Origin of the sequence: Saccharibacter sp. EH611, assembly GCF_009834765.1 — a bacterium.
Taxonomy (GTDB): Bacteria; Pseudomonadota; Alphaproteobacteria; order Acetobacterales; family Acetobacteraceae; genus Saccharibacter.
The window spans coordinates 57,672-115,342 of record NZ_WVHP01000021.1 but is presented as its reverse complement, the minus strand read 5'-3'; the positions used below and the strand labels follow the sequence as shown (position 1 = coordinate 115,342).

The following is a 57,671-nucleotide window of genomic DNA, read 5'->3' as shown; positions in this document are numbered from 1 at the left end:
GATCGGCAACAGCTTTGGTGGCACGCAAGACAGTCTGCTCAAACGAGGTTTTGGGGGCCCAGATGACGGGTCTATTCTTCGTAATGGGGTGCGTATGCCCATTGGGCGCAACTTTGACCCTGCAACGACTGAACGTGTCGAGGTTCTTAAAGGCCCTGCCTCTCTCTTTTATGGCATGCAGGAACCCGGCGGTGTGATTAATGTCATCACCAAACAGCCGCGTAAAAGATGGGGCGCATCTGTTGATACAAGCTGGGCTTCTCTAGGGGGCGGCTTTGGAAATATTGATGTGGGCGGGCCCCTCGCACCGGGGCTGGCCTTCCGTCTGATTGGTGGGTTCAAAAATGAGAATTACTGGCGTAATTTTGGTGCTAACAAACAAAAGCTTGTTGCCCCTTCGCTGAGCTACACGCACGGGCCTTTAAGTGCAGAAGTCTCGTATCAATGGACTGACTACCATAACGTCCTAGATCGCGGTGCTGTCTTTTATAATGGTAGCCCTATTAGTGGGCGCAAACACCGGCTTGATGAACATTGGGCGGCCGACTATGGCACACGTCATCTCTTGGCAGGGTCGATCAATTATCGCCTCACCGACCATGATAAACTCCGTCTTTCCAGCGGGTGGAATGAGGATAACTATCATGACCGTCAAGCTGATCCTTCCTCCTACAACCCAACAACAGGGCTCTTAACACGCCGTTTCCGCAGTAATACGGGCACGGTTCGTGCCAATAGCTATATCTCACTCGATTTTATTTCTAACCATCACTTTTTGGGCATGACGCATGATTTCGTCACCGGTGGAGATTACGAAAATCGTCGCATTACCCAAGGTGACTTCTTAACCGGGAAGAATACGGGCGGTTTTAACCCCTATAGCCCTGTGTATGGCACGATCACGCCCAGCGCCGCCGTGGACAATAATTTGAGCGGCTTCCATACACGAATCAATAGTGCCTCATGGTATCTTAAAGATAGTATTCACCTTGGGCATGGCATCACGATTGCCCCGGGTGTGCGCTATCAATGGTTCCATTACAGCTATGGCGGGCGCTATCCTTTCGTAAAAATGACCGATGCGTCTTACACCAAAGCGCTGCCTTTCATCGGTATTGTGTACCAGCCAACCAAACATTTCTCTCTTTTTGGGGACTATTCACAATCGTTCAATCCCAATCAGATTTCTGCTGGAAGCCTACTCAGCGGCCCTTACAAACCCACCAGCGGGCGGCAATTTGAAGTGGGCGCGCGTTACCAAAACGCTCTGTTGACCGCTGATGTCGCCCTCTACAATATTCATAAAAAGAATGTTCTTCAGGCGGCTGGTCTATCGGCGGATAACGCTATCCTTCAACGTCTCTCAGGCCTTGTCGCCTCTAAAGGTATTGAAGCAGAAGTAACGGGTCATCTAACCCGTCATTGGAATATCTTAGCCAACTACGCCTTCACCTACGCACGGACAATTAAAGACACACCACAAACTGCCGGGAAACTGGTTTATAATGTCGCTAAACATACCGGTGGCGGCTTTTTGACCTATCAAACGACGATGCCGTGGCACCAATCCGCTTTCCGTATCGGGGCTGGCGCACGTTATGTCGGTCGCCGTCCGGGGGATATTCGCAATACATTCTGGCTGCCCGGCTACGCTACAGTCGATATGTTTGCCTCTTGGAAGCTCCACAATATTTATCACCACACGGCCTCTCTTCAGGTGAATGCTGAGAACATCGCCAATAAAGCCTACTTCACCTCGACTGCCGGCACCGCCAACCGTGTCTCATGGGGGCAAGGTCGCACCATTCGCGTGAGTGTCGGGGTGGAACTCTAACACTCCCCCAAACTTCTATAAAAAAGCCCGGCTCCCCCATAAGAGAGCCGGGCTTTTTACGTTCTCATAGACGAGAATATATCACTTGGACGTTGTCTTCGGCTTAGGAAGATCCAGCTTCAAGGAAAGCTCTTTTAAGCGAGACGGTTCAACAGGCGCTGGGGCTTCCATCATGGGGTCAGACCCATTCTGGCTCAGCGGGAAGAGGATCACCTCACGAATATTAGGCTCATCAGCCAACAACATCACGATACGATCCACACCCGGTGCCGCCCCACCATGTGGGGGTGCCCCATAACGGAACGCATTAAGCATCCCGCCAAAGCGCTCTTCCACCACTTCTGGGCCATAACCGGCAATTTCAAACGCACGCAGCATAACATCTGGGCGATGGTTACGCACAGCCCCAGAAGAAAGCTCCACACCATTACAGACAATGTCATACTGATACGCATTGATCGTGAGCGGATCCTGCGTGTTCAGCGCTTCAAGTCCACCTTGCGGCATGGAGAATGGGTTGTGGGAGAAATCAATCTCACCTGTTTCCTCATTCCGTTCATACATCGGGAAGTCCACAATCCAGCAGAAGCGGAAAGCGTTCTTCTCAATCAGGTCGAGGTCTGTTGCAATCTTGGTGCGCACCAGACCCGAGAACTTCACGACCTCGTCGCCCTTACCAGCTGCAAAGAAGACCGCATCACCAGCCTTTAATCCGCAGGCTTGGCGGATCTGCTCAACACGCTCTGGCTCTAGATTCTTAGCGATAGGGCCTTTCCCGCCCTCTTCACCAAAGATGATATAGCCCAGACCACCAGCGCCCTGCTCACGTGCCCAATTGTTGAGCTTATCGAAGAACGCCCGTGGACGATCCCCCGCACCCGGTGCTGGAATAGCGCGCACACGTCCGCCCGACGCTGCGATCTTCGCAAACAGGCCAAAGCCAGAGTCCGCAAAAGAGTCCGTCACGTCTTTAATCAGCAGCGGATTACGCAGATCAGGCTTGTCAGAACCATAGTCACGCATGGCATCAGCATACGGAATGCGCGGGAATGTCCCTTCCGTAATTTTCCAGCCTTCTGGGGTGAACTCATCAAAGATGCCGGCTAGGACGGGCTCAAGAACCCCAAAAATATCTTCCTGCGTGGCAAACGCCATCTCGAAATCCAGCTGATAGAACTCACCCGGGCTACGATCCGCACGTGACGCTTCATCACGGAAACATGGTGCAATCTGGAAATAACGCTCAAAACCGGCCACCATGGCGAGCTGCTTAAATTGCTGCGGGGCCTGTGGCAGTGCATAGAACTTGCCCGGGTGCAGTCGAGCCGGCACCAAGAAGTCACGCGCTCCTTCAGGAGAAGACGCGGTAAGAATAGGTGTTTGAAACTCGGTAAAGCCCTGCTCCACCATCCGGCGACGCATGCTGGTAATCACCTGACTGCGCAGCATGATATTGCGGTGCATCTTTTCACGACGCAGGTCGAGATAACGATATTTCAGGCGCAAATCTTCAGGGTAATGCTCTTGGCCGGCCACTTGGAACGGCAGCACATCAGCACTGGATTGCACGTCAATGCTTTCAGCACGAACTTCAATCTCACCGGTTGGCAGCGAAGGATTCCGCTGTCCTTCATCGCGCACCACGACCTCACCGGTTACTGTAATGACACTTTCAACACGCAGGCGCTCTGCCTGCTCCAAAAGCGCCCCACCGGCTGGCACGACGATCTGCGTCATACCGTGATGGTCACGTAAATCGATAAAGAGCAAACCGCCATGATCGCGCTTGCTATGAATCCAGCCAGAGAGCCGTACAGTCTTGCCTGCATCAACAGCCCGCAAGGCGTTACAAGTGTGGGTACGGTACTGGTGCATGAATAATAACCTCGTCTCTCTTACGGCTGAACAAGCGCATAATCATAATGCCAAGGGAGAAAGCCTGCCAGCCCCTCCACTGTCAAGCAACCTCTTAACATTTAACACCGCATTGCAGAAGCCACGCAAACAGTACTTCGCTCTGGCATGCCTTACAAAGGCACGCTCGGGGCCTCTTTCTCAGCGAATTCATCAAAGCTAACCGCGGCTCGCGCCATCTCTGTTGCACGTCCAGCGCCACTTAATGCAACAACACGATTGCCAGACCGATAAGTCGCTAGGAATTTAAAATCCTCAAGCGCCCCCTCAATCAACACATGGTCAAAGGGTTCTCCCCAACCCAACCATTCAATCTTCTTGCCGAACTGCTGTGTCCAGAACCACGGCATTGGCACCTTTCCTATAGGCAGTCCCATGATCGCTTGGGCCGCGATGCGCCCCTGCACTTGCGCATGACGCCAATGCTCGACTCGCCATACACGGCCATCCTTCGTCACAGCGGCAACATCACCAACCGCATAGACCCCCGGCGCAGCCCGCATCACCTCATCGACCAACACACTGCCCTCAGGCCCTTTGAGACTATCACGAACATAATCGCTCTGCGGCTGAACGCCTGTTGCAATCAAGACATGCCGGCACGGAAGGCGCATACCATCGTCCAGCTCTACCCCTTCAACACGCCCGTCACCGTAGATATGCGTGACCTGAGCATCCGAAATAAAAGCAACGCTGTTTTCTTCATGAAGCTGAAGCAAGCGCAAGCCAATCTCTCGCCCTAGCTGCGCTTCCATGGGCACGTCCTCATTCATGATGATCGTGACCCCTACGCCTTTTTGACGGAGAGAAGACGCAACCTCCAGACCAATCAACCCTCCACCAATAAGAATAACGGGCTGATCCGGCGTAATCTCTTCAGCCATTTTTAACGCATCGGCTTGGCTATGGAGGCTCATCACCCCATCACGCTCAATACCAGTAATGTCCGACCTACGCGGCCGCGCCCCTGTCGCGATCACGATATGATCGCCTTGTAATGTTCGACCATCCTCAAGAGTAACGGTCTTCGTATGATGGTCTAATGCTGTAACACGCCCCTGCAAGCGCGTGATGTTATGATGAATGTAATAATTTTTATCTAAAATATCCGGCGCCTGTCGCCGTGATGGCTCTGCAAGAAGAAATGACTTACTGAGCATCGTCCGGTCATAAGGAGCCCATTCTTCATCCCCAATAAGCGTGATATCTCCGGCAAATCCTTCATGACGGAGGGTGTACACCGCACTGGCAGCCGCCGCACCGCCTCCCAAGACCAGAACATGCTCGCCTTCCTGACGCGCGACAGCTGGAGCCGATGGCAAAGGGCGAGCGCCGACAATGACACGCCCTTGCACAATTTCCACCGGATAACGTGGCAAATCCTCAAAGGCGATCGGCTCAACGACTTTACCCGTTTCCGCACTAAACACAGCTTTATGCCACGGGCACACGAGCACATCACCGTGAAACGCGCTCTTGCAATACGCTCCCTTATTGAGAGGAGCGCCCTTGTGTGGGCACTTCCCCCCAAGAGCGTGAATACGCCCCTCTCGACGCATCAACACGATGGAACGCTTGCCAATAGTGACGATCTTTAGACCATCTTCTTTAATCTCTTCCAAAGACGCGACATCGTGGAAGCTCTGTTGCTCAGTGCGGTCGGACATAGCTTGATGACTCCTTAGAAAGAATTGTCATCAAAGCCGCCACCATCATCGAAGCTACCACCTCCCATATCTTGGCCGGTGTCTTCTTGCGCAAAGCCATCATTGCCGCCAAAATCCTGCTGTGTAAAACCGCTTGCGTCGGTTCCAGCACCACCGAAAGGATCGCTCTGCTGCGCAGCGTCGCCTGCTGCATCACCGTAATTATTGGTAATATAGGTGTCACCGCCGTGATCAGCACCAAAACCTCCAGCTGCATCACCACCTTCATGACCGTGATGATCCGAGAAGAGCCCTTCTAAGGCATTCGCCGCCATCATCCCACCAGCAACACCGGCAGCTGTGGTCAAGGCAGAGCCTAAAAAGCCAGAACCAGAACGCGGGAACATCCCGGCCTGCGCTCCCGGTGCAGGAGCATAATTCCCAGCGGCCGCCGTTGGAGCGCCACCACCAGCAGCCGGCCCCCACCCTGGGGGTAAAGCCGAACTACGCTGCTGTGGTTGCGGCTGAGCAGCCCCAGAACGACCAAACATATTGGACAAGAAGCCACCGCCAGATTGAGGAGCTGATTGTTGCGCTTGCTGCTGGCTGAGCTGAGTGCGCGCCTGCTGGAGCTGCATTTCAAGCTCGCGAATACGATTCTGTGCTTGCGCTAAAGCGGCCTCTTGCACAACGGCAAGCTGCGTCACGCGATAACGTGCTTCAGGATATTGCTGGAAATTTTCCGCAATAAAACGGTCTGCTTCGGGGTCAATAGCAGGGAGATTGCCTGCTGCTGGCGTACCGCCACTTCCCTGACCGCCGCCAACGCGGGCAATAAAACGGCTGATTACATCCCGTTCTTCGGAGTTCATCGCTAGCTTGTCCTTAAACACTATTCAGAGCCGACTCATCGCCGAGCCGTCTCTTGGAAATATGATACGCTATCATGAGCCTCGCAAGGGCTCCTGTAGAGAACATCCACTCTCCTTAAAAGGCTCACTAGAGATTATCCGCACCATTCGATAAGATAGTATGTATCGTCTGTTCAATCGGAGCCTAGTGAATTGTCCGTAACCCGGCCGCCCAGCTTTCAGGAATTGATCCTGCGTCTTCATCAGTTCTGGTCAGAGAAAGGCTGCGCCATCTTGCAGCCTTACGATACCGAACTTGGTGCGGGGACGCTCTCGCCCCATACAACCCTTCGCGCTCTTGGCGCCAAGCCTTGGGCGGCGGCCTATGTGCAGCCATGCCGTCGCCCGTCTGATGGTCGCTATGGGGAAAACCCCAACCGTCTCCAGCATTATTATCAGTACCAAGTCCTTATCAAACCCACGCCACAAAACAGCCAAGAGCTGCTTTTGGACAGCTATCGTGCGATTGGGATTGACCCTGAGAAGCATGATATTCGCTTTGTCGAAGATGATTGGGAAAACCCCACGATTGGCGCTTGGGGCCTCGGCTGGGAAGTGTGGTGTGATGGGATGGAAGTCACCCAATTTACCTACTTCCAGCAAGTTGGCGGTATTCCAACCGTCGTTCCGTCAACCGAGCTTACCTATGGGCTTGAGCGTCTCGCGATGTATGTCCAAGGAGTTGAAAATGTGTATGACCTCGACTTTAACGGTCGCGGTCTAACCTATGGTGACGTCTTCTTACGCGCAGAACGTGACTATTCACGCTATAATTTTGAACTCGCTGACACAGACATGCTGCTCACCCAGTTCAATAATGCTGAGAAAGAAGCCATCCGCCTTGCTGAAGCTGGGGTGGCTCAACCAGCGTATGACCAGTGCTTGAAAGCCTCGCATACCTTTAACTTGCTGGATGCACGCGGGGTCATTTCCGTCTCTGAACGTGCGTCCTACATTGGGCGCGTGCGGACACTCGCCAGAGCAGCCTGCGAAGCGTGGCTTGCGGGTGAAGAGGAGGAGAAATAACCGTGGCTGAACTGCTTCTTGACCTCTTCTGTGAGGAAATCCCTTCTGGCATGCAGGCGCGTGGTGCCAATGATCTCACGCGATTGCTAACCCAAGCACTCAAGGACCTTAACCCGCGTCAGGTTCGCGCTTTTTACAGCACACGGCGCATTGCTGCGGTTATTGAGCTGGATGACATGATACCAGCCCGCTCCGTCTCAGAGCGCGGCCCTCGTGAAACGGCACCAGAAAAAGCTTTGGCCGGTTTTTCGCGCAAGCATGGCGTCACACCTGATGAGCTGACCAAAGAAAATGGCTTTTGGGTGCTTAACCGTACGCTCCCGGCGGTGAACGCCACCACGCGTATTGCGGAGATTTTGCCAGACCTCCTCTGGAAATTCCCGTGGCCAAAAGCGATGCGTTGGGGAAATGGATCGCTCTTCTCATGGGTGCGCCCACTTCACCACATCGTTTGCGTGTTAGACGGCGCCGTCGTGCCTGTTTCCTTGGCACGCGACGGCGATGACGCTCATGGACTCACGACCTCCAACATGACAGAAGGCCATCGCTTTCTCTCCCCCGGCTGTTTTGAGGTCAAAAACGCCGAGCAATGGCTCACCGAGCTCAAACAACGCCATGTCGTTGTGTCTGACGATGAGCGCCGCGCGCTGATCTCTGACGGGGTGCATGCTCTCGCGAAAGAAAAAGACCTCGCCCTTGTTGAGGATGACGGGCTCGTTGCCGAAATTAGCGGCCTTGTGGAGTATCCCGTGCCTCTGCTCGGTCGTATCGACGACGCCTTTATGGGGCTCCCCCCCGAGGTCATGCAGGTCTCCATGCGCGTTAATCAGCGCTATTTTGCCCTGCGTCATCAAGACGGCACCGCAGCACCGTATTTTGCATTCGTGGCGAACCGCACCTTTAGCGATGGCGGCGCGCTCAGTATCGCAGGCAATGAACGCGTCCTCAGTGCTCGCTTTGCAGATGCCCGTCATTTCTGGGATCTCGACCGCAAAACACCGCTCCACCAACGTGTCGATGCCCTCAAAGCGGTGACGTTCCACGCCAAGCTTGGCACTCAGGAAGAGCGCGCCCAGCGGATTGCCGCCCTTGCCGGGACGGTTGCGCAGGCTATGGGGCTTGATGAAACGCAGCAGAAGCAAGCCCAACGCGCCGGGCTTCTCGCGAAAGCCGACCTCACCACCGGCATGGTGGGAGAATTCCCCGAGCTGCAAGGTATTATGGGGGGCTATTATGCTCGCCATGACGGGGAAGATAACGCTGTTGCTCAAGCGATTGCCGAACATTATATGCCCCGCGGCCTCAATGACGATACGGCCCGCGCGCCTGTTGCTGTCGCTGTGGCCCTTGCGGATCGGCTGGATATGCTGGCCGGGTTCTACACCATTGGCGAAACACCCAGTGGTTCAGGCGATCCATACGCCCTGCGCCGTGCAGCGCTTGGGGTGATCCGCACGATTCGCGATAATGGCCTCCGTATCGACCTTGGTGCGTTGCTGATGACAGCCAGCATGGCGCTGACCCATACCACCACCAAGCACAGCGCTCTCGCCGGTCTGGAAAGCTTCTTTGCGGATCGGCTTACCGTCCAGCTTCGCAGTGAAGGACGGCGTCATGATGTGCTGGAAGCAACGCTGGCTGTCGGCACAACGGAAGGGGACAATACCCTCTTTACAGAATTCCTTGATGGAGACCTGCTCCGCCTCCTTAATCGGGTCGAGGCGCTCTCTGCGATGGTGGGTTCTGAAGATGGAAAAAACCTCCTCGCCGCCTATCGCCGTGCAGCCAATATCTTGCGCATTGAGAATAAGAAAGACGGCCCCCATACTGGCCAGCCGGATGATTCCCTTTACACGCAAGACGCTGAACGTGCTTTGGGTGACGCCCTACAGCAGGTTGGCCCTGAGATACAAACGCATCTGACACACGACAATGTCACCGCCGCTATGCAAAGCTTAGCGCAGCTGCGCCCTGTGATGGATCGTTTCTTTGAAGACGTGACCGTTAATGCAGAAGAGGCTCAACAGAGGCTCAATCGCCTCCGTCTGCTGGCAGCCTTCTGTGACAGTGCTCGGATGATTGCCGACTTTGGGAAAATTGAAGGGTAAAGCGGCTCTTCTTTCATACCCACAAAAAAACCCCTGCCCGGTTTCACCGAAGCAGGGGTTTTTTATAAGCAGCGCTTTTAATGCGGATTATGGGTCATAAAGAGCTTGGCCCCAAACCCGATAAAGATCAGCCCGGTCAGACGATCTAAACGCCGCATCACTGTTGGACGATTGAAAAAACCCGCCAAAGGCACCGTCAACAGCACCAAAAGCCCTAGCCATAGAACCGACAGAACTACCTGTATAAAGGCTTGAAGCAACGTAAACAGCGCCATGTCGACATGGTGGGGAATAAATTGCGGGAAAAACGTAATAACAAAAATCCCCACCTTGGGGTTCAAGATATCCGTCAACAAACCCCGCTGAAACCCCATCCAAAAAGGATGAGTGCTCTGTTTATGATCTGACGTCTGCCCCTCTGGAGCTGTCAGGCCCGACCGAGGGCGGAATAAAAGCCCAATCCCCATCCAAGCCAAATAAAGAGCCCCAGCAAATTTCACAGCCATAAACGCCGTTGCGGACGCTGCCAGCAGGGCTGTGAGCCCAAAGACAGCGCCAATCCCCCATAGGCTGAGCCCAGCGCCGATCCCCAAAATGGCCCCTGCTGCACAACGGCGCCCATCCGCTGCCGCGGTGCGCAGGATCATCACCGTATCCAGCCCCGGTGTAATCGTAAAAACCAACGCCGCAACCGCAAAAGCAGCTAAAGGAACGACGTAATGATGCAACATAACCAACCTCCGCTTTCCCACCGCTTCCACTCTGCGGTTATCATGCCCCGCTTCTACCTATGAAGAATGTTGTTGATCAGTCCCTAAATCAAGGTCATCGCGATAAACCCATGTGGAAAGCAGCAAACCGAAGCCGAACATCATCGTCAACATGGCAGAACCACCATAAGAAATCAGCGGCAAAGGCACGCCACCAACCGGGATAACCCCCATCACCATCGACAAATTGACAACGCAATAGAGAAAGAAATCAACCGAAATCCCCAATCCCACTAAACAACCAAAACGATTACGACAACGCAGCGCCATCACCATCCCGCTCAGGACAATGACACCCAGCAGAACAATAACCGCCACGCCTCCTGCATAGCCCCATTCTTCACCAATCATCGTGAAGATAAAATCAGTTTGTTTTTCAGGAAGGAAGTTAAGCTGCCCCTGACTCCCATGCAGATAGCCTTCCCCCCAAATACCACCAGACCCTAAGGCAATTTTGGACTGAATAATATTGTACCCCGCTCCAAGCGGGTCATGCTCGGGATGTAGAAACGTATCAATACGCGCTTTTTGATAGTCGTGGAGATGGCTGTACACAAAATTCCCAAGAAAAGGGATTGGTGCAACAAGAACGAAGATTTGCCACCAACGCATCCCCGCTACAAAAAAGAGAGAGGCCCCAATCATCCCAACAATGCTGGCGGTTCCTAAGTTCGGCTCTTTAAGCACAAGAATGACCGGCAATAAAACCAACAGTGCCGGGACAATAAGCCGTAGGGGATTCCCAAGTTTTTCACGCCCTACTCTGTGAAACCATGTCGCGAGGATCAAAACGAGGGCTATTTTAGCAAATTCAGAGGGCTGGAACTGAAAACCACCCATGTTAATCCAGCGTTCAGCGCCTTTCCCGACATGCCCCATCTTCAACACCAATCCCAGCATCAAGATAGACAGGATATAGATCGGGACAGAGAGCAGACGCAGCACACGCGGGCTCAGGAGCGCCACCACAATCATCATCAGCACGCCAAAGCCAAAGCGAATAAGCTGCGGTTCGGCAAACGGAATGGGCTTTCCCCCTCCTGCAGAATAGAGCGCCCCATACCCAACGCCTGCTAATAGACAGATCAATAGGACAAAAATCCAATTAATCCGCAATAAAAGTGAGAAGAGCTTAAGCTTTGGCTCTTCCCGCAAAAAACGGCGCGCAGCACGGGGAACGGTTAGGTCAGGCATTAGGACGACTTTCCATGACTCTCATGCTCAGAAGGGGCCACTGGCGGGGACTGCCCTTCACGCGAGAAAGGCGTTCTCTCCGCAGGGTTACGCAATAACGTATCCGTCATGATGCGCGCAGCGAGAGGAGCAGCTTCCGTTGCTCCGGCATTCCCATGTTCAACAACAACAGAAACAGCATAACGTGGATTGTCATAAGGCGCGAAGCAAATAAAAAGCGCGTGAGGGCGATATTCCCAAGGAAGATTCATCGAATTAAAGTGCCCACTCTCTCGCAAAGCTCTCGGGACACGCCGCACCTGAGCCGAGCCCGTTTTGCCGGCCATTTTAATACCGGGAAGAGAAAGCCGCGCAGCCGGTGCTGTCCCCTGTGGCTCATTGACCACCGCGAACATACCGCCCTTTACCACATCAAGATGCGCTGCCGTAAAAGGCATTTTACCAAACAATCCCGGCTCTGCCTCTGGTACAAGAGAGTGTTCTACCGTGCGCAATAAATGCGGGGTGACCAAGCGCCCCGTCGCTAAACGCGATGCATAAGTGGCCAAGGCCAGTGGTGTAACCTGCACTAGCCCCTGCCCGATCCCCGCATTAACGGTATCACCGCCATTCCAATGGAAGCCCTGCTTACGACGCATCGCCGGAGTAGGGATCGAACCTGCCCTGACATGTGGCAGCTCAATACCCAGCTTACCCGTCAGCCCAAAGGTTCCACCAGCCTGATGGATAACATCAATGCCACAACGACGCGCCACCTGATAAAAATACACGTCACACGAATATTTTAGCCCCTGCCGCATGTTGATAGACCCGTGGCCATACCGGTTCCAACAATGGAAACGCACCCCACCCACATCATAATAACCAGGGCACGTAAAACGCTCCTCAGGCGCCACAGAACCTGAACTTAGTGCAGCCATCGCTACAGCCGGCTTAAAAGTGGAACCGGGCGGATAAAGGCCCGACACCGCTTTATCAACAAGCGGTGTCCGTGGGTCAGACATCCAGCTATTCCACTGAGCATGGCTCACGCCTGAATCAAACAACGATGGATCAAAAGAAGGAGTGCTGACCATCGCCATCACCTCCCCATTGCGGCAGTCCATCACCACCGCACTCGCAATCCTCTCGCCCAACCGGTCGCGCACTTGCGCTTGCAAGGCGCTATCAAGAGAGAGGCCTAATGTATTGCCGGGCAGGCCTTCTGTGCGCTCCACCTCACCGACAACACGCCCAACCGCATTTACTTCCATCTCTACAGAGCCAGGATGTCCGCGCAATCGCTCATCCTGCGTTTGCTCAAGCCCAGCACGCCCTACGCGCATTCCCGGAAGAGCAAACGTACCATCTTTTTGCACATCTTTTTCATTAGGCGGAGCCACATAGCCCACCAAATGCGCCGTTAGCTCTTTAAGAGGATATTCACGCGTTGACCCAACATCAACCAACACACCCGGTAAGGTCGGAGCATTAAGCCCAATACGGGCCATATCATCCCACGACAAAAACTCTTTTAACGTAAGCGGAACATAACGACGCAAATGACGCCGATCACGCTCAATACGCGCATGATCACGCTCATCAAGAGGGACAATATGCGCAAACCGCTCAATAACTGCCCCGATATCGGTTGTTTCTTCAGGCATCAACAGCGCCCGCCAATTGGGGCGGCTACCCGCTAGCAACACACCGCAACGATCGTACAACGGCCCTCGTGCAGGCGCAATTAGACGCTTACTCGTACGGTTGCGCCGCGCTAACGCGCGCAGCTGCTCCCCCTGCACGGCTTGCAAATTATACAGTCGGTGAGCCAGCGTCCCCAACACACCTACCTGCACAGCCATCATCAAGAGAGCACGCCGTGTAAACACACCGCGCCCACCCGCTCCACGCTCCGCCTCTTTGGAAGGAGACGACGCCTCAAATATTTTAAATGATGACGGGCGCTGGAAGATCATGAAAACAAAACAGTAAGAGATAACCACAGGCAGAGAAGCTCGCCCGAAGGCTTACTCCCCTTAGGGATGATCAGACGGATGAGAAAAATGACGCCCTAAAACAAACGCAACGTGAAGAAGCGGATAAACCCCTACACTCAAGCTCCACTGGAAAAACAGCGCAGAAGGCGAAAGGATCATCATAGCGCGCACGGATAACAAGCACCATTCCAAGACCGCACCCACCAGCACTGTCAAGGAATATAGCCCCCAGTAGCGAAAAAAGCCCCCTTCTGCAAAATGGAAACGCACCATATGTGCCACACCATAAACAACCAGCATCCAAAGCAGCAAAAGCCCCGGAGGGGTGGAAACAAAAAGCTCAATGATTAATCCGCTTATCAAGAGCAACCATATCGGCATTGAAGCAGGGCGATAGAGCGACCAAAACCACACAGTTCCTAAAACTAATCCCGTTTGAAGCTCACCTTGACCAAGGATACGAAAAGGAGCTGCGAAAACGATGCTCAGCACGATCATAAAAAGGCTTGGAAGCAGCGTCTTCCAAAGCATGCGTAAAGTCTGCCTCATCGTCCGTTGTGATAGATTATTCTGCCGGAGAGACGCGCGATCATAATGAGCTGACATGCGCTCCCCCCTTACTCATGACTAAACTGGGAAAAAGGCCAAATATGCTTCAGCCCCTGTGAGAAAGCGCCCTCTTTTTTATCATCTGGCGTATTTCTCAAAAAAGGCTTCTCTTTCACACGTCCCGCTGCAGGGGGAGACTCAAGCGCTGTGTCATTGTCAAAAACACGCACTAAATCTAGATGAGCCAAGTCAGCATCAGGCACAATGACAGGCCGCCGCTCATTTAGATAATGCACACGCCCAATAGCTACTCCTCCTGTAATCCCCGTTTGACCACGCGTTTCCACGCGTTCGCCTTCCACAGGGTGAACATCCTGATTGTAATACATCAGGCGCGGATAAAGTGAGTTATCCCCAGCCATAATAGCATCGGCATGAGACGAAACAAGCCGAACGGGAATACGACTTGTCGCATCATTGATGAGCAATACCCGCACGACACGTGCGCCTACCTCACTCACGCGCCCAACGAGGCCATTCGCATCGACAGCGACACTACCCATATGCACAGGGTTCTGCTCACCTATATCCAGCAAAACAGCATGTAGGTAAGGGCCGCTTTCGTCACGCACAACCCAACCACTAATATCGGCTAAATTAGGGTCATTCCCCCAATGTAAGATCGACTTAAGACGCGTATTTTCCGCCGCTAAAGAGGTAGAAAGCGCGTACCAATGCTGAAGCTGACGGTTCTCCTTCCGTAAGCGAGCATTTTCCTCCGCAATATTCGTTACCCCCTCTAGCACGGTCTCCCATTGGATGACCTTACGCTGTGGATAGGTCAATACGCTGTAAAGCGGTGCCATCTCTCCTGCAACAGCCAAACGTACAGCTTGCACTTTATGCGGCCATACCTGCCCAACAAAGACAAGTGCAATAGCCACAAAGATAAGGACTGGTAGCACCAACCCTTCAACAATCTGCCGTGCATGAATCGATAACATCGCCCCTTCAGCTCCGGAATGGGATTAGTACATGCTACTCAGCACACTCCGAAGCTGACGCATTTCTTCCAGAGCACGCCCCGTCCCCAGAGCAACACAAGACAGCGCATTTTCAGCCAGGATCACAGGGAGGCCTGTTGCCTCGCGCAGCACATCATCAAGCCGGTTTAACAACGCTCCCCCGCCTGACAGAACGATCCCTTTTTCCACAATGTCAGCAGCCAGCTCTGGTGGGGTGTTTTCCAACACGATAGCCACCGCCTCGACAATCTGACTCACAGGCTCTTCTAACGCCTCAGCAATTTGAGCCTGACTGACCGTTATTTCACGTGGCACACCATTGAGCAGGTCGCGCCCTTTCAACGATTGCAAGGGCCCCGGGCCGCCATCAGGTGGCAATGATGCCGCGCCAAGCTCCATCTTAATGCGTTCGGCAGAGCTCTCACCGATCATCAGATTATAGTTGCGACGAATATAGGCCGTAATAGCCTCATCCATCTGATCCCCACCGATGCGGGCTGAACGAGCATACACAATCCCGCCCAGCGAGACGACAGCGACTTCCGTCGTGCCACCACCGATATCGACAATCATGCTGCCTGACGCTTCCGTTACCGCCAGACCAGCACCAATCGCAGCAGCCATTGGTTCTTCAATCAGATAAACCTTACGAGCACCCGCGCTTTCGGCACTTTCTTGAATAGCCCGACGCTCCACCGCTGTTGAGCCAGATGGAACGCAAATGACAATTTGTGGGCTAAAGCACATGCTGCGATTATGTACTTTACGGATGAAATGTTTGATCATTTCTTCCGCGCTCTCAAAATCTGCAATGACCCCATCACGCAGCGGACGAATCGCTGTGATATTACCTGGCGTTCGCCCAACCATGAGCTTTGCTTCATTACCAACCGCCAGAACCTGCCGGCGACCACGCACCTCCGTAACGGCCACAACGGAGGGCTCACTTAACACAACGCCACGCCCCTTGACGTAAACGAGGGTATTGGCTGTGCCAAGGTCGATCGCCATGTCGGCAGACATGAGACCCAGCAGACGAGAGAACATCCAAAACTCCTGGCAAGGATCGCCTCACAAAACCGTGAGGATAAAAACAGAAAACGCTGAATACTACCATGTACCCGGCGGCAATTTAGAGGCAGGAACCCCTCTTCAGCAAGGCTATCTTCACAATGAAAAGCAATTATTACAAAGAAAATAGAATGAATCCCCCAAAAGAGAGTTTTCCATCCCATTCACTATAAGAAACTTTACAGAGATAATCTCTATATCATCCTAAAACCGATTAAAAGCAGCAACAAGCCCAGCACCCAACGCTGCAAGCCTTCATGACACCGCCCAGCGCATGTCGTGCCTAACAAGATCCCCGGAATCGACCCACTTAAAAGCCACGCAACCACGTAAAAATCCGTTGACCCTTCTAGCCAGTGCCCTCCTCCGGCCACCAACGCAAGCGGAACCGCATGAGCAATATCAACAGCAACGAGCGTTCTCATCGGTGTTTTAGGATACAGCATCACAAGAGCGGCCATTCCAATCGCCCCAGCCCCAACTGAAGACAGAGCCACCATACCACCAAGAACTAATCCCAGTAATACCGTTAAGCCCCGCACCCGTGCCTCGCCAAAAACAGCTCTCTTAGACACCCATGCCTGCAAGTGAGGGCGAAACAAAATAGCTGGAGCAGTAATCAACAAACTCACCCCAAGCACGACATGAATGAGATGAGCCGTTGAGGCCGACGATGCCCCCATATGATGTAGGGAAATGAGGCAGATGAGCGCACCAGGCAGGCTCCCTGCCATCAACCAACCAACGATCCGCCAATCAACCGTTCCTAAATGTCGGTTAAGCGTCGTCCCCACCAACTTCGTAACGGCTGCATAAATAAGATCTGTCCCGACAGCTGTCTGCGGCTTCACACCGCAGAGCAAAATCAGCAAAGGCGTCATGAGTGAGCCGCCACCAACACCGGTCATGCCGACTAGAAAACCAACCAGCAATCCTGAGAGTGTATAAACCCACCCATGTACCATCGGTAACTCTCCCTCGCCTCTACACGCTACATCTCGTCACAGAGGCGCTGTTTATAGAAGCTTAAACAGTCAATTCTTCTGGAGCACGACGTTCCCGCTTGACCAACAACTTATTGAGCGCATGGATATAGGCTCGCGCTGCAGACACAACCGTATCAGCATCGCTCCCTTGCCCATCAACAAGCCGCCCTGCTTCTTGCAGACGCACCGTTGTGCGTGCTTGCGCATCAGTTCCTTCTGTCACATTCCCAACAGAGAACAACGCAAGCGTTGCTTCATGCGGGAAGGCTTCCCCAATCGCACGGAAGGCCGCATCAACCGGGCCATTACCTTCTGCTTCAACCTGACGAAGCTCTCCATCAACCGTCATTTCCAAGCTGACATGCGCGGCATGGCGTGTACCGCCTTGCAGCGTTAAGGACTGCAACTCAACACGGTCATGATCGCGGCCTTCCTCATCCACCAAAGCCCGCACATCATCATCAAACACGACCTTTTTCTGATCCGCCAACTCTTTGAAACGTTTAAAAGCAGCAGAGAGTGTCGCATCATCAATCTCTTCATACCCCAGAGCGCGCAATTTATCGCGGAAAGCCGCACGGCCAGAATGTTTCCCCAGCACCAAGGACGTGCTGTTCCAGCCCACGCTCTCAGGCGTCATAATTTCATAGGTACCCGCATGTTTCAGCACGCCGTCCTGATGAATGCCACTTTCATGGGCAAAGGCATTCCGTCCCACGATCGCTTTGTTGGGCTGAACATCGAATCCTGTCGTTGCCGCCAGCAAGCGCGACACACTCAACAAGCGCGGCGTTTCAATCTGCGTGTTCAAACCATAGCGATCATGACGTGTCCGTAACGCCATAACGATTTCTTCCAGCGCGGCATTACCGGCACGCTCACCAATCCCATTGATGGTGCATTCAATCTGCCGAGCCCCACCCTCGAGAGAAGCCAACGTATTTCCGACCGCTAAGCCCAGGTCATTATGGTTATGTGTGGAGAAAATAACCTGATCTGCACCCGGAACACGCTCACGCAGCATCGTAAAGATGGCTTGCATCTCATCAGGCGTCGCAAAGCCAACTGTATCGGGAATATTAATCGTTGTGGCACCGTGACGAATAGCGGTCTCCACACAGCGACACAGGAAATCTGGCTCTGTACGTGACCCGTCTTCAGCAGACCATTCCACATCATCGGTGTATTGACGAGACTGCTTATTCCCTTCTGCGATCAACTCCAGCACACGTTCTGGCGCCATGCGCAGTTTATACTTCATATGCAGAGGCGACGTGGAAATGAAGTTATGGATCCGTCCACGTTTCGCTTTTTTCAGTGCCTCACCAGCGGCTTCAATATCACGCTTGCCACCACTGCGAGCCAGCGCACAAATGACCGAGCCATCCACATTTTCAGCGATTTGCCGCACACTTTCAAAGTCGCCCTCGGATGCAACAGGGAAACCAGCTTCGATAACATCCACACCCAACGCAGATAAAGCATGCGCCATACGCAGCTTCTCGCTCAAATTCATTGAGAATCCGGGGGATTGCTCACCATCGCGCAATGTCGTGTCAAAAATAATAACACGATCATCAGACACAGAACCAAAAGAAGGATGCTGAAAGGACATCGCTTGCCTCACCTAAATTTATCATTAAAAGCGCAGTTGTTATTGGCTTCCCCTGAACGCAGCAGACCATCCCGTCCGCATCATAGAGCGTTCAGGGGCTGATAAGTCGTAGGGTGAGGCGTGCATCAAATGTCATATCACGATGAACGGTATATGGAATTGCCACTCAACGCAAGACGATCGTTGTTTATTTTTTAAAAGCGTTACAAAAGGCGTGATGTATTAAGCTGAGCATACCCCGCCCCGTTCATAAAATAGCGGTCAATAGCCTGTTTCATCGCGTGAGCCACTTTCTGACGATGACGTGTCATCCGCAACGCTTGTTCATCTAAATGGTTAGACATAAAGCCCATTTCCACTAATACAGAAGGAATATCGGCTGATTTTAGCACCACAAAATGAGCATGCCTTACAGGATGGCGTAAAAGCCGCACATGGTTCTGGAAAGAGTCAATCACACTCGCTGCCATATGAGCCGAACCACGCCGTGTTTCCTCACTCACCAAACTGCCCAAAATCTGCTCCACATCAGGAGAGACCCCTTGGATAGAACTACCAGCGTAACGATCCGCGCTATTCTCCGTTGCCGCTAAAAGCGCCGTCTGATGGTCTGACGCTTTATGCGACAAAGTATAGACACTCGCCCCACGCACAGTCGCTTGATGGAGCGCATCAGCATGAATTGACATAAAAAGTTGTGCTTTATGTCGATGAGCACGCTCAACCCGCCCTTCTAGGGGAATAAAATGGTCATCCTCACGGCTTAACACCACCTGATACTGCCCGGAGTGCATCAGAAGGCGACGCAGCTCCTGCGCAACGGCAACAGACACATGCTTTTCATAGGTGCCAGAAACCCCAATCGCGCCCGGGTCTTTCCCACCATGGCCGGGGTCGAGCATAATCACAGGGCGTTTCCGAGCCTGCCGTAAAATGGCTGGAGGATGTGATCGCACATGCAACGGCGCCCGTGCCTCACCTCCAGAAGGGAGCCATAATCCACTAGCTGCCAGGCCAATCATGCCACGTCGCGTTAAAAGCATGACCTCCCTCCTTTGCTCATTCTCTACGTCCTGACTGTGCCATTATGGCAAACGCATCTGCTCAATTTGCTCGCTAATAGCCTTAAAAGACACTCTCTTTTATCACAGAAAATACTTCAATTATCCCTAAACTTGCCATAGCACCATATTTGCGCCATCTTAACGCACAAGACTATAGTGAGAGTGGTTCGATCCTTCATATGGGCCCCGGTGGGATAATCCGATGAGGCTGTTAGGCTCCCATCTCGCGTAGATTCTGTCGTGATGTGCCTGTTATCGTTTGGTGTGCAAAAAGCTGTTTCATAGCTGACACACCCTGATAGAGGCACTCCGGCTGTGTAAAAGAAGCCTCCATGACATTTTAATGTTGTGAAGGCTGACCATATATTTTTCCGGTATGTCGAGGCTACTGCCGGACCGTTTCACTCAGGGGCGTCATGCAACATAGTGCGTCAATAACGAGCTGCTATTTTATAGGGCCTTCTTGCGCGACCTGCACCGTGATGACCTCTGCCCGCTATGACAATCCGCGCATTCGCCAGATGAGCCTACCTGCTGAATGCGCCACGGAGTCCAGTCTTTCATGACAAAACAGATGCTCATTGATGCTACGCACGCCGAAGAAACGCGTGTTGTGGTTATGAACAACAAACATATTGACGATTATGACGTTGAAACGTCAGCTCGCCGTCAACTCAAAGGCAATATTTACCTCGCTAAGGTGATCCGCGTTGAACCAAGCCTTCAGGCGGCCTTTGTTGACTATGGTGGCAACCGGCACGGCTTCCTCGCTTTTAGTGAGATCCACCCTGACTATTTCCAAATCCCTGTCGCAGACCGCGAGAAATTGCTGGAACTGCAGGAAGAAGAATACGCTGCCGAACAACGCAGCCAAAACCAAGATGAGCTCGACTCCACCCAGGAAGACGAGCCAAGCGATGATAGTGATGATGACCATCATCCAGAAATTGTCAGTGGTGAACACGACACTGGCGAAGAGCAAACAGCGAGCCGTCGCACAGCACGTTTTTTGCGTAACTACCGCATTCAAGAAGTGATCCGCCGCCGTCAGATCATTCTGGTGCAAGTGGTTAAAGAAGAGCGCGGCAATAAAGGGGCTGCTCTTACGACATACGTATCGCTGGCTGGTCGTTATGGGGTGTTGATGCCAAACGCCCTGCGTGGTGGTGGAGTCTCCCGTAAAATTACGTCAGATACCGACCGTAAACGCCTGCGTGAGATCGTCTCTCACCTCAATCTCCCACGCTCTATGGCGATGATCATCCGCACAGCGGGTGCAGGTCGTCCTGAAGCGGAAATTACACGTGATTGCGACTATTTGCTGCAATTATGGGACGATATTCGTCAACACGCACTCACCTCTGTCGCGCCTGCTCTTGTCTATGAGGAAGCAAGCCTCATTAAGCGGGCCATTCGCGACCTGTTCACTCGTGATATTGAGAATGTGTATGTGGATGGAGAAGCAGCATGGAAGAATGCGCGTGAATTCACGCGCCTGCTCATGCCCAACAATGCAAACCGCATTCGCCTCTGGCAAAATCGTGGGCAAAGCCTCTTCGCCCATTATCATGTTGAGAGCCATCTTGATGCCATGTTCTCCCCAACGGTTCGCCTCGAATCTGGCGGATACTTGGTCATCAACCAAACCGAAGCCCTCGTTGCTATTGACGTAAACTCTGGGAAATCGACCTCTCAGCGCAATGTTGAAGACACGGCTCTGCGTACCAACATGGAAGCAGCTGAAGAAGTGGCGCGTCAGCTTCGCCTACGTGATCTTGCCGGCCTGATCGTGATCGACTTCATCGATATGGAAAGCCGTCGTCACAACCATCAGGTTGAAAAGCGCCTGAAAGACTCTCTTCGTCTTGACCGTGCACGAATTCAGATCGGTCGTATTTCGCATTTCGGCCTGCTGGAAATGTCACGCCAACGCTTGCGTCCGTCCCTTGCTGAAAGCATGCTCTCTCCTTGCCCTCATTGCCAAGGAACAGGCACCGTTCGTGGTGTGGAAAGCACCGCGCTGCATGTCTTGCGCAGTATTGAGGAAGAGGCGTGCCGTCAGCGCGCTGCCGAGCTCGCCGTTCATGTGTCGCCTAATATCGTGCTTTACATGCTCAACAGCAAACGGCCTTCTCTTGCTGAGCTGGAGAAACGCCATAACATCAAAGTGACATTTGAAGCAGACGATAGCTTTGTTGGGGCTGACAACCGTATTGATCGCGTGCGTCCTCGTCAGGCTCGTGACCTTCCAGCACCTGCTCCAGCCCCTCAGAATGCGGATCATGTTCGCACTATTGAGATTGTGGAAGGCGAAGCTCCTGAAGCCTCAACGACGACGATCGCCGCCGCGCCTCAGCATGATGAAGAAAGCGATAATAATCCGCGCCGTCGTCGTACACGCCGTCGTCGTCGCTCCAACATGCCGCAGGACGTACAAGCTGAGACACTCAATACAGAAAGTCACCAAGCTGTCGAAGCAACCTCTTCTACTGAGCCAACCAGTGAGCCGAAGCGCGATGAAGGGGAACTCATGCCCGGCCGTCGCCGCACGCGTGTGCGACGCGTAGCCTCCTCCAAAAAAGAGACCGATGCTACGCCAGCGGACAAAATGGCTGAACGCAAAACACGCCGCAAATCTGAACTGCGCAAGCCCAAAGCGTATCAGGGGCCGACACCGGCTGATCCATTCCAAGGGTTCGACATCTTTGATGCGATTGAGCAGACCGAAGCAGCTCGTGCCATAGAAGCAGCAGCTGAACCTTCGGCTACTGAGGAAACACCTCAAGAAAAAGACGAGCCCACACGTCGTACACGCCGCAAACGCTCCACACGCAATAAGAAGACGGACGTTAGTGACGTAGATACGACAGCACCGACTGAAACGGATAAGGGGACACAGCGAGCAGAAGAGGGCCCAGCACCTACGCAGGAAGAGGCACCAACGCCTAAGGCACCGCGCCGTCGTCGTCGCACTCGCAAGACAGAAGAGACGGCACCAGCTGTAGAGCCTGTTGCGCAAACTGAGGAGCCGTCCTCTGCTCCTACAGAGGAAGAACCTGCGAAGGAAGCTGCTAAACCTGTGCGCAAACGCCGCACAACACGGCGTAAAAAAACAGAGGTTGAAGCTGCTCCTCAAGAGGAAATGATTGCCCCTCAACCCATCAATGTGGATGAAGCCAAGCCGGTTAAACGGCGTGTTGGATGGTGGAAGCGTTAAAACGCTTCTTCCTTTCAAGGATACAAAAAAGGCGGCCCGGTATTCCGGCCGCCTTTTTTGTATCGCTCATAGCTCGCCATCATGGCGCACATAACGCGGCTTATTCCCTTAGGAGCGCCTTACATGAAGCGTTCTCCATCATTTCCACGGAAGCACGGATCACTGAACACGCCCTCCATAGCCCAATATCATACTAAACGAATGCAATAAGATTCCGACAAGGTTCAGAGAAGGCTGAAGACGCTGTATAGTCGGAGCATTCGCCGCTAATCATCGTGCTTACGCACGACAGTAAGCCTCCGATACGGCTCAACGCCACAGCGCGTCTGCCTCACCGACAAACGCTATTCGTGCCATTTTGAGCAATAAAAGTACCCGTTAAAGGTTGGAAGCACGCATTCTGTGTGCAGCTATTACCGCTGGTCATTCCCTGCGTATAAAGAGACGCCCCCGTCTGCGCTTGCTCTCTCAAAGCAGCACCGCAAAGCGGAGTATTCAGCGGAGCGGAAGGAAGATTCGTTTTTTGTGGCTCTGCTGCGCTCGTCTGTGCAACCTGCTGTGTTTGCGTTTCAGCAGCAAAACCCTGTGCCGTATGCTCAATATGGGACGTTGGAGCCGGAGGCGTTGACGCACAGCCAGACACCCCTATGGCCATGATCGCGACACTCCAAAAACCCGTCTTTTTTACCTGCATACTGCCTCCACCATCATATCCTTTGGGCCTACCATTTGTCATAGCCCGAGTTCACCTTGTGAGGGAGAGGGTCTTTTTTTCGTTACCACGCGACGTTTTTTCCCTGACAAAGAAACCTTACTCTCTCCGGCTTCGGGATCTAGCTGCGCTTGACGCTGACCATCCGCAAAACGGAGAGAAACGGTCGCCTTATCCGCTGCTTGTTTGGATCGCGTAATGGGTTGCCCGTCACCATCCTGCACCATCGCGTAGCCTCGCTCCAAAATGGCCTGTGGAGAAACCGCTTCTAAATGCCCAGCCACGCCATCTAGCCGTGTCTTTTGTAAGGTCATCTGCGCACGGATAGTCTCAAGCCTTAACGGATAGCGAAGCAAGGCCATACGCCGTTGTTGCAGAAGGGTCTGCCAACTCCCTTCCAGCACAGAAGACACCCTCTCAAGCGCAACGCTCCGGCGCGTGAGCAATGTTTCCGGCGTCGGAAGATGGTGCGCAGCCCCGCCCAGTCGGGCACGAGCCCGCATGACAAAAGCCGGAAGCGCAAGCTCCAGCCTCTGCCCACGGTCATCTAAACGCATGCGCGCGGTATCGAGCATACTCGGCAAATCTGGCATCCGGCTCGTCATGTGTTGCAGCTGCATTTTATAGTGCTGCAATAAGGAGGACAGCCCACCTGTTAGCCGCGCTGTGCGATGGGTAAGATCCGCCATTAATTCCGACCGCAACGGCACCGCCAATTCCGCCGCGGCGGTTGGTGTTGGCGCTCTGCGATCAGACGCATAGTCGATCAAGGTTGTGTCTGTTTCATGTCCAACAGCAGAAATCACCGGCAATGGGCACGCCGCAACAGCACGAACAACGGCTTCATCATTAAACGCCATCAAGTCTTCGAGTGACCCACCACCACGCGCAACGATCAAGACATCAGGAGGGGATGGGAGCTGTGCAATCCCCTTAATCGCCTGCACAATCTGTTTCACAGCCCCCTCACCTTGCACCGCCACGGGCCAAAGTGTCACAGGCCGAGGGAACCGCCGTGAAATCGTCGTGCAAATATCGTGCAAAACGGCACCAGAACGTGACGTCACGACACCAACCGTGCGCGGCAAGAAAGGAAGCGGCTTTTTCCGCTCGCTCGCAAACAGCCCCTCGTCACGAAGCTGAACACGAAGCCGTTCTATCCGAGCAAGCAGGGCCCCTTCCCCAGCAAACTCCATCCGGTCGATCAAAAACTGGTAGTTCGAGCGCTCTCCATAAGAAGAAACCCGCCCTGTCGCGATCACTTCCGTGCCATTTTCGGGTGTGAGGCCAAGGTGAGGGATTTTGCCACGCCAGATGACACCTGAAATCTTACCGCCTTCATCTTTAAGCGATAAATACATATGCCCCGATGCGTAGCGCTTTAATTCTGTAATTTCACCGCGAATACGCACGCGGCCAAAGGCGTTTTCAAGCGTACGTTTAATCGCACCTGAAATATCCGATACGGAATATTCAGGAATATTCGACGCTTTCGCGCCTGACTGATCAGAGGGGAACACGCTCTCACTTTCCATCATGGGGGCAGTTTATGCTAAGCTTAGGTACAAACGAAGCCCGAAATTAGGTCATCGAAAGGAAATTCCTGCATGCGTGTTCTTCTGGTTGGTTCTGGAGGGCGCGAGCACGCGCTGGCCACAGCCCTTGCCCGCTCTCCTTTGCTTGAAACGCTCTACGCAGCTCCAGGCAATCCCGGCATGGCCGAATCGGCACAATGTGTGGATATTCGCGCGGATGACATTGACGCGCTCGTTCAGTTCGCTCGTGAACATAACATCGACCTGATCGTGCCTGGGCCTGAAGCCCCATTAGTCGCCGGGCTTACCGATGCATGTGCCCAAGCGAACATTGCATGTGCAGGCCCTTCCCAAGCAGCAGCAGCGCTTGAGGGGAGCAAAGCCTTCACCAAAGAAGTCGCTGATGCAGCGGGCATTCCGACAGCACGCTGGCAGCGTTTTGACCATGATAAAGACGCAGCCCTACGCTATATCCGCGAGCAAGGGGCCCCTATTGTCATTAAGGCTGATGGACTTGCCGGCGGGAAAGGCGTGATCGTCGCCCAAACGGTGGAAGAAGCCGAAAACGCTGTGCATCAGTTGGGTCTGCCCCTAGTCATTGAGGAGTGTCTCGTTGGGCGGGAAGTCTCTCTCTTTGCCTTCTGTGCCGATGATGACGCCGTACTGATTGGTGCCGCGCGTGACCATAAACGCGTTGGTAATGGCGATACCGGCCCCAATACAGGCGGCATGGGCGCCATTTGCCCTCCTGCTGACTTTGATCGCGATGCCCAAGAACACGCCCTCGATCTCACCGTTCGCCCCATGCTTGCCGAGATGAAACGCCGCGGTACGCCTTTCCGTGGCGTCATCTTCGCGGGCTTGATGCTTACGGAAGAAGGCCCAAAGCTGATTGAATATAATGTCCGCTTTGGAGACCCAGAGGCACAAGCGCTTCTCATTCGTCTTGAAAGTGACCTCCTGCCTATTTTAAAGAATTTGGCAGACGGAACGCTGTCTCAAGAGGCGATTACTTTCTCCGAAAAACCATCTATCGCGCTCGTCTTAGCGGCCAAGGGCTACCCAGATGCCCCTAAAAAAGGAGGCATTATTGAAGGGACAGAACGGCTTGAAACCCTCCCAGGAGTTCAGCTCTTCCATGCGGGAACAGCGCTGAAAGACGGGAAGCTTGTCGCCTCTGGTGGACGTGTTTTGACCGTCTGCGCCACTGGCAAAACCCCTGCGCAAGCACGCGCTCGTGCCTATGAAGCTGCCGCAACCATCCAATGGGATGATAAAATGCTCCGCAGCGATATTGGCGCTGTGTAAAGAGGACAGCGGTACGGCTGCCAGTTACGACCGCTGGTAGCCGCCCTATAGATCTACAAACACTATTTTCACATAAGGACAAAATGAGTGAGCACCGAAACAATCCCCGTCGTTATGGCGTTTGATGAGAAATATGCGACTTACGGATTTACGGTTTTACAGTCTATTCTAAACCGTTCGGATCGATCTTTTTTCTTTCTTCGTCCTCTATGAGGAAATAGATCCAATACTCATTAATAAAGCTCACAAGCTTTTTGATACGTGTCGTTCATCTATTCGTTGTGTCGATGTTAAGCCGTATTTCGAGAATACAGACCTTATCATCCCAATGTATTTTACACGGACGATCTACTATCGTCTCGCCATCCCTCGTATCTTTAAAGACCTCAACAAGGTTATCTACCTTGATTCAGACATCGTCGTAAAAGACGATCTCGGTCGTTTGCTTGACGCGATGGATGATCAAAAATCCCTCGGCGTTGTGCATGACACACTCCGCAAGACCTCACGCGTCAATAACACCAACGCTCCCCCAGATTGTGGAGGGCAACCGCAAGAAGAGTACGAACGCACCAATCTCGGCCTTTCAAACCCTGATGACTATTTTCAGTCTGGCGTGCTGGTGTACAATATTCCACGCATTGACGATGAAAAAGTCACTCAGTGTTTTCAAAAACTCAAAACACCGCATTGGCTGCCTGACCAAGACATTCTCAACGCCGTCTTCAAAGACACTCTTTGTCTATTCGACGAACATTGGAATGTCCTATGTGGGAATGAGGCTCTCTCTTTAGCGCGTGATCTACCCGAACCGTGGAAAAAGCGGTATTTCGAGACCCGCCAAGACCCTCATATCATCCATTATGGCGGAAGCTCCAAACCATGGATCGACCCTGATGGAGACTATGCCAGCGAATTCACACGGGTCTTTGACCAAGTCAATGTCGCTATTCGGAGATTGACGAAATTCTAGGCAAGAACGTCTAGAAGCTCGGACAGCCGGTCAATGCGATAATCCGGCGTCCAACGGCTCGTGATCGCCTCTTCTGTGCTATGGCCGTAGCTGGCCCAGCACGAGGCGATCCCTGTATTATGGGAAAACCCAAGGTCAGCCGTTGTATCGCCAACCATCAGAAAATCCGAGATCGGCGTATGAGGGAACAACGGACGCACACGCTCCGTCAGCACCTCTTTTTGGGGTTTGCGTGGCTTATCATCCTCTGCCCCCATAAAGGCTGTCAGATATTTCTTGAGGTCAAAACGTTCCAAGCTTGGACCAAGCGTTGGAGCATGTTTGTTGCTCAACACGACAAGCTGATGACCACGTTTGACCAGTTCAGCTAAGACCTCGTGAACACCATCATACAGATGAGTTTCTTCCAAGTCCGCTTGGATATAATGCTTGCGATAAGCAGCGGCAAAAGCCAGCCCCTCTTCTGCCGTGCTCCCTGAAACCATCGCCTGATAAAACTCTTTCAGTGTTCCACCACGCCCAAGCTGGCGCCCCAATTTTTCAGGTGATGGCGGCGTTAGCCCTTGATCGGCAAAGGCCTCACTCAAACTCTTTAAAATAGCAGGACGTGTTTCGGCCAACGTGCCGTCATAATCAAGGAGCAAAACAGGGAAGCGGGGCATAAACCGTCTTTCTTATGGGGTAATCACAGCATGAAGGCGCCGCATCAGGCTTTCTTCATCCAGGGCCGTCGGCACGCTTGCAGCGTAGCGGCCCTGAGGGTTCATCACAACAAAAGAAGGAGCTGGGATATAATAGCCATCTTCTTTCGTCAAAGGCGCATGATACAGATCCGTCATCGCTTCAATCATGCTCTGACTTGCATAAGCCGGCACGGTATGAGGCGCATTGTTCATCACATAATCTTGCAGATCATCCGTATTGGGGGCCGTTGCATCCAGCGATACCACCAGAGGTGACACAGAATGACCTTCCTGATGCAGACGGACCGCCACGCTATCGAGGCGCTTCAGCGCTGGCATACAGCGTTGAGCAGGGCAGCGTGGATCAACAAACCAGACAATCAGCCAAGAGCCACGGAACTCCCCTTCTGTCACAATAGACCCACCCATTGAAGCGACGCGGAAATTCCCACCAACGGGGTTTCCCTCTGAGCTCACCAAAGCACCACGCCCTGCATGAGAGGCCCAATAGAAGCCGCCATAGCCCAACAGACTGCCCAACACAAAGCACGCTGCCACCACAACGCCAAAACGTCGAAGCCGCAGCCGCTCTGGTGAAAGAGGTTGTTTGTTTTTAGTGCGCATCTGACCAGCTTTGTCCTATTCCTGTTTCAACCGACAATGCCACATCCAGCGTGGCAGCCTGTTCCATTTCCTGCCGCACAAGGGCGGCAAGCTTTTCTGCGTCTTCATCAGCAACGTCAAAAAGAAGCTCATCATGTACTTGCAGCATCATACGGGCCTGAAGACCACTCTGTGGTAAGACCTGTGCAAGACGCACCATCGCTTTCTTGATGATATCCGCAGCCCCTCCTTGAAGCGGAGCATTAATCGCTTGACGCTCGGCATAAGAACGACGGGCTGCCTGCTTTGCCTTAATTTCAGGCACATAACAACGGCGCCCAAACGGCGTCAGCACATAGCCTTGGTCTCGTGCTTCTTCTTTCACGCCTTCCATATAGGCTAAAATACCCGGATAACGCTCAAAATAGGCCTCAATATAACGTTTCGCCTCCGCCTGCGGCACTTGTAACTGACGCGCCAATCCATAGGCGGAAATACCGTAAATAATACCGAAATTGATCGCCTTCGCCCGGCGGCGCGTAAGCGCGTCCATCCCTTCCAGCGGCACGCCAAACACTTCAGACGCGGTGCGTGCATGAATATCTTGCCCTAAACGAAACGCCTCCAAGAGCGGCTCAATCTGGGCCACATGCGCTAAGAGACGTAGTTCAATTTGGCTATAGTCGGCAGAAACGATCTTCCGCCCCTTCGGCGCTTTAAACGCCTGACGAATACGCGCGCCTTCCTCTGTGCGGATCGGAATATTCTGCAAGTTCGGTTCATTGGACGACAAACGCCCCGTCGTCGTCACCGCCATTTGGAAGGTTGTATGGATGCGGTGCGTCTTCGGGTCCATCAACTTCACCAACGCATCGGCATAGGTTGATTTCAGCTTGGCCAACTGACGCCAGTTGAGAATACGCGTGGGCAGATCATGGCCCTTCTCAGCCAACCCATCCAGCACGCTGGAATCCGTGCCCCATGCACCTGTTTTGGTGCGCTTCCCGCCGGGAAGGCCCATCTCGTCAAACAAGATTTCACCCAACTGCTTGGGCGAGCCAATATTAAACTCTCGCCCTGCGCGATCATAAATCGCACTTTCCATAGCGCGCATACGCTGTGCAAAATCATCTGACAGACGGCGCAATTCATCCGCATCCACGCCAATGCCCACCTCTTCCATGTCCGCAAGGACAGTCATAAGCGGGCGTTCCATCTCCTCATACAGCGCCACAGCCTGTTGATGCGGCAATGAAGCGCGCAGAACCTTCCAGAGACGCAACGTCACATCGGCATCTTCCGCCGCATAAGCCGTCGCGCGCTCAAGGGGAACATGCGTAAAGGCAATACGGTTACGCCCTTTCCCGGTCACCTCGTCATAGGTGATCGGCGTATGCCCAAGATGACGTCGGGAAAGCTCATCCATCCCTTGCCCATGCGCCCCAGCGGACTGAACGTAGGAAAGTAACATCGTGTCATCGACTGGGGTAATCTCACGCAGCCCCGCTTGACGGAAGATGGTGAGATCATATTTTGCATTCTGAAAGATTTTGAGAACGCTCTCATCCTTCATTAAGGGGGCCAGCGTATCTAACACAGCCTTTACATCAAGCTGTTGACCAACAGGAGCTTCCAACGTGCCTTCATGACGGAGGGGAATGTAGCATGCCTTCCCCGCTTCTGTGGCTAAAGAGATGCCTACAAGCTCCGCTGTACGCGCATTGAGCCCCGTTGTCTCGGTATCAACCGCCACCGCCCCCGCTTTACGAGCCGCCGCAATCCAGCTCTCCAAGGCTTCAGCCGTCATGACCGTTTCATACGGCCCAAACGCCGCCTGCGGTTCAGGAGAGGCTTCTTCCTCTGCGACCTCCGCTGATGGTTGCGCAGCAGGGTGGCGCACCTTACGAGTAAAGCCCATCCGCTGCAAAATAGAGCCAAAGCCCATGCTCTCAAGCCAGTGACGCAGGGTTTCCCCTTCCGTTGGCTGCACGTGAAGCTCTTCAACAGGGCGCGGCACCGCCACTTGGTCAGCCAACAATACAAGCTGCTTGGAAATCCGCGCTAAATCCGCATGTTCAATCAAATTTTCACGGCGTTTGGACTTCTTCATCGACGGTGCAGCGTCTAAAATCGCTTCTAAACTGCCATACTCCTGCACCAGCTGTGCCGCGCCTTTGGGGCCAATCCCCGGCACGCCGGGCACGTTGTCCGTCGCGTCGCCCATCAACGCTTGCACATCCACCACTTGAGCCGGTGAGACGCCAAACTTCTTCTCAACCTCGGCTTCCCCAATGGGTTTCTGCTTCAGCGGGTCTTTAAGCATAACACCGGGGCGCACAAGCTGCATCAAATCCTTGTCAGATGAGATGATCGTGCAGGTTCCCCCTTGCTCCACCGTCAACCGCGCATAGGTCGCCAGAAGGTCGTCCGCCTCCCATCCCGGCAGCTCTATAGCCGGAACGCCGAACGCTTCGGTTGCTTTACGGATCAGATCAAATTGCGGACGCAGATCTTCCGGTGGCGGTGGACGATGTGCCTTATAGTCGGGGTAAATATCGTTACGAAACGTCTTACGCGCCGCGTCAAAAATAACAGCAATCGGCTGGCCTTCATGGTCTTTTAGCAAGCGCGAGAGCATGTTGGTAAAGCCGTACACCGCATTAACAGGCACCCCGTCGGGACTGCTCATCGCAGGGATGGCGTAGAATGCTCTAAAAATAAATCCAGACCCATCCACTAAGACCAGATGCTTTGTCTCTGACGCCACGCACTTCCCCCATTCGGCTTTCTCAGCCTATACTCATCAATAATGCTGCCATGATAAGCGACTTCCTAATGGTTTCAAAACGCCTTTCTTCACTTCGTCATTTTTTGCGCTTCTTCCCCCTCTGCGCCGCGGCCAGCTGCGCACACGTACCACCCCCATCGCATTTCCGCCATACGGCCCAAGAGGCTGCGCTCATCCCCGCAGACACCCACCTAACGATGAGCGATGGGGCCTCTATTCCTCTACGCTTTTACCCTTCGCCTGCACTTCAAAAACCACGCGCAGTTATTCTGGCCTTTCATGGATTTGGTGACAGTCGAGACGCGTGGGAGAGCATGGCACCAACCTTTAACACCCAGAATATCCTTATCATCGCGCCTGATGCGCGCGGTTTTGGCCAAGCCACTGTCCCTCATCAGTGGAGCAGCACCGCACGTATGCGTGCTGATGCAACAGAAGAACTCGCTTGGGTGCAACAACATTGGCCCCATACCCCTCTCTATCTCATGGGAGAAAGTATGGGCGGGGCAACAGCCTTGCTGCTAGCAGCCCAACCCAGCACGCCCTTTTCCGTCAGAACCATCTTGCTCGCCCCGGCCACGGTCGATATTGGCCAACCTTTGCAAGCGATCCTCGATGGTTGGGCACTTCTCACCCCCAATGAACGCCTCACAGGAGCCCACATCCCCGGCCATCGCCGCATTGCGACCGACAATCTCGCCGCTCTGCGCCGGATGTTTTTTGATCCCCTCACCCAACATGGCACCACTGTTCGGGCGCTTGATGGTCTAACCCACCTCATGACGCAGGCCCTTCAGGACGCTCCCTTTGTACGAACCCCCGTGCTGCTGATTTACGGCAGTAATGACCAGTTCGTCCCCCCCTTTTCCACACGCGCCTTGCTCCAGCGCCTCCCCGCAACAGCGCGCTTTGACTCCATTGATGGCGCGCACCATCTCCTTACGCGTGACAAACGAGGCGTGAGTGACGATATTCTCGCATGGATCAACAACCCTGAAGCGTTTCTCCCCTCTGGTGGAGACTTCGCCGCCACGCAATGGCGTTGGCTCTACGAAAGCCAGTGACGTTCTCTTATAATAAGCGCTCTTCATCCTCCGACGCATCAAAGGAGTGCCCTAGATCATATGGAAGCCCTCCATGGTTTGAGCTTTCCTCTGGCTGTTCCAGCGTTTCCACCCGCTTCAAGTTGCGTTCAACAGCGCGCGTTCTCCGCCCGGCTTCTTCCACCGTGCGTCGTGCGGTATCAAGCTGCTTGCCCAGCTTTTCCCAGACCTGTCCGTATTTCCCAAACTCAGCCTTCGCCGCACCCAGCACATGCCACACTTCGCTTGAACGCTTTTCGATCGCGAGGGTGCGGAACCCAATTTGCAGGCTGCTCAATAAAGCTGACAACGTCGTTGGCCCTTGCACAATCACACGGTGGTCTTTTTGTAGCTGACGGATCAGACCAGGTCTGCGAATAACCTCCGCAAAAAGCCCTTCTGTTGGGAGATACATAATAGCGAAATCAGTCGAATAAGGCGGATGCACATAATGCTCGCAAATTTTTTTCGCTTGAGCCTTCACCACGCGTTCTAATGCTTTGCCTTCACGTTCTGTTGCCTCAACATCGCCACTCTCTTGCGCGTTAAGGAGACGATCATAATCTTCGTAAGGGAACTTTGCGTCTATCGGGAGCCAAACAGGCTGATCATCATGCTCTTTCCCCGGTAATCTAACGGCGTATTCCACAACCTCTGTGCTGGTTGGAGGAATATGCACATTACTTTGATATTGCTCAGCCGTCAGCATATCCTCAAGCAACATCCCAAGCTGCACTTCTCCCCAGCCACCGCGCGACTTTACGTTACTCAGAACACGTTTGAGGTCTCCCACCCCCGTTGCGATCGACTGCATTTCACCTAGCCCTTGATGAACCTGCTCGAGGCGGTCACTCACCAGCCGAAAGGATTCACCGAGGCGCTTTTCGAGAGTGCCCTGCAGTTTTTCTTCCACCGTCGCGCGCATCCGCTCAAGTTTTTCCGCATTATCACGCTGCAAGTTAGTCAACGCCCCTGACACGGTCTCACGGAGCTTCTCCTGCGCCGTCGCGTTCACCTCAATCAGCGAGCTCACCTTGTCGGTGACTTCCTTCAGAGAAAAACGCACATCATCAAAGCCCTTCTCTTGCCCTGCGAGCAAGCGATCAGATAGCCCTTGCACCGCCTCATTCATCTCTTTCAGACGCGATGTCTGCGCACTGGAAAAGCTTTCCACATGACGCTGTAAAGCCTCTTCTAAATGCCTTCGCCCTTCCATCGCCTCCCGTCGCATGGCAGAAAGCTGCTCAGCTTGAAATTTTCCCAATTCTCCAAAAGATGTCTGTGTTTTGTGATACTGATCCTGCAAAACGCTGCGCACATCCTCCCGCGCAAAACGCCCCTCTTCACGCAAAGCAGCGGGAAGCTGTTCGATAGAAGCCAAATATCGTGTATCAAGCGGTGATGGTGTTGTTTTGCGCAACGAAAGAAACACATTCACGATGAGAAGAATAATAATGACAATTAATAAAATGAATTCTATGCTCACCGTTTACACTCCCATACGTATTGCCTGCGCTTTATAAGAGTATAACATTTTCTCAAGGTACTTATTCATAACAGCAGCAGTTTTTCTCACAGAAGGGCTGGCCAAATCTCCTCCAACACGATAAAAGGACGCCCATGGACTCGTAGCTCAGCTGGATAGAGCGCTGCCCTCCGAAGGCAGAGGTCGCGCGTTCGAATCGCGCCGGGTCCACCATCCCCCTTTTCGCTTTTACCTACTTACGTAGAATTATAGTCTAAACTTATCAAAAGCTAAAAATCTCTCTTATAGTTTGGCAATTGCTGTTCTAACAAAATTTCGTCGCTCGTCTCACGCCGGGTCTGCTCGTTCTGGGCTATTGCCAATACAAGTAATTGTATAGCAGAACGCGAAATACGTAACGCTTGTAAAGCTTCCTGTAAAAATGGCTCATAGAGGTGTCTATCGATTTCATTATGATGCTCATGAGAATCGAATAAATAATCATGCAATATAATAAACCGATGTGTAGCAGCATTGCGTATCTTTTTATGAGAATTTAATATGCCCACATTACGAGTATAGTCTCCTGAAAGCTCAATTAAGCCATAAAGAGCACGCACTCCCGAACGAATTATGTTCTCAACCTTTTTTCTCAAGGGCCTTTTCTTTGTTATCTTATCAGGAGCGGCACGCCATAATGTTCCGAAAGACACTTTACCCGCAACTTCTCCTAAATCGAAATAATGATTAGCGACTACTGCTACTTTATCTAACAAGTCCAATACAGCGCGGTGCGCTAATATAAAGGCGGAAACATCAGGCCCGTACATAGCGCCATCGAACGTATCCGCAAACCCTTCTACAACAGACCAATGATGCCGATCAAAAGCACGCCATGTAAGATCACGTGCTAAAATGAAGTCACTTTTTAATACATTAAACATACTAAATATAGGCGGCGTACCCTCAAATCGTGACAGAGGATATCTCATAGCAGGAAGCGTAAGCCAATCTAACTCTTCTAAATTATTGTCAGTAACCTCCAACGTCGGTGCTAAAGCCAGACGTTCATCCTTAATCCACCGAATAAATGGATCTTTACAAGCTGTTTGCGTTGGAGGTTCGGGCCATTTCTGTGCGAAATCTAAAATCTTTTCGGCCGCCTGAGCTCCAGTATAGGACACAACCTGATCATGATTGATGCGTATAATCTGAGCCAGTCTAGCAATTTGCTCAAAAGTAGCATCCGAACTACATCCATGAAAATGAAGCCATAATAAACTTTGTGCCGCACAATATGCGGCAACCCCATTTCGAGGATCAGTCTTCAATGCAAAAAACCATGCATCATGAGCTTCTCCGTAACGATAGCTAGCACTTAATTCATTGCCCATATTTGTTAATATTTGCGTTTTTAATTCATTATCAATATCGTCTTTTTTTACGGCCTCCCAAAAATATTGCCGAGCCTTAGCACGGTCTTCTCTCGTCTGTTCTTGATGATCTAACCATTGATCATTGTGAGGAGGAAAGCCAACGGTAGCGCTTATGCCATTCCCCAAATTATAAGCATTATTCCCGGTGGGACATTGCATATATACTTCGTAAAATAACGTAAGGCCTTCTTGAATGACCTCTGTCTGACGTGTTATTTTTCCTCCATCTACTAAGATGCTACCTTTTAGCACTTTAAGCTGTACAGAAAGACGATTATCCTCAGAAATATTGATACACTGAGCTTGTTTAATGGCTTCTGAGGGATCAGTATCGAGCAATCCTCTTAAAGAGAATGCAAATTCATTGAAATCAAGGTCCATAGAAGACAATATAAACGATTTTTATATCAATAGATACTCTTTAAAAATTACATCTTATTTTCCGATATATAGTCTTTAATAATTACACAGTAAGAACGCTCTCAACCAAACGACTGCCAATTGAGAGCGTCCTGCGAATGTCAACGCTGATACACATCCTGTAAGCGTACGATGTCATCCTCTCCAAGATAAGAACCAGATTGAACCTCGATTAACACAAGCGGAATACGACCCGGATTTTCAAGGCGATGGACGCATCCTAATGGCAAGTAAATACTCTCATTTTCACGCACGAGCACATTTTCATCATCCCGTGTCACAAGGGCGGTGCCTTCCACAACGACCCAATGCTCAGCACGATGAAAGTGTTTCTGTAATGAAAGCTTTTCCCCAGGGCTCACCTGAATGCGCTTAACTTGAAAGCGCTCTCCTTTATTGAGGCTTTCATAGAAGCCCCACGGACGGTACATGCGCACATGCTGCTCTGCTTCAGGGCGCCCCTCTTTTTTGAGCCGTTCAACCATTTTTTTAACATCTTGTGCCCGGTCTCGATGAGAGACCATCACAGCATCACGTGTTACGACGATAATAAGATCGTCTACACCTGTAACCGTTGTAACGGCTCCTTCTGAATGCACGTAACAATTATGGGCGTGATCTAGAAAGACATTTCCATGCGCTGCATTGCCATCACCATCTTTATGGGTTAGCTCCCACACGGCATCCCAACTTCCCACATCCATCCACTCAAAAGAGGCAGGAACCACAGCAGCACGCGTGGTTTTTTCTGCAACAGCATAATCAACCGAAATTGATGGAGCGCGACTAAAAGCTTCTTCATCCAGCCGCACAAAACCAAGGTCTGAGCCACTAGAAGATAGAGAGCTTTTAACCGCATGATAGATATCAGGAGCAAGCAATAAAAGCTCCTCCAGAAAAACACGAGCACGAGCAATGAACATGCCTGAATTCCACAAATAATGCCCGTATTTCAGAAAATGCTCTGCAGTTTCTGCATCAGGTTTTTCTAAAAACCGTGCAATCTGATAAACATTATCCGTATTTTCTACAGAAGAACCTTGCTCTATATAGCCGTAACCTGTCTCTGGTCGATTAGGCTGCATGCCAAATGTTACGATATAATCACGCTCGGCTGCTTGCTTGGCTTGAAAGAGGGCTGTCGCCAATGCATCGAAATTTTCAATCGCAGCATCAGCAGGCATAAACCATAAAACAGCATCTGGGTCTTTATCAGCTTGCCAAAAAGCTGCTGCTGCCATCGCAGCCGCAGAGTTGCGAGCGACTGGCTCTAATATAATACTGGCATCTTCAACAGCGAGTTGCCTTAGCTGCTCCGCCGCAATAAAACGATGATCCCTATTGGCTACTACAATAGGTGGCGCCGTGACGCCAATCTGTTGCGCACGTTGTACTGTTTCCTGAAAGGGGGTTTCCTCTGACAAAATCGGACAAAACTGCTTCGGATACGCCTTCCGTGACACGGGCCAAAGCCGACTTCCAGAACCGCCAGACAGGATAACAGGTACCACCATACACATAAAATCGCCATTTTCTAGAAAACACAACTATGTCATTTAACACTCCCTTCCATATTTGATAATCATCTAAATAATATTCATTCTTACAATCCACGAAAATATAATGAGCAAAGGATTATGATAATACATCATGATAAAAATGACGTAGCCGCCCTTGATAACGCTCAATATTAAAATATTCGCACCGCTCCAATCCTCTTTTTTGAAGTCGGGAACATAAAGCATCGTCTTGATCTAGAATCATGATACCATCACGAATAGATGACACATCGTAGGGCTCCACTAACAAAGCAGCATCACCCGCAACTTCACCTAAAGCTCCTCTTTTTGAGGTTAAAACAGCCGTTCCTTGGCTAAAAGCTTCAAACACAGGAAGCCCGAACCCTTCTGCAATGGAAGGGAACAGCACAGCTCGTGTCTGCCTAATCAACGCAAGAAGCTCCTCTTCGGGAAGGTAGGGAATATGCACAACCCGACCACTCTCTAGTGCCTTTGGCAAAAGGCGCAGTTCTTCATCTTGCTTCCAACCATGAGATCCCACTAGCACGAGAGGGCGTTTGGCAGGAGACGCGAGAAAAGCCTCCAACAGACGACCGATATTCTTTTTAGGTTCCAACTGCCCGAAGAAGAGATAATAATGACCTGCACTCAACCTAAATTTTTTCATAACCAAGTCATCTTTTACCCTCTCGTCCCCATGCGTTTGGTGAGGTACGTGCGCTTGATACGTATTAAAGACCTTACCATTACTTTCTGGAAAAAGACGTATGATATCACTCTTAGACGTTTCTGATACCGTGCAAATTACCGCAGAATCTTGCGCAATTTTCCTAATCATTTTGGAATAAAGAGGAAGATCATCTAAGGTTGTCTCAGGCATTATTACAGGGACAAACCGTCCTGTCTTTCGAAAAAACCTTGCGCTACACGAAAAAGATGGGGGACGTTGAAAACTCCTACCCCCGATGGAATATTTCTTTGATAGCCTTGAGCGTGTTTCTCATCAGTTACAGGAACAGAGACCGCTTTGTGCCCTATAAAATGATGAAGCGTCTCATACAACCAAAAAGGATGAGGACAGCGCGGTCGTGGTGCCCCAACATCATTATGAGCTAAGCTATTGAAAAAATGTTCTTCTCTTTTATGCCGCGGTATATAAGGGGGGGGCAGGCAAACCATAAAGAGCATCCACCTGAGCCCCCATCCCCTGCAAAGTTGCCGCCAGCACACGTGCATAAGTCGCGACCCCCGTGCCACGACTAAGTGCTAGATTAAGGCCATCAATACCAATCTTTACATCAGACAATTCAGACAATTCAGACATAAATAACCATTCCCCACTTCACTTTTGCAATGCACGTAACATGTTGATAGATAAATATCTCCACATTATTCAATACTACCATCACAAAACCCTATTTATGCCGTTCCTCAATCCTCTGAAAGGCCCTATTAATAATCTGAAAAAGAAGTTTCGAGCCATTACCGTGATCTGGATGGAAAAAACGCAAATATTGCCGTCTTTTTTCTCGAATAATGTTAAAATCTGCTGTCCGTGAAACGCCCAGAACATCATAAGGATTTAACATATCGGGGGTAAATTGACGTTGTTCTTGATGATGAAACCGCCTCAACTCTTCTTTTAAACGAAAAATTTCGGATCGCAGCGTATTAATTTCTAATGCTTTATCCTCTTTTGCAATATCAACCGCCTCCTGCGGAGTTTTTGCGGTAATAGACGAGTAGAAATGCCTAAAAGCATAATCATATGGGCGGAATCCTTGTTCTACATAGATATCCAAAAAACCCATATCATTCTGACTATTATCAAGGACAGCCAGCCATATGTCTTCTCTTTCCAAAACGACATAACGCCGTGTCCGCTCAGTCATCTGATATCCTTTAATGCAATGAAGCAGCCCAGCACTGTCTTCACATTTTATAATCCTCGATCAATTCTGCCAAGGTGCCTGTCTTTTAAAGATACAATAGCCAATCAGTTGTTAACAGCGGTCATATCCTCCGCTTCTCCTCCCTTCAGGAAGATAAGCGCAAGCGCTGCCATATCAACAAGATAAAGGCACGCCAGTAGGCTAATCGTTACACTAAAACCAATATGCTCGGCTAAAATACCGATGATAACTGGCCCAAAACCACCAACCATCCGGCCTGCATTAAACAACACGGTCTGAGCTGTTGCACGTACAGCGCGCGGATAAAGTGTGCTGATCAAAGCGCCATAACCGCCAATCATCCCATTAACGAAAAAACCCATCACGGCGCCACCGATTAACAAGGTAAGAGGCGTATGAAGCATTGCATAGACAACGACCATGACAGCTGCCCCCATCATCCAGAACCGGAATGCCCGTTTTTGGCCGATACGATCAGCAACATAACCAAAGACCATCATACCAGCGATCATCCCCAGTATTGTCACTGCCGTCCACAGTCCTGAACGTGTCGTGCTATAGCCTAACGTGCTGTTCAAATAATTGGGCAACCAAATCATCACCCCATAATAACCAAAGTTTTGAATAGCACAGATCAGGAACACACCAAGCGTTGTGCAGCATCGTCTTTTATCAGCAAAAAAAGCGTACAGAACGGCCTTTGTCCCTTCCCCAGAAGAATTATCATTTCTCACAGGCTCAACCATGCCATTACGGAAGCCATAGGCTACGAGAGCTGGGACAGCACCGAGGGCAAACAAACCCCGCCAACCGACGAGGGGGAGAAGCAAAGGCGTTAACAGCGCTGCAGCCAAGACACCTAGCTGCCATCCTAACCCAACATAAGACGATGCGCGCGTACGATACGCCGCAGGCCAGCTCTCAGCGACGAGTGCCATCCCTATTCCGAACTCTCCCCCGAGCCCAATCCCGGTAATCACGCGATAACAAAGCAAGTCCCAATAACCATAGGCAAGAGCACTTAGCCCTGATGCCACAGCGAAAAGTAAAATACTCCAAGCGAGCACCCGTACACGTCCGAGACGATCAGACAGCGCCCCGAAGAAAACCCCTCCGATAACCGTCCCCAGCAATGTAGCCGTTACGAGAGATGCTGTTTGTACAGGAAGAAGGTGCAGATCCTGAGATAAAACAGGAATCATAAACCCCATGACCAACAGGTCGAACCCATCCATCATATACCCAACAGCAGAACCGAAAACAGCTTGCCATCGTTGCGCGCGGGAAGAGCGAAACGACGGTGGCATCAACTGAGCATCACAAGGCATAAAGGCACGTTCCTTCACATGAGGTCACTTGCTTCTACCCTGTTTTCACACAAAAGAAAAAACACTGCCGTTTAACCAAGCCAATGTTTCGATTCATGCAATGAATAATCCTATAGGTCAGCTTATTGAGACCCTCTTCAGGAGGTTATAAATGAGCGCTCTGACGAGAAACATCGTATTTTCTAAGTCATGTTGGCAGTAAATTTGCTCCAGAGCCTTGTAGGGGCGTGATTGAAAAACTCATGAGAGAAAGGGCTGTCTTGTCATATCAAAAAGCGATGCGTCAGAACCGCACGAGCTATTGAACATCGCTCAATGTAGTTACGGCCTTTACGTGATGGAATGACATGGGCAAGAGCGCATGGATTCGCAATATCTGTCGGAAATTGTCACTGTCTTGCCTCGAACGACCAGCATAGCTTTCGGGTTTGAAACAGACAGCTCCATCAAGCCGAACGTGCCCAGCGTCCACATTCAGGAAGCAAAAGTGAGTCGGTGATCGCCACCCATTCTAGAATTATCGAATCACTCTCGTGTTATGCCTGTTTTTCCGCCCGTTATCTTTTCACGTAGGGAATAAATCAGATTTTTAGAAAATCGCATGGATCTTTTGTCAACGTGACCTAAATAGATCGCTTTATATCACTACGCGTATTAAACACTGCCAGAAAAGCATTTCAGCGGACAAATCTTCTGACTGTTGGTTATGGATCGATAGGTAAAAATTCAGTAAATCACCGTATCATTCTCTTCCTGAGATGCACTCAGTCCCAACATCCACATACATCATTTAAGGATCATCCGATAGACTACAGCTCTCCACCCTAACAAACCCCAGCTTATCCGATCCCCGTTAACGGGGTGCATCACACAAGCTGGAGTAAATTGTAGCAAACCAAGCTCTCTCTTCAGCTTTTTTATCTGAAAACAGCTTACTCAACACGGCAAGAGCAGCTACTTTTTCTGCTCCGTAGGTTTGTGAACGATGCTTTCTATCGCTATCCCACAAACCCACGTTTCACATCAAATAAGCGTGCCTGCTCAATTCTCGATCTCAAAGTTTACACCTTGCAGCCCAGCTGCCAAACGTGCACCCGTCGCCTTAGACGTCAACTTCAGACGAACACCATTACTGTTTTTCAAAAGAGAGGCGCCAACCCCCTTCGACATCGTCGCTTCCGCTGTCACCGCTCCATAGGCGCCATCAAAATCACGAAGATGTTTGAGGTTATACACCTCCCCTTCGGCTTTTAACGATGAGTAGCCAAGCGAAACCGCGTTTCCACCCTTGATCTTAAAACGGTATGTGTGATGACCATAGGTAAGCTTCCCCTCTCCCCATGTATAACCAACACCTAAATCAGCTGAATGAGTTTCAAAGCTCACATGGCCCACAGGCTTTGCGGGCATTTCTCGCGCCAAAGCAGGGCTCGAGACCAACATCGCCGCCACAGCCCCTGATACAAGCGCATTCATTCGCGGGAATACCATTGTCATAACACCATACTCCTCACCTATTTTGTATCCTTAGACATGGAGCTATGCGAGGTCTTTTGCAATTATTATCACAATAATGTGTTTTCTTCATATCGCGCGGGACAGTCAGCTTATGTGACAACATGATGACAGATCAATACGATATAAAAATAAATTTTAACCCCTTATAAAACTAGTGCTACCGTCCCATAAAGTGAGGAGACCATCGCACCGACGGAGAGCTGCTTCTCATGATTAGCCTATTCGATCTCTTTAAGATTGGTATTGGCCCTTCCTCTTCCCATACAGTCGGCCCGATGAGGGCCGCTCATCGTTTTGCTGAAGAACTTCCACCAAATTTTCCCGTTGCTCGCCTTGTCATCACACTCTATGGCTCTCTCGCCCTTACAGCCGACGGGCACGGCACTAGCCGTGCTGTATTGCTTGGCTTAACAGGAGAAACCCCTGAGACAGTAGATCCTCATGCCGCTCAGCAGATCATCAAAACGGTTACGAAAGAAAATCAATTAACTCTTCCCCATCACTCTATCGCCTTTAACCTTGAAACAGACCTCATTCTTGATACCTCTGTCACGCCTCCCATCCACCCCAATACACTGCAATTTGAAGCGTTCGACAGCAACGACACTAGTCTTTTCAAGCAACGTTATTGCTCCGTTGGAGGCGGGTTCATTACCTCCGAAGAAACCGCTCAAACAACCTCCTATACCCTTCCTGATGGGCCGTTTGAGTTCCAGAGTAGCCAAGAGCTTCTCCATCATGTCCGCGAGAACAACATGACCATCGCTGAGATCGTCATGGCCAATGAATGCGCTCTTCGCCCACAACATGAGGTGAACGCTTACTTAGACCGTATTGACCACGTCATGATGAGCTGCGTTGAAGATGGACTACACCATACGGCCCCTCTCCCCGGCCGTCTTAATGTTAAGAGACGTGCTGCCGAGCTTTATCACAAACTTGAAAAAGACCGCGGCAATAACCAGCCTTCACCTCATCGCGTTATGAGCTGGATTAGCCTTTTTGCTATGGCGGTGAATGAAGAAAACGCTGCGGGAGGGCGTGTGGTTACCGCTCCCACAAATGGCGCCGCAGGCGTTATCCCCGCTGTGCTGCGCTACCTTCACGATTTCTGTCCAGAAAACTCGCGCAATACACGTCGAACGTTTCTTCTCACCGCCGCCGCTATCGGCGGTCTTTTTAAGCTTAACGCATCCATTTCTGGTGCTGAAGTCGGCTGCCAAGGGGAAGTAGGCGTTGCCTCTTCTATGGCCGCAGGTGGCCTTACCGCCGCACTAGGCGGAGAAGCCGTCCATATTGAGAATGCCGCTGAAATCGCCATGGAACATCATTTGGGAATGACATGCGACCCAGTCGCGGGACTCGTACAAATCCCTTGCATTGAGCGGAACGCCTTTGGTGCCGTCAAAGCGGTAAACGCAACCTCACTCGCGATGCATGGAAACGGCACGCATTATGTATCGCTTGATCATGTCATCCGCACGATGGCGGAAACAGGCCGGGACATGAACCACCGCTATAAAGAGACCTCGCTTGGCGGGCTAGCAGTCAACGTCCCCGAATGTTGAGGCCTTTACGTCATTTTGGCGTTCATGTAACCGCACACGACGTGTAACGATATTCAAGCGTTTTAAGGCAGCTGAGAATTCTGCAAAATGGGGGGCTTTTTCATGCTCCTCAAATGCTGCCTTATCTTTATAGATCTCGTACAATACAATGACATTGGGCTCATCTTGCGGTGTCAAAATCACAAAATCCAAGCAACCCGGCTCATCGGTAACGGAACGTTCTGCATCAGAATGGCAAACATCTAAAAATGACTGGAACGTCTCAGCCGTCGTTTCAAACTCTGCAATTACGGTGAGAGAATTAGACATACACATATTCCTTCTTTTCCCTGTTACGGGAGCGCCACTGTCACGCCTCTGGCAGCTCCCGTCAACCTATTCCGTTAGGGTGTCATGCCTTCCATGAGCCCACGATGGCGCAACATGGGCTCAATATCAGGGTTTTGACCATAAAAGGCCCGGAACATTGTACCGTAATCCTGCGTATGACCTTGCGAGAGAATCAAGTCACGAAAACGCTGCCCATTGGCCCGCGTGAGTCCACCATGTGCGCTGAACCACGCAAAAGCATCCTGATCAAGCATTTCTGTCCAGAGATATGCATAATAGCCCGCCGCATACCCATTAGACCAAATATGAAGGAACGTGCTGGATCGGTACCGTGGCGGTACCTGGGCTACATCCAACCCCATCGACCCAAGCTCCTGCGCTTCAAACATGTCCACCTTCTGGCGTGGTGCAATGGCAGACAGCCCATGCCAACGCAGATCAAGCGTTGCTGCGGTGACAATCTCGCCCAGCGCATAAGACTGGTCGAAATGTGCCGCTTTCTTCATCTTTGCCACTAAAGCCTCTGGGATCGGCTGGCCCGTTTGATAATGCCGCGCATAATGAGCGAGCACTTTTGGCTCAAAAGCCCAATTCTCATTAAACTGGGACGGGAATTCCACAAAATCACGCGCAACATTGGTGCCTGATAGCGTCGGATAAGTCTGGTTAGCAAACAGCCCATGCAATGCATGCCCAAATTCATGGAACATCGTCACCACATCATCTGAGGTAATCAGCTGTGGTTGACCTGCAGACGCTTTGGCAAAATTTGCCACATTATAAATCACGGGCTTCGTGCCAAGCAGATGAGATTGCCCAACGAAATTGGACATCCACGCACCACCTGACTTCGTGTCACGCTTAAAATAATCAAAATACATCAAGCCCAGCGGGCTATTATCGTGGTCAAATACCTCATAAACCATCACATCGGGATGATAGGTTGGGATGTCATGGCGTTGCTTAAAATGCAGCCCATAGAGCTGTTCCGCTGCATAGAAAACACCATCAGTGAGGACATGATTAAGCTCAAAATAGGGCTTTAGCTCATCTTGATTAAACGCAAATTTCTCACGTTTAACCTGTGCAGCATAATACGGCCAATCCCATGGCTGGAGCGTGCCTGTTTGCTTATCGTGCTCCATCGCCTTCTGTAAAAGCGAGGCTTCACGTTTTTGAGCTTTTGCTAAAGCCGAAACAAGCTGCTGCATAAACCCCGTCGCCGCCTCGGGTGTTTTGGCCATTTGGTCATACAGCACGTAGGCCGCATAGTTCGGATAGCCAAATAAAGCCGCCTTCTCCGCTCTCAACTGCGCTAGCTCCGCAATAATTGCCCGTGTATCATGAGCGTCCCCTCGTTCAGCCCGCGTCCAGCTCGCCTCAAACAAAGCCTGCCGCGTCGTGCGGGACTGTAGAGCCTCAAGCTCGGGCTGTTGCACCGTGTTTTGCAAACTCAGCAAAAACTTCCCGGGATGATGGCGGTCTGAAGCTGCCTTCTGAGCGTTCTTTATCGTTGCGTCATCTAGCCCAGCAAGTGCCTCTCTCTGATCCACCACAAGCGCACCATCACGCGCCGCCGCTACGAGGCGCTGCTGATAGGCGGATTCAAGCTCGGCCTCACGTTTATTAATCGCCCGTAACCGTGTCTTCTTCGCAGGAGACAGCAAAGCCCCCGCATGCACGAATTGCTGGTAATAAACCTCTAAAAGCTGAGATTGCTCCGCATTCAGCCCAAGAGTGGCTCGTTGGTCATACAGTGCCTTAATCCGCGCAAAAAGACGCGCATTAAGGTTAATCTCATCTTGATGCTGGGCAAGACGTGGTGCTTCCCGGCTCTGCACACGATCCAACACAGGAGTACTATTGGCCTGATACACCCCAAAGAATGTTTCCGTCACGCGGTCTAACAAACGCCCTGACTTTTCAAGCGCAACAATCGTATTCTCAAAGCTCGGCGCCTCCTTGCTCCTCGCGATCGCATTGACCTCATGAAGGTGATCCGCCATTCCACGTTCAAAGGCCGGCTGATAATCGCTTTCCTTAATCCGATCAAAAGCAGGCGCCTGATAGGGATAGGGGCTAGGCTGGAAAAAGGGATTGGCAGAGGCAGCGTGAGCTGCACCAAAGGAAAGAGCTCCCATTGATGCAACCCCAGCAAGAAGAAGCCATCGTTTTAGACGCATGGTGGTACCCTCACAGCGGCGGATCGAGAAAAAACAACTATTGTTTATTCGAAACAATACAGCAACCCTCCCCCACACCATTAGGACAATTTTAAATGATTATTGAGGGAAAGGGAGCCATGCCCCCGTACAATCAAAAATCTTTGTCTGCTCCCCACTCGCTGAAACAACCGGGGTGAGCGTTGCGTAATTTTGCTTTAAAGAAACGCCAGTCACGACAGCATCTCTTAAAAAAACGCTCATCATGTGCTTTGCGTCATAACCATTAAACACGGCCTCTCCGCCAGAACCTCTGAGATGATCTAAAGCGATATTCCGATAAACGGGAATCAAATTTCCCCCATCACGCCCCTCATAGTGCGTGTCAAAAAAGATCGGCCAGCGATTAGAACGAAGACATATATTTTCGTACGTCACGTTCTGTACCTCACCTCCTCGGGTTGTATCACTCTTTATCCGCAATCCCGAAGTTGTGCCGTCTAATGCCAGATTCTTCACTAAAATATGCTGCACACCGCCTGCTGTTTCACTGCCTATCGACAGGCCATGTCCCCAATAAAAATGGTTATCCGTCAAAGAGATATAATGGCTGCCTCCACCATTCGCCCCAGCTTTGATAGCCACATTATCGTCTCCTGTGCGGATGAAGCTATGCGCAATCGTCACATCCTCTGCTGAGGCAGGATCAATCCCATCTGTATTCCGTGCGTCAGCTGGAGCATCAATCACGACCCCCCAAAAGGTTGCTCCACGCACGTGATCCGCCATAACATGGAAATTGGCCGCATTTTGTAACGTAATATGGTAGAATGTGACATTACGTGCATGATCAAGCACAATAAGACGTGGGTTATTCTGCTTTGACCCAACTTGCTGCGCCTGACGCGCTATCTGCCACCACGAAACAGGCTGCCCATCAATAAGCTGGCCGCCTTGACCATCAATGCGACCTTCCCCGACAAGGCCGCCCCCATCTGTGTGGTCAAACGTCAGAAAAGGCCGGCAGCTTTTGCCGTCATGATCCAACATGCCGCACATTCCAGTGCCACGATCATACGCCAGTGGGTTGGTCGTCGCATTAAGGATAGCCCCACGATCCAACCATAGAAAGACCCCTGTCGAAACAGTCAACGGGTCGCTTACATAGCGCCCCTTTGCAAAATGGACAGCCTGCCCAGCGGGACAATGGTCAATGACAGATTGAAGCCTTGCCTGATCAGCCGGCGTGACCGTCGCACAAATATGCTGAGGATAATGAGGCTCCCCAACCTGCCGCCGGTCTTGCGCATGGGCCTGAGAGACCATGCTGACCGCTAAACATAGTAAAAACACGCGTCCCACGTTTAGACGTCTCATCATGTTTGCCTCTACCCTTTTATAACGCAAAAGGCTTCTCTCTCATGGTTAGAAGAACGTTACCTCATCCCCTTTATCAGCTGGGTCTGTTGCCATCACTCCCTTGAGATGATCCACAACATGACTCAACCTGACATCCTTAATGAGGCCTTTCAGTAACCAGACTGGATCATTCCCCTCTGCAAGCTGTGCAGAAACAGCCTCTAGAACCGTTTCAACCGCTTCAACCTCTTGCGTGGCCGCATCCAAAGTTTGAAGCTGTTCTAACTGCTTACCCGTGACAGTCCCTGTCTGAACCGTCTCCGAGACAACGCGCTGGCTTTCCTGAAGGTGAATACGCGCATCATGCGCAATATCAGCCAAACGTGCGAGCAATGTCGAACTATGCACTGTGGTCTTTGGCATTTCTCATCCCCTTCAATATTCCAACCCTTGCGGCAATTTCCGAACGGGTGCTGTGGCTTGCAACACTTTCCCTGTTGTCGGCCAAAAGCGAATACGACGCGCATGTTGTCCGCCAAAACTGTAGGAGACGCACTCAATATTCTTCTTCTGAAGATAACTCAAAAGAAAGCGTACATTCTCTTGCCCAATATCACCGAATTTAGAATGAAGAGCCGCCCCACCAAACGCTTTACACACTAAATTACCGCGTCGTCCTCCTGCCTGCAGCACTTTCTCAATAAGGCAATCCATCGCGTTTGCCCCATAAAGATATGCAGACTCGTTGTGACTATGACCATATGCTCCGCCCGGGATGAGGAAATGGTTCATCCCCCCGACAGCCGCATAGGTATCGTACAAACACACCGAAACACAGGAGCCAAGAAGTGTGCCAAAGACGACCGCTGGATCATCTGAAACAACGACATCCCCTTGGACAATCGTGACGATATTAAGCCCAGCAATCACCGAATAGGCCCAAACACCTTCTCTAGAGCTTCCTTAAGTTTGGCAACCGTATAGGGCTTCGCAAGGAAATTATTCACCCCTGCGGCCACAGCTTCCTGCACCAACCCGGCATTAGCCTCGCCTGTTAGGATAATGAAAGCCGATTTTTTCGTTTTAGGGTTCGCACGCACAGCCTTCAGAAGTGCCAGCCCGTCCATCTCCGGCATGTTGAAATCAGAAATAATGAGATGCGTTGGATTGGCCTCTAAATACTCTAGGGCTTCTTTCCCATCTTTACGCTGCGCAACACCTTGGAAACCAAGCGAGGCCATATGGCTTGCAAGAACTTGGCGAATAGATTGTTGGTCATCCACAATAAGAGCGCGAATTTGTGAAGCGGATGGCATAGTGTCACCTTTCTGCTTTCTAGACGGTAATGATACATAAAAGTTGAGGCAAACATGTGTCTCAGCGTGTTAAAACAACCAAGAGCACATTGCACGGGATGATTTTTTAAAGATGCATAGCCACCCTCGCGATCTCTTTTAATGGAGCAGTACGCCCCGCCGCTCCAATTTCTGTTGCGACACGCGGCATACCATAAACCACAGAAGATGCACGGTCTTGTGCAATAGTCTGTGCTCCATGCTCCCTCATCTCCAAAAGCCCCTGGGCACCATCTCGGCCCATCCCTGTCAGGATAATCCCCAAGGCATTTCTTCCCACATGACGGGCTACTGAAGAGAACAACACATCAACAGAAGGACAGTGTCCTCCCACAGGAGGAGCGGCCACAAGACGCGTCATCACAAACTGCGGCCCACCTTCTACCGTCACATGGCGCTCACCGCCTGGCGCAATCCGCACCATCCCCGGCGCCAATACTTCCCGATCATGCGCTTCTGCTATGGATAAATGAGGGATGAGACTATCCAGCCGTGACGCAAAACTCGCCGTAAAAAGGGGTGGCATATGCTGGCAAATAACGACAGGGGGGCTCCCTGCAGGGAAGCCTTTGAGCACTTCCTCCACGGCCTCCACGCCACCGGTAGAAGAGCCAATGGCTATGACATCAAAGAGCGTTTTCCAAACACCCGTGACATGAGCATGAGGCCTATCATCGGCAGGTTTGCGTGTTTTTATACCCCCACCGCGATGCCCCGGATGAGAAGAAGCCGCCTCCAGCAAAATACGTCCTAATCCAGCAAACGCCTCCCCCGCACCGCCAGACGTTTTTTTCGGAAAACACTCAAAGGCACCCATTTGCAGCGCCTTAATCGCCACATTAGCCCCCTGAGCTGTCAGACTAGAAACCATCACGACGGGAATAGGACGCAGGCGCATAATCTTTTCAAGAAACTGCAACCCGTTCATACCCGGCATTTCCACATCCAAGGTAATGACATCGGGCTGATCTTGCACAATGATATCACGCGCCTCAATAGGATTAGCAGCCTCACCAATCACTTCAAGATCGGGATATTTCAGCAAGGAGCGCTTGATGAGTTCTCGCGCTGTTTTTGAATCATCAACAATGAGTACCCTAACACGCTTCTGCATCACTTAAGCCCTTTTGATGTAAATCGTGGGAGCGACCGCCTCAAGACCACAGTCGCGCATGTTCTCAACACGTTCAGAATGACCAACATACAGAAAGCCACCTGGGACGAGCCGGCCTGCAAGCCTTTTCCACAGCGCATTGCGTGTTTCATCGTCAAAATAAATGACAACATTCCGACAGAAAATCACGTCAAATGATCCATGAAAAGGCCATACACGATTTAGGTTTAACGGCTTAAAAACCGGCAAACGCCTAATTTCTCCCGTCATGCGGAAACCACCAACACCATTCGGCTCCATAAATTTACGCCGCATATGATCTGGCACTGTCTGCACTTCTTCAGCAAGATACTGACCTGCTTGGCCAAAGTTAACCACCGAATGGTTAATATCTGTGGCGAGGATCTTCATATCCAACCACGGGGCATCGGATATTTTATCAACAACCGACATCGCCATGCTCCACGCCTCTTGCCCCGTAGAGCATGCTGCCGACCACATACGACAACGCCCTCCAGAACGAAGCGTTCGACTCATGTGCGGAGCAACATGGTCTTCCAGATGTTCAAAATGGCTTTTCTCACGAAAGAACTGCGTCACATTCGTTGTTAGAACGCAGATAAGCTCCTGCATTTCTTCCATACCATCAGGCGAGCTTACATAATCAAGATAGGTGCCAAAAGACTCCTTCCCTGTTGCCCGAATACGACGTGACACGCGAGAGAACACAAGGCTCCGCTTAGAAACAGGCAAGCTAATACCTGCTTCTCGCAAAGCAATAGTTTGCACACGCTGGAAGTCATGCTCCGAATAAGAAAAATCACCCGCTGCATCTGGAAACGACATCAGACTTCCCTCACGACAGGGCTGTCGGGGTCGTTGCCGTCCCGGCTGCTTCCTGCCCTAAAAGCTGAGAAATGACCGAATCAAGCTGCAAAATGCGGATGACACGCTCCCCAACAGTTACCAAACCGCTCAGTTCCGCCGCGCCACCTTCTACGGAAATCGGCTGAACATCACTCAAAAGAATGTCAGTAATGCCCACGACACCATCGACGAGGAGGCCGCATGTTGTCTGTTCGTCCGACTCAATAACAATCACGACCCGGCGTTCATTATCCGTTTGGGCAGGCACATCAAGATATTTTGCCAAATTCACCACAGTCACAATATTCCCACGGATATTGATAGCTCCCTCTACATAAGGCAAGCAATGTGGCAAATATGTAGGCTTTTCATATTCTCTGATCTCTTTAATGCTCAAAATAGGAATGCAATATTCCTGATCACCTATCACAAAGATAATCATCTGTTCTTTATGACCTGCAGTGCCATCTGTGTCGGGCTGAACTGGCTGCTTTTCGTCCACGAATTTATCCTTCCTTATTGCCTTCACGCACTATTATGCAGCATTTCTGACAAGCTGCTCCATCGCTCGTGTGTCAACACGCTTTGTCGTTGCGGCAATCAACGTCGATATGTCTAAAATCAGCGAAACACTTCCATCACCCAAAATGGTTGCTGCCGAAATCCCTTCAATCCGACGATAATTCTTCTCAATACTTTTAATCACTACCTGTGCTTGGTCACGGATACCATCCACAACCAAAGCAGCACGTGCCCCCGCTTCGTTTTCTACGATCAAAACAATGAGCTGATCCTCTTGCTCGGTACGTTTGGCTGCTGATTTCTCTTTTTGCTCAATCCACGGTAGCGTCAGCGCATCAGCAAGATAGATCAGGGGAATACAACGCCCCCTCACCAAGATCACACGGGTGCCATCTGGAATAACATGAATCTCCTGCGGCACCTTCACGGTCATCAGCTCCACAACGGACGTCACCGGCACCACCATGGTTGAACCGCGACATTCAATCAGCATCCCATCCAGCACAGCCAACGTCAGCGGCAAGCTCAGGCTAAAGAGTGTTCCTTCCCCTGGCGTACTTTTAATGGAAACGTGCCCTCCAAGATTTTGAATAGCCTGTTTCACCACATCCATGCCAACACCACGACCTGAAAGGTCTGACACTTTCTCCGCCGTCGAAAAGCCCGGTGCAAAAATCAGCTCATTTACTTCATCTTCAGTCAATTGAGCGTCAGGAGCCACGATGCCTTTTTGCACCGCAATCTGAAAAACCCGCTCCCGATTAATCCCACCGCCATCATCTTTAATATCAATGAGAATACGCCCAGAACGATGATACGCGGATAGCCATATCGTGCCTTGCTCAGATTTCCCCGCTTCACGCCGTTTTTCAGGGCTTTCAACGCCATGATCCACTGCATTGCGCAGCATATGGGTAAGAGGATCGGTCAAATTCTCGATCAAGGTACGATCGATCTCCGTCTCTTCTCCTTCCAAGACCAGCGCAATATCTTTTTTCGCCAAGTTGCTAGCCTCACGCACAACCCTGTGCATGCGTTGAAACACACTACGAACAGGCTGCGCCCGCACGGCCATCACAGCATCCTGAATATCGCGCGTCAGTGAACGCATCACGGAGAGGCTTTTTAAAAGCTCCTGATTGTCTAACGCACCGCTTTTTTCCAAAACGGACTCCAAGGATGCTTGGCCGATAACCATCTCACCCACCATATCCATCAGCATCGAAATTCGATTAAGATCGACACGGATAGAGGGGCTTTGTTCAGCCTTTTTTACATGCTTTGCGGTTTTTTTCTCTTCCTTAGGCGCCACCTTTGGCGCAGGCGTTGGAGCAACCGTCTCCTTCTGAGGTTGGGCCGGCGGCGGCTCTTCCTCAGACGCAGGCTCTTCCTCCAACGGTGGAAGAGAGCCATCTCCCCCTCCATCGGGGCCATTCCCCCCTGTCGTCGTAATCGTTAGGTCGCACACATCATCAACCCAATCGAAAACTTCACGAATCTGCTCTTCAGTCACCTGCCCATCGGCCTGCGGAACCGTGACTGTCCACGACAAGAGCGCTTCTTCAGCGGGAAGCTCGTTCAATGATGCTGGTAACTTTTCCTGATCGCACACGACATGGAAGCCATCCTGATGCTCCTCTGGAACGAGCTCTTTTAGCCCAAGCAACAGATTCCGCGCATCATCCCCACGCACATAGAGGTCACTATGCGGTGTAAACTGAACGGAGAAATCACCACCCTCAGCATTCTCCTCTGGCTCGTCGAAATCAAATCCGCCAAAATCAAACGCAACGGGCTCGAAGTTCTCCGGCACAGGAGAAGTTTCCGACGAAGCTGGTTCCTCCGGCCCATTGCCCATCTCAATAATGGACTTCAGCTTTTTAATATTATCGTCAATGCGCTCATCATCGACGGTATCACCCGTACCTTTCGCTTCAGCGACAAGGTCGCTTAAAACGTCCATTGCTGAAAAGAAGATACGAACAATCTCGTCATTCGGCACCACCGTCTCGGAACGCAAGCAATCGAGGGCGCTTTCATACGTATGCGCAAAACGGACTAAACGCTCCAGACCAAACGACGCAGCCCCTCCTTTGATCGAATGCGCAACCCGGAAAATCGCATTAATCGTTTCCTTACTGGCATCGTCATCAGAAAGCTCACCCAGCCCGCGCTCAAGCTCGGGCAGGAGCTCGTCACATTCCTCAAAAAAGATTTTGAGGATATCGTCCATCTCGTCGCTCATATCGCCCGTTACCCCCTATGCCGTGACCCGGCGAATAGCCCAAACGAGCTTCTCCGCATTAAAGGGTTTTGTGATCCATCCTGTCGCCCCTAAAGAACGCGCCTTAGTCTTTTTCTCCTGATCTGTTTCAGTCGTCAGGCAAATGATTGGAAGATGACGGAAGCGCTCTGTCGCACGGACGGCTTCAATAAACTGGAACCCATCCATACGCGGCATATTAATATCACTAATAATGACATCGGGTGACGGATCGGCTGTTTCCAAAACTTCCAGCCCCTCAATCCCATCACCACCTTGTAAAACATCATAACCAGCATCAACCAGCGCTTTGCGCAGCACACCCAACATCGTTTTGGAATCGTCAACCGTCAGAACACGTACCGTTTTTTTCTCTGACATTAGGGTTAGACCTCCTCTGAATTAGAGCCCTCAACAAGCTGAGAACGCACGCCAAAAAGGGCTAAAGCTTCAGAAGCCTTCTCAGAACATGACGTGATACGCGCATGACTGGATAAAATAAGCTGCAAGCATAACCCGCCAATATACTCCACCTCCGACGCATCAAGCCTAAGCTCTGCCTCGCCGTCACCGGATGCACCAAGCAAGAGGCTCCTCACATCAGGAGCCATATTGGTGTCCAACCGCGCAGGTAGCTTAATCGCCTTAGAGGGTATCTCTGTTTCCTCAGCCATCAGAAGTTATCCCATCCATCTTCATCAGAAGATTTTGTCGGAAGAAAACGACCATCTTGTTGAACAGAATCATGAGAGGAACGAGAAGAGACGTGGTCAAGAAATGTTCCGTTCTTTCGGAAATCACTTTGTGGCTCTGGCGCATAAGAGCGTTGAAGCTGACGTGGCTGCTCGGAGCCAATATTAAAGGTTGAAAGCGTTTGGCGCAGTTTCACCGTTTGTGTCGTCAAGTTATGACTTGCCGCTGTGGATTCTTCTACCATTGCAGCATTTTGCTGGGTCATACCATCCATAACACCAACAGAGTCCGACACCTCACTGAGGCTACGCGCTTGGTCATCCGTTGCTGAGGAGACACGTTCCACACGCTCTGCAAGAGCCTCCGTCCCCACCTCAACATCGTGAAGCAATGCACTGGTTTTCGCCACATAATCCACACCACTTTGGACATGGGTCGTCGCCACTTCCAAAACGCTACGAATCATCTCAGCCGCTTTAGCTGACTGCTCCGCCAAAGACTGAACTTCCTTCGCGACAACAGCAAAACCACGACCAGCTTCCCCAGCACGCGCTGCCTCAACACTTGCATTCAGTGCCAATACATTGGTTTTAAAGGCAATATCGCTCACGGAGCGTGTAATCTGCACAATATCATCCGAGGATGTTTTAATGGAGTTCATGGCTGCCGTTGTCTGCCCCATTCCCTCCGTTGCTGTTTTAACCTTCTCTAACGTATTTTTTGTATCGCCACTGGCCTCTGAGCAATTGACGGCAGTCTCATTAAACCCAGACGTAATAGACTTAATAGAGGCAGCCACCTGACCAAGGCTTGCAGCCTGGCGTTCTGTACGCTTCGCTAAATCATCAGACGCTGTGGAAATTTCACTCGCCCCGTTGGCAATCATATTGGAGCTTTCCGCGACCACAGCAAGCGCAGACCCTAATCCAGCTATTGAGTGATTAAACGCTTCGCGCAATGGCACAAACTCGCCATTAAAGAGCGCACTATTAATGCGGACAGAAAGGTCACCCTGCGCAACTTTCTGAAGTGCACCGTTCAGCTCTTTAATAACAGCTTGCGTATTGGCTTCACGTTCCTCGATAACTTTACTGGACTGTAGAGCATGCTCTGTTGCTTCCGCATGAGCTTTCTCCGCCGCTTTTTGCTCTTCCAAACTGACAGCAAACGACGTCAACACTTTACCAATGCGTCCAACACAATTGGTGCGGTTAAGATAAGGGGTAACATCTGGTGTTTCGCCCTTACTGAGCCCTTCGCCCATAGCCGTAAGCTCTTCCATCGGCCGGGTCATGACCCTTGTCAAACCAACCCATACGAGGAAAATAAGCACTTCCCCAAACATTAATGCCCCCATGTTTAGGATAAACATGTGAACAATAGATTCATGAAGGAAAAAGCCTGCTGCCTCAATAATGATTTGAATGGCTAAATAGACTTCAACCATCAGCATGGCTGCTCTAATTTGCACACGGAAAGGCGCATTTAAATATAACCATTTAAACATCGTAATGCCATAATCCCTTCATCGAATATCGTCCGCAGACCACGCCCGCTGAAACGTCTAGCTGAGCTGATAGATACTAGATACAAGGATAATCAATAAATACCTTGAGTCCAAGGAATATAATGCAAAAAATGCCCTTCAAAACAGCATATGAATCTTTTTAAAATGATATGAAGACAATTCAATAGGTATTATTTATGGAATACTAACTTTCTTTCTTTTACTCCTATTTAAAAACAAGAGCAAAGCAGTCCTATTTAATGAGGTGGCTCTGGCGCTAATTTGCGCATACCTGCCAAATATTGTGATAAAATATTTGCTCTATCAGGAGACATCCCTCCGATAATAGCTGAGACTTTACGTGGGATCATTCGCTGCGCAACAGGCACCATCACACGCATATCTAAGATATCAAAAACAGCCGCCGCATCACGAGGAGGCATCTGCTCATAAACACGTGCGAGACGATCCATTTCAAACTCAGCCGCTTTACGCTTCGACTCTTCATGAGCTGAAAGTTCCGATGCACTATGAGACAATTCTTGAATTTGTTGATCGAGCTCAGAGCGTTCTTTCTCCAGAGCTTTTCTCTGTTGGTCTGCCTGACTTATCTTAGCCTTATCTTGCTCCTGACGTTCTGCCAGATCGGCCGTCAGCTCTTTTTCCGCGGACAAAACACGGGGATCACTCGGTGTCGTGTCTTCTCCGATCACATGGGACATATTATTTTGTTCTGTATCTTGCTGAGCATCGTCTTTCTCAGCATCTTTTTTAGAATTTTCATCGTCAGAAAGCCCCTTAACGGCTTTCCAACCAAGCATCTTATTAATCTCGGCTCTCGTTTCCCGAGACACCTCAACGATATGGGCCTGCCCTCGGCTCACAGCAGGTGTGCTCTGCGCAATCAAAGCAGAGGTAGACGCTACCGTGGAATGATCACTCAGCCGAGCTGCCAACGAGTGCAAATTCAACGCGAGCAAAACCGTCATCAAAACTGATGAAATATTCATGATTTTACTTAAAGAAAGACTCGCGATGCTCACGCTTTAAACTATTCCCCAAATCGGACGCTCAAGAGTCCTTACATAAATGGCACACTCCGCCGAGCGATAGCGTTTTACTCCCCACGACACAAATCGTATGATGATCAACCCTTCATCAAATTGACCGTCCGCGTCAGCATTGAACGCGTAATCTGCATGGTATTAAGGTTTGCCTCATAAGAATGCTGGGCATCATGTGAATCCATAATTTCCATTAACGGATCCACATTGGGCATTTTAACATAGCCCTTCTCATTCGCAGCAGGATGAGAAGGATCATATTTAAGCTGAAAATCAGACTGATCACGCCCAATCTCTCGCACTCTTACCGAGGATGCCCCGCTAGCACGATCAAGCTCATCGCGAAACGTGATCGTTTTACGACGGTAAGGGTCTGCCCCTGGGGAAGAACCGGTTGTCTCCGCGTTCGCCAAGTTCTCAGCCGCGACCCTCAGACGGTCGGACTGCACACGCATTCCCGCAGCCGAGACACCTATCGTATCAGAAAAGTCCATCTCTCTTACTCCTGCCTTTATGACGATGAGCCCGAACCACCACCAAGGGCCATGCTATACATCCCCATATAGCGTCCATAAACAGTCGTCGCGAAACGATGCTGATCATTCGTATCCGCAATTTTAGCAAGCTCGTCCTCAAGCACGACACGATTGCCATCAATAGAGGATACATGCCCC

The 57,671-nt window shown here is 51.2% G+C and carries 49 protein-coding genes and 1 tRNA gene (2 of these 50 cut by a window edge); 9 read left to right on the top strand and 41 right to left on the bottom strand.

Annotated elements, in window-relative coordinates; all coding sequences use genetic code 11:
- Positions 1-1,834 carry the 3' portion of a TonB-dependent siderophore receptor gene (locus GS535_RS05835; protein WP_160791202.1) on the top strand. The gene continues 314 nt to the left of window position 1, outside the view, so 1,834 of the gene's 2,148 nt are visible here — the last part of the coding sequence; the start codon falls outside the window, past its left edge; the stop codon is at positions 1,832-1,834.
- Between the two features lie 81 nt (positions 1,835-1,915).
- On the opposite strand, the gene aspS is transcribed toward GS535_RS05835, so the two are convergent.
- From aspS to GS535_RS05820, 3 genes are all read right to left on the bottom strand, one after another.
- Positions 1,916-3,709: an aspartate--tRNA ligase gene (aspS, locus tag GS535_RS05830; RefSeq protein ID WP_160791201.1), complete on the bottom strand. Its 1,794-nt coding sequence runs from the start codon at positions 3,707-3,709 to the stop codon at positions 1,916-1,918.
- Between the two features lie 152 nt (positions 3,710-3,861).
- A complete protein-coding gene (locus GS535_RS05825; protein WP_160791200.1) occupies positions 3,862-5,415 on the bottom strand; it encodes an FAD-dependent oxidoreductase in 1,554 nt (517 codons plus the stop codon).
- 14 nt (positions 5,416-5,429) lie between these two features.
- Complete coding sequence (locus tag GS535_RS05820) at positions 5,430-6,266, bottom strand: DUF2076 domain-containing protein (RefSeq protein WP_160791199.1); 837 nt, start codon at positions 6,264-6,266, stop codon at positions 5,430-5,432.
- Positions 6,267-6,458: 192 nt separating this feature from the next.
- Between GS535_RS05820 and GS535_RS05815 the strand changes: the two genes are divergently transcribed.
- Positions 6,459-7,331, top strand: a complete 873-nt coding sequence (locus tag GS535_RS05815) for a glycine--tRNA ligase subunit alpha (RefSeq protein ID WP_160791198.1) — start codon at positions 6,459-6,461, stop codon at positions 7,329-7,331.
- A gap of 2 nt (positions 7,332-7,333) precedes the next feature.
- Entirely contained in the window at positions 7,334-9,439 is a 2,106-nt protein-coding gene (glyS, locus tag GS535_RS05810) for a glycine--tRNA ligase subunit beta (protein WP_160791197.1), read from the top strand.
- Between the two features lie 77 nt (positions 9,440-9,516).
- Here the strand turns inward: glyS and GS535_RS05805 are convergent, their stop codons facing one another.
- From GS535_RS05805 to GS535_RS05765, 9 genes are all read right to left on the bottom strand, one after another.
- Entirely contained in the window at positions 9,517-10,170 is a 654-nt protein-coding gene (locus GS535_RS05805; protein ID WP_160791196.1) for a LysE family translocator, read from the bottom strand.
- A 57-nt stretch (positions 10,171-10,227) separates the two neighbouring features.
- Complete coding sequence (gene rodA, locus GS535_RS05800) at positions 10,228-11,403, bottom strand: rod shape-determining protein RodA (RefSeq protein WP_160791195.1); 1,176 nt, start codon at positions 11,401-11,403, stop codon at positions 10,228-10,230.
- Positions 11,403-13,250: a penicillin-binding protein 2 gene (gene mrdA, locus GS535_RS05795; RefSeq protein WP_237442225.1), complete on the bottom strand. Its 1,848-nt coding sequence runs from the start codon at positions 13,248-13,250 to the stop codon at positions 11,403-11,405. The genes rodA and mrdA overlap by 1 nt, the downstream gene beginning before the upstream one ends.
- Positions 13,251-13,421: 171 nt before the next feature.
- Complete coding sequence (locus GS535_RS05790) at positions 13,422-13,988, bottom strand: hypothetical protein (protein ID WP_160791193.1); 567 nt, start codon at positions 13,986-13,988, stop codon at positions 13,422-13,424.
- 11 nt (positions 13,989-13,999) lie between these two features.
- Positions 14,000-14,935, bottom strand: coding sequence for a rod shape-determining protein MreC (gene mreC, locus GS535_RS05785; protein ID WP_160791192.1), 936 nt, complete (start codon positions 14,933-14,935; stop codon positions 14,000-14,002).
- Positions 14,936-14,959: 24 nt separating this feature from the next.
- Positions 14,960-16,003 carry a rod shape-determining protein gene (locus GS535_RS05780; protein ID WP_160791191.1) on the bottom strand — a complete coding sequence of 348 codons (1,044 nt, stop codon included), beginning with the start codon at positions 16,001-16,003 and terminating at the stop codon, positions 14,960-14,962.
- A gap of 218 nt (positions 16,004-16,221) precedes the next feature.
- On the bottom strand, positions 16,222-16,992 hold the full coding sequence (locus GS535_RS05775) for a sulfite exporter TauE/SafE family protein (RefSeq protein ID WP_160791190.1): 771 nt from the start codon (positions 16,990-16,992) through the stop codon (positions 16,222-16,224).
- A gap of 61 nt (positions 16,993-17,053) precedes the next feature.
- Positions 17,054-18,628, bottom strand: a complete 1,575-nt coding sequence (locus GS535_RS05770) for a 2-isopropylmalate synthase (protein ID WP_160791189.1) — start codon at positions 18,626-18,628, stop codon at positions 17,054-17,056.
- Between the two features lie 203 nt (positions 18,629-18,831).
- Complete coding sequence (locus GS535_RS05765; RefSeq protein WP_160791188.1) at positions 18,832-19,671, bottom strand: N-acetylmuramoyl-L-alanine amidase; 840 nt, start codon at positions 19,669-19,671, stop codon at positions 18,832-18,834.
- Between the two features lie 583 nt (positions 19,672-20,254).
- Between GS535_RS05765 and GS535_RS05760 the strand changes: the two genes are divergently transcribed.
- Entirely contained in the window at positions 20,255-22,909 is a 2,655-nt protein-coding gene (locus tag GS535_RS05760) for a ribonuclease E/G (RefSeq protein ID WP_160791187.1), read from the top strand.
- A gap of 331 nt (positions 22,910-23,240) precedes the next feature.
- Here the strand turns inward: GS535_RS05760 and GS535_RS05755 are convergent, their stop codons facing one another.
- The gene (locus GS535_RS05755) at positions 23,241-23,645 is read right to left on the bottom strand and encodes a hypothetical protein (RefSeq protein ID WP_160791186.1); all 405 of its coding nucleotides are present in this window, start codon (positions 23,643-23,645) and stop codon (positions 23,241-23,243) included.
- Positions 23,642-25,159, bottom strand: coding sequence for an exodeoxyribonuclease VII large subunit (gene xseA, locus GS535_RS05750; RefSeq protein WP_160791185.1), 1,518 nt, complete (start codon positions 25,157-25,159; stop codon positions 23,642-23,644). Before xseA ends, GS535_RS05755 begins: the two co-directional genes overlap by 4 nt.
- Before the next feature lie 69 nt (positions 25,160-25,228).
- On the opposite strand from xseA, the gene purD reads away from it, so the two are divergent.
- Both purD and GS535_RS05740 read left to right on the top strand, forming a co-directional pair.
- Positions 25,229-26,464 carry a phosphoribosylamine--glycine ligase gene (gene purD / locus GS535_RS05745; RefSeq protein ID WP_160791184.1) on the top strand — a complete coding sequence of 412 codons (1,236 nt, stop codon included), beginning with the start codon at positions 25,229-25,231 and terminating at the stop codon, positions 26,462-26,464.
- A 181-nt stretch (positions 26,465-26,645) separates the two neighbouring features.
- A complete protein-coding gene (locus GS535_RS05740) occupies positions 26,646-27,437 on the top strand; it encodes a glycosyltransferase (RefSeq protein WP_160791427.1) in 792 nt (263 codons plus the stop codon).
- On the opposite strand, the gene GS535_RS05735 is transcribed toward GS535_RS05740, so the two are convergent.
- The 3 genes from GS535_RS05735 to polA are packed head-to-tail and all read right to left on the bottom strand — an operon-like array spanning position 27,434 to position 31,490.
- Positions 27,434-28,099 carry an HAD family hydrolase gene (locus tag GS535_RS05735; RefSeq protein WP_160791183.1) on the bottom strand — a complete coding sequence of 222 codons (666 nt, stop codon included), beginning with the start codon at positions 28,097-28,099 and terminating at the stop codon, positions 27,434-27,436. The two genes, GS535_RS05740 and GS535_RS05735, sit on opposite strands and share 4 nt — an antisense overlap.
- A gap of 12 nt (positions 28,100-28,111) precedes the next feature.
- Complete coding sequence (locus GS535_RS05730; RefSeq protein ID WP_160791182.1) at positions 28,112-28,744, bottom strand: SCO family protein; 633 nt, start codon at positions 28,742-28,744, stop codon at positions 28,112-28,114.
- The gene (gene polA, locus GS535_RS05725; protein WP_160791181.1) at positions 28,734-31,490 is read right to left on the bottom strand and encodes a DNA polymerase I; all 2,757 of its coding nucleotides are present in this window, start codon (positions 31,488-31,490) and stop codon (positions 28,734-28,736) included. Before polA ends, GS535_RS05730 begins: the two co-directional genes overlap by 11 nt.
- A 68-nt stretch (positions 31,491-31,558) precedes the next feature.
- Here polA and GS535_RS05720 point away from each other — a divergent pair, with 68 nt between their 5' ends.
- Complete coding sequence (locus GS535_RS05720) at positions 31,559-32,575, top strand: alpha/beta fold hydrolase (protein WP_160791180.1); 1,017 nt, start codon at positions 31,559-31,561, stop codon at positions 32,573-32,575.
- 7 nt (positions 32,576-32,582) lie between these two features.
- Here GS535_RS05720 and GS535_RS11145 read toward each other — a convergent pair whose 3' ends face one another.
- Positions 32,583-34,079, bottom strand: coding sequence for a DNA recombination protein RmuC (locus GS535_RS11145; RefSeq protein WP_160791179.1), 1,497 nt, complete (start codon positions 34,077-34,079; stop codon positions 32,583-32,585).
- Between the two features lie 136 nt (positions 34,080-34,215).
- Between GS535_RS11145 and GS535_RS05710 the strand changes: the two genes are divergently transcribed.
- A tRNA-Arg gene (locus tag GS535_RS05710) sits at positions 34,216-34,292 on the top strand.
- A 56-nt stretch (positions 34,293-34,348) separates the two neighbouring features.
- On the opposite strand, the gene GS535_RS05705 is transcribed toward GS535_RS05710, so the two are convergent.
- The 7 genes from GS535_RS05705 to GS535_RS05675 all read right to left on the bottom strand — a co-directional run bounded on the left by GS535_RS05705 (position 34,349) and on the right by GS535_RS05675 (position 42,172).
- A complete protein-coding gene (locus tag GS535_RS05705; protein ID WP_160791426.1) occupies positions 34,349-35,875 on the bottom strand; it encodes an LA2681 family HEPN domain-containing protein in 1,527 nt (508 codons plus the stop codon).
- Between the two features lie 140 nt (positions 35,876-36,015).
- The gene (locus tag GS535_RS05700; protein ID WP_160791178.1) at positions 36,016-37,434 is read right to left on the bottom strand and encodes a mannose-1-phosphate guanylyltransferase/mannose-6-phosphate isomerase; all 1,419 of its coding nucleotides are present in this window, start codon (positions 37,432-37,434) and stop codon (positions 36,016-36,018) included.
- Positions 37,435-37,549: 115 nt separating this feature from the next.
- The gene (locus GS535_RS05695; RefSeq protein WP_160791177.1) at positions 37,550-38,101 is read right to left on the bottom strand and encodes a glycosyltransferase family 1 protein; all 552 of its coding nucleotides are present in this window, start codon (positions 38,099-38,101) and stop codon (positions 37,550-37,552) included.
- Positions 38,102-38,575: 474 nt separating this feature from the next.
- Positions 38,576-38,758 carry a hypothetical protein gene (locus GS535_RS05690; RefSeq protein ID WP_160791176.1) on the bottom strand — a complete coding sequence of 61 codons (183 nt, stop codon included), beginning with the start codon at positions 38,756-38,758 and terminating at the stop codon, positions 38,576-38,578.
- A 91-nt stretch (positions 38,759-38,849) separates the two neighbouring features.
- Complete coding sequence (locus tag GS535_RS05685; RefSeq protein WP_160791175.1) at positions 38,850-39,326, bottom strand: J domain-containing protein; 477 nt, start codon at positions 39,324-39,326, stop codon at positions 38,850-38,852.
- A gap of 104 nt (positions 39,327-39,430) precedes the next feature.
- Complete coding sequence (locus GS535_RS05680) at positions 39,431-40,675, bottom strand: MFS transporter (RefSeq protein WP_160791174.1); 1,245 nt, start codon at positions 40,673-40,675, stop codon at positions 39,431-39,433.
- Between the two features lie 1,041 nt (positions 40,676-41,716).
- A complete protein-coding gene (locus GS535_RS05675) occupies positions 41,717-42,172 on the bottom strand; it encodes a hypothetical protein (RefSeq protein ID WP_160791173.1) in 456 nt (151 codons plus the stop codon).
- A gap of 230 nt (positions 42,173-42,402) precedes the next feature.
- Here GS535_RS05675 and GS535_RS05670 point away from each other — a divergent pair, with 230 nt between their 5' ends.
- Positions 42,403-43,761 carry an L-serine ammonia-lyase gene (locus tag GS535_RS05670; RefSeq protein WP_160791172.1) on the top strand — a complete coding sequence of 453 codons (1,359 nt, stop codon included), beginning with the start codon at positions 42,403-42,405 and terminating at the stop codon, positions 43,759-43,761.
- Here the strand turns inward: GS535_RS05670 and GS535_RS05665 are convergent.
- The 16 genes from GS535_RS05665 to GS535_RS05590 form a co-directional block, all read right to left on the bottom strand.
- On the bottom strand, positions 43,735-44,070 hold the full coding sequence (locus tag GS535_RS05665; protein WP_160791171.1) for a putative quinol monooxygenase: 336 nt from the start codon (positions 44,068-44,070) through the stop codon (positions 43,735-43,737). The genes GS535_RS05670 and GS535_RS05665 overlap by 27 nt on opposite strands.
- Positions 44,071-44,144: 74 nt before the next feature.
- Positions 44,145-46,274, bottom strand: coding sequence for a M3 family metallopeptidase (locus tag GS535_RS05660; RefSeq protein ID WP_160791170.1), 2,130 nt, complete (start codon positions 46,272-46,274; stop codon positions 44,145-44,147).
- Positions 46,275-46,373: 99 nt separating this feature from the next.
- A complete protein-coding gene (locus GS535_RS05655) occupies positions 46,374-47,633 on the bottom strand; it encodes a glycoside hydrolase family 28 protein (protein ID WP_160791169.1) in 1,260 nt (419 codons plus the stop codon).
- A gap of 45 nt (positions 47,634-47,678) precedes the next feature.
- Positions 47,679-48,035, bottom strand: a complete 357-nt coding sequence (locus tag GS535_RS05650; RefSeq protein WP_160791168.1) for a hypothetical protein — start codon at positions 48,033-48,035, stop codon at positions 47,679-47,681.
- A gap of 12 nt (positions 48,036-48,047) precedes the next feature.
- Positions 48,048-48,542, bottom strand: a complete 495-nt coding sequence (locus GS535_RS11140) for a chemotaxis protein CheD (protein WP_160791167.1) — start codon at positions 48,540-48,542, stop codon at positions 48,048-48,050.
- Entirely contained in the window at positions 48,539-48,928 is a 390-nt protein-coding gene (locus tag GS535_RS05640) for a response regulator (RefSeq protein ID WP_160791166.1), read from the bottom strand. Before GS535_RS05640 ends, GS535_RS11140 begins: the two co-directional genes overlap by 4 nt.
- Positions 48,929-49,034: 106 nt before the next feature.
- On the bottom strand, positions 49,035-50,081 hold the full coding sequence (locus tag GS535_RS05635) for a chemotaxis response regulator protein-glutamate methylesterase (RefSeq protein ID WP_160791165.1): 1,047 nt from the start codon (positions 50,079-50,081) through the stop codon (positions 49,035-49,037).
- Positions 50,082-50,084: 3 nt separating this feature from the next.
- Positions 50,085-50,927: a protein-glutamate O-methyltransferase CheR gene (locus tag GS535_RS05630; protein WP_160791164.1), complete on the bottom strand. Its 843-nt coding sequence runs from the start codon at positions 50,925-50,927 to the stop codon at positions 50,085-50,087.
- Positions 50,928-50,937: 10 nt separating this feature from the next.
- Positions 50,938-51,450: a chemotaxis protein CheW gene (locus GS535_RS05625; protein ID WP_160791163.1), complete on the bottom strand. Its 513-nt coding sequence runs from the start codon at positions 51,448-51,450 to the stop codon at positions 50,938-50,940.
- A 33-nt stretch (positions 51,451-51,483) separates the two neighbouring features.
- Positions 51,484-53,715 carry a chemotaxis protein CheA gene (locus tag GS535_RS05620; RefSeq protein ID WP_160791162.1) on the bottom strand — a complete coding sequence of 744 codons (2,232 nt, stop codon included), beginning with the start codon at positions 53,713-53,715 and terminating at the stop codon, positions 51,484-51,486.
- Positions 53,716-53,730: 15 nt separating this feature from the next.
- A complete protein-coding gene (locus tag GS535_RS05615; RefSeq protein WP_018980958.1) occupies positions 53,731-54,114 on the bottom strand; it encodes a response regulator in 384 nt (127 codons plus the stop codon).
- 5 nt (positions 54,115-54,119) lie between these two features.
- A complete protein-coding gene (locus GS535_RS05610) occupies positions 54,120-54,407 on the bottom strand; it encodes an STAS domain-containing protein (RefSeq protein WP_160791161.1) in 288 nt (95 codons plus the stop codon).
- Complete coding sequence (locus GS535_RS05605; RefSeq protein WP_160791160.1) at positions 54,407-55,933, bottom strand: methyl-accepting chemotaxis protein; 1,527 nt, start codon at positions 55,931-55,933, stop codon at positions 54,407-54,409. Before GS535_RS05605 ends, GS535_RS05610 begins: the two co-directional genes overlap by 1 nt.
- A 257-nt stretch (positions 55,934-56,190) precedes the next feature.
- The gene (locus tag GS535_RS05600) at positions 56,191-56,943 is read right to left on the bottom strand and encodes a MotE family protein (protein ID WP_160791159.1); all 753 of its coding nucleotides are present in this window, start codon (positions 56,941-56,943) and stop codon (positions 56,191-56,193) included.
- 137 nt (positions 56,944-57,080) lie between these two features.
- Positions 57,081-57,491, bottom strand: coding sequence for a flagellar basal body rod protein FlgC (flgC, locus tag GS535_RS05595; RefSeq protein ID WP_160791158.1), 411 nt, complete (start codon positions 57,489-57,491; stop codon positions 57,081-57,083).
- Between the two features lie 17 nt (positions 57,492-57,508).
- A protein-coding gene (locus tag GS535_RS05590) for a flagellar biosynthesis protein FlgB (RefSeq protein WP_160791157.1) crosses the window boundary here: on the bottom strand, positions 57,509-57,671 show its 3' portion. It continues 260 nt past the right edge of the window; 163 of the gene's 423 nt are visible here — the last part of the coding sequence; its start codon lies off the right edge, out of view — the gene reads right to left on this strand; its stop codon occupies positions 57,509-57,511.

Coding starts and splice junctions, on each gene's coding strand:
- aspS (WP_160791201.1), bottom strand. CDS start 3,709: ATGCACCAGTACCGTACCCACACTTGTAACGCCTTGCGGGCTGTTGAT.
- GS535_RS05825 (WP_160791200.1), bottom strand. CDS start 5,415: ATGTCCGACCGCACTGAGCAACAGAGCTTCCACGATGTCGCGTCTTTG.
- GS535_RS05820 (WP_160791199.1), bottom strand. CDS start 6,266: ATGAACTCCGAAGAACGGGATGTAATCAGCCGTTTTATTGCCCGCGTT.
- GS535_RS05805 (WP_160791196.1), bottom strand. CDS start 10,170: ATGTTGCATCATTACGTCGTTCCTTTAGCTGCTTTTGCGGTTGCGGCG.
- rodA (WP_160791195.1), bottom strand. CDS start 11,403: ATGCCTGACCTAACCGTTCCCCGTGCTGCGCGCCGTTTTTTGCGGGAA.
- mrdA (WP_237442225.1), bottom strand. CDS start 13,250: ATGATGGCTGTGCAGGTAGGTGTGTTGGGGACGCTGGCTCACCGACTG.
- GS535_RS05790 (WP_160791193.1), bottom strand. CDS start 13,988: ATGTCAGCTCATTATGATCGCGCGTCTCTCCGGCAGAATAATCTATCA.
- mreC (WP_160791192.1), bottom strand. CDS start 14,935: ATGTTATCGATTCATGCACGGCAGATTGTTGAAGGGTTGGTGCTACCA.
- GS535_RS05780 (WP_160791191.1), bottom strand. CDS start 16,003: ATGTTCTCTCGTCTGCTGGGTCTCATGTCTGCCGACATGGCGATCGAC.
- GS535_RS05775 (WP_160791190.1), bottom strand. CDS start 16,992: ATGGTACATGGGTGGGTTTATACACTCTCAGGATTGCTGGTTGGTTTT.
- GS535_RS05770 (WP_160791189.1), bottom strand. CDS start 18,628: ATGTCCTTTCAGCATCCTTCTTTTGGTTCTGTGTCTGATGATCGTGTT.
- GS535_RS05765 (WP_160791188.1), bottom strand. CDS start 19,671: ATGCTTTTAACGCGACGTGGCATGATTGGCCTGGCAGCTAGTGGATTA.
- GS535_RS05760 (WP_160791187.1), top strand. CDS start 20,255: ATGACAAAACAGATGCTCATTGATGCTACGCACGCCGAAGAAACGCGT.
- GS535_RS05755 (WP_160791186.1), bottom strand. CDS start 23,645: ATGACAAATGGTAGGCCCAAAGGATATGATGGTGGAGGCAGTATGCAG.
- xseA (WP_160791185.1), bottom strand. CDS start 25,159: ATGATGGAAAGTGAGAGCGTGTTCCCCTCTGATCAGTCAGGCGCGAAA.
- purD (WP_160791184.1), top strand. CDS start 25,229: ATGCGTGTTCTTCTGGTTGGTTCTGGAGGGCGCGAGCACGCGCTGGCC.
- GS535_RS05735 (WP_160791183.1), bottom strand. CDS start 28,099: ATGCCCCGCTTCCCTGTTTTGCTCCTTGATTATGACGGCACGTTGGCC.
- GS535_RS05730 (WP_160791182.1), bottom strand. CDS start 28,744: ATGCGCACTAAAAACAAACAACCTCTTTCACCAGAGCGGCTGCGGCTT.
- GS535_RS05720 (WP_160791180.1), top strand. CDS start 31,559: ATGGTTTCAAAACGCCTTTCTTCACTTCGTCATTTTTTGCGCTTCTTC.
- GS535_RS05705 (WP_160791426.1), bottom strand. CDS start 35,875: ATGGACCTTGATTTCAATGAATTTGCATTCTCTTTAAGAGGATTGCTC.
- GS535_RS05700 (WP_160791178.1), bottom strand. CDS start 37,434: ATGTGTATGGTGGTACCTGTTATCCTGTCTGGCGGTTCTGGAAGTCGG.
- GS535_RS05695 (WP_160791177.1), bottom strand. CDS start 38,101: ATGAAAAAATTTAGGTTGAGTGCAGGTCATTATTATCTCTTCTTCGGG.
- GS535_RS05690 (WP_160791176.1), bottom strand. CDS start 38,758: ATGTCTGAATTGTCTGAATTGTCTGATGTAAAGATTGGTATTGATGGC.
- GS535_RS05685 (WP_160791175.1), bottom strand. CDS start 39,326: ATGACTGAGCGGACACGGCGTTATGTCGTTTTGGAAAGAGAAGACATA.
- GS535_RS05680 (WP_160791174.1), bottom strand. CDS start 40,675: ATGCCTTGTGATGCTCAGTTGATGCCACCGTCGTTTCGCTCTTCCCGC.
- GS535_RS05675 (WP_160791173.1), bottom strand. CDS start 42,172: ATGACAATGGTATTCCCGCGAATGAATGCGCTTGTATCAGGGGCTGTG.
- GS535_RS05670 (WP_160791172.1), top strand. CDS start 42,403: ATGATTAGCCTATTCGATCTCTTTAAGATTGGTATTGGCCCTTCCTCT.
- GS535_RS05665 (WP_160791171.1), bottom strand. CDS start 44,070: ATGTCTAATTCTCTCACCGTAATTGCAGAGTTTGAAACGACGGCTGAG.
- GS535_RS05660 (WP_160791170.1), bottom strand. CDS start 46,274: ATGCGTCTAAAACGATGGCTTCTTCTTGCTGGGGTTGCATCAATGGGA.
- GS535_RS05655 (WP_160791169.1), bottom strand. CDS start 47,633: ATGATGAGACGTCTAAACGTGGGACGCGTGTTTTTACTATGTTTAGCG.
- GS535_RS05650 (WP_160791168.1), bottom strand. CDS start 48,035: ATGCCAAAGACCACAGTGCATAGTTCGACATTGCTCGCACGTTTGGCT.
- GS535_RS05640 (WP_160791166.1), bottom strand. CDS start 48,928: ATGCCATCCGCTTCACAAATTCGCGCTCTTATTGTGGATGACCAACAA.
- GS535_RS05635 (WP_160791165.1), bottom strand. CDS start 50,081: ATGCAGAAGCGTGTTAGGGTACTCATTGTTGATGATTCAAAAACAGCG.
- GS535_RS05630 (WP_160791164.1), bottom strand. CDS start 50,927: ATGTCGTTTCCAGATGCAGCGGGTGATTTTTCTTATTCGGAGCATGAC.
- GS535_RS05620 (WP_160791162.1), bottom strand. CDS start 53,715: ATGAGCGACGAGATGGACGATATCCTCAAAATCTTTTTTGAGGAATGT.
- GS535_RS05615 (WP_018980958.1), bottom strand. CDS start 54,114: ATGTCAGAGAAAAAAACGGTACGTGTTCTGACGGTTGACGATTCCAAA.
- GS535_RS05610 (WP_160791161.1), bottom strand. CDS start 54,407: ATGGCTGAGGAAACAGAGATACCCTCTAAGGCGATTAAGCTACCTGCG.
- GS535_RS05605 (WP_160791160.1), bottom strand. CDS start 55,933: ATGTTTAAATGGTTATATTTAAATGCGCCTTTCCGTGTGCAAATTAGA.
- GS535_RS05600 (WP_160791159.1), bottom strand. CDS start 56,943: ATGAATATTTCATCAGTTTTGATGACGGTTTTGCTCGCGTTGAATTTG.
- flgC (WP_160791158.1), bottom strand. CDS start 57,491: ATGGACTTTTCTGATACGATAGGTGTCTCGGCTGCGGGAATGCGTGTG.